This window comes from Lysobacter enzymogenes, assembly GCF_900106525.1.
GTDB lineage: Bacteria > Pseudomonadota > Gammaproteobacteria > Xanthomonadales > Xanthomonadaceae > Lysobacter > Lysobacter enzymogenes.
The window spans coordinates 41,424-99,094 of record NZ_FNOG01000010.1 but is presented as its reverse complement, the minus strand read 5'-3'; the positions used below and the strand labels follow the sequence as shown (position 1 = coordinate 99,094).

Genomic DNA, 57,671 nt, shown 5'->3' with positions numbered 1-57,671 from the left:
CACCGCCAACGGCGAAGACGACTACGAACCCTTGCAGCCGCCGGCGCGGGTGGACGCGCAGCGCGCCCAGGCCGAGGGCGAACGCATCCGTCCGGGCCAGCTGGCGTTCTTCGCCACCGCCGTGCCCGACACCTTGATCCTCAACCCGGTCCAGTGAGCGACGACATGGACATTCCTTCGCTGCACGCCCCGCCGCGCATCGACCGCCTGTACCGGCTGCTGCCGGCGATCCACCGCATCCGCGACGCCGAGCAGGGCTATCCCCTGCAGGCGCTGCTGCGCACCATCGCCGAGCAGATGAATCTGGTCGAGGACGATATCGCCCGGCTCTACGACAACTGGTTCGTGGAAACCGCCGACGACTGGGCGGTGCCGTACCTGGCCGACCTGCTCGGCTATCGCCCGGTGCTGGCCGCCGGCGCGCTCTCGCGCGAACTCGGCGCGGCCGGACAGGCGCTCAACCGCGCGCTGGTGCCGCGGCGCGAGGTCGCGCATCTGATCGCGCAGCGCCGGCGCAAGGGTACGGTCGCGCTGCTGGAAGACCTGGCCTACGACGTCGCCGGCTGGCCGACGCGCGCGGTCGAGTTCTTCAAATTGCTCGATCGCGCTCAGGACATCAATCATCTGCATAGCGACCGCTTGGGCACCGCCAGCCTGCGTGACGGCGCGGCGCTGGAACGCTGCGACGGCCCGTTCGATTCGCTCGCCCACAGCGTGGATGTGCGCCGCATCGCCTCGCACCGGCGCGTGGGCCGCTACGACATTCCCAGCGTCGGCGTGTTCGCCTGGCGCATGCGCAGCTATCCGGTCACGCGCACGCCGGCGTATTGCGTGGAAGACGCCGGCCCGCACTGCTACACCTTCAGCGTGCTCGGCCAGGACGCGCCGCTGTACCGCAAGCCGCGGCCGGAGACCGACCCCAGCCATCTCGCCGACGAAACCAACCTGCCCTTGCCGCTGAGCCGGCGCGCGCTGCGCGACGGCCTGGCCGCCGAATACGGCAGCGACGCCAGCCTGGCGGTGTGGGCCGAGCAATGGGCCGGCGGCGGCGGCGACGGCGAACCGGTGCCGGCCAGCGCGGTGGTGGTCGCCGACCTCAGCGGCTGGCGCTACCGCACGCCGCGCGGCAAGGTCGCGATCGACCCGGTGCTGGGCCGGCTGATGTTCCCGCCGTCGCAGGTGCCGAAGAAAGGCGTGCGGGTGAGCTATCGCTACGGCTTCGCCGCCGACCTGGGCGGCGGCGAATATCTGCGCGGCCTGCGCGACCCGGCGCAGGCGTTCGCGCTGTACCGCGTCGGCGACAGCGAAGCCGCTGCGGCGGCCGGCGACGACGGCGAGCTGCCGCCGGTGGTGCCGCGCATCGGCGACGCGCTGCGCCAGTGGAACGAACAGGCGCCGCAGCACGCGGTGATCGAGCTGCTGCACAGCGGGGTGTGGGTGGAGCCGCTGCACATCCGCCTGCGCCCCGGCCAGTCGCTGACCCTGCGCGCGGCCGACGGCGTGCGCCCGGTGATCCGTCTGATCGACTGGCAGACCGACCTGCCCGACGCGTTGACGGTCGAACTCGACGCCGGCAGCCGCTTCCATCTCGACGGCATCCTGCTGACCGGCCGCCCGCTGCACGTGTGCGCGCCGCGCGAACCGGGCACCTACGCCGAGCTCGCGCAAGGCCTGCCCGACTGCGGCGCCGAAGTGTCGATCCGCCATTGCACCCTGGTGCCCGGATGGGCCATCGACTGCGGCTGCGACCCCGAGCGTCCGGCCGAGCCGAGCCTGGAACTGCACGGCGTGCGCGCCCAGGTCAAGGTGAGCCACAGCATCCTGGGTTCGATCCAGGTGCAGGAAGACGAAGTCGGCACCGATCCGATCGCGCTGTCGATCGAAGACAGCATCGTCGACGCCGCCGGCCCGCGCGAACAGGCGATCGGCGCGCCGGCCGCCGCGGTCGCCCACGTCTGCCTGAGCATGCGCCGCTGCACCGTGTTCGGCACGGTCGAGGTGCACGCGGTGGAGCTGGCCGAGAACAGCCTGTTCAACGACTGCCTCAACGTCGCCCGCCGCCAGTTGGGCTGCATGCGCTTTTGCTATGTGCCCTGCCGTTGCCGCACGCCGCGCCGCTACCGTTGCCAACCCGACGAGGCCATCGCCGCGGTGCGGGCGAAAAAACTGCCGGCGGCGGTGGAACAGGAACTGATCGCGGCCGAACGGCTGCGCCTGCGCCCGCGCTACCAATCGCGGCGCTACGGCCGCCCCGGCTACGCCCGCCTCGCCGCCGAATGCGCGCCCGAGTTGCTGCGCGGCGCCGACGACCAGTCCGAGCCCGGCGTCTACCACAACCTCTACGAACCCCAGCGCCAAGCCAACCTGCGCGCGCGCCTGGACCAGCACACCCCGGCCGGCATGACGGTCGGACTTCTCCTTGCCGACTGACCTGAAAGGACACAGACATGAAAGGCGACTTCTCGCGGGTGAGCTTCGACCCCCGCAACCATTTCAGCCAGGTGCTGCTGCAACAGGGCCGGGTCACCCTGGACGCGGATCCCAACGAGCAGAGCGCGATCTTGCTGCACTACCTGCGCACGCTCGCGCGCGATCTGTTCGGCCCCTACGCCGCGCCGGTCGACAACGCCGGGTTCGACCTGCAACTGCAAGGCGAGGACGGCGCGCTGAGCCTGGCCATCGGCGCCGGCCGCTATTACGTGCAGGGCATCCTGTGCGAAAGCGAAGGCTGCGACTACATCGACCAGCCGCACTTCCGCCCGCAGCCGCAAGGTAAAGACACCGGCTCCGGCGATCCGCTGCGGCGCTGGCTGGAATCCTCCAGCCGCGACGACGACGCCCGCTTCTGGGTCTACCTGAAAGTGTGGGAGCGCCATATCACCAGCGTGGAATGGCCGTCGCTGCGCGAGGTCGCGCTGGGCGGGCCGGACACCTGCAGCCGCGCGCAAGTGGTGTGGCAGGTGCGCGCGCTGGCGCTGGAGGAAATCGAAAGCGCGCTGAAGGAGCGTTATGAGGCGACCAAGCAGCGCCTCGGCACGACTCAGGACGCCGCCGAACAAGCGCGCCTGCAGCAGCGCCTGGACGATCTGCACGAGCGCATCTCCCAGTTGAGCGAAGACTACCGCCAGGGCTGCGCGGCGCCGCTGGCGCTGTTCGAGCGCGACGCGCCGAGCCTGGCCGCGCGGCTGCAACCGCCCGAACGCCTGGACGACCCGTGCATCGTCAGCCCCGATGCGGAATACCGCGGCGCCGAGAACCAGCTGTATCGGGTCGAGATCCACCGCGGCAACGAAGACGGCGCCGTCGCCACGTTCAAATGGTCGCGCGACAACGGCAGCGTGCTCACCCGCTGGATCGGCGGCGGCGGCAGCCGCCTGGAAGTGGCCAACCCGCGCGATTTCCGCGACGCGCAGTGGATCGAGCTCAGCGACGAAGACGACGACCTGCTCGGCCAATCCGGCTCGCTGTGCCGCATCGCCAGCGTCGAGGGCAATGTGCTGATCCTGACCGCCGAACAAGACCGCCTCGCCGGCCCCGGCACCAAGGTGCGGCGCTGGGACCAGAGCGCCAACGGCGACATCCGCCTGCGCGACGGCGCGGTGCCGGTGACCGACAACAACGGCGACTACGAATGGATCGACCTGGAAGACGGCGTGCAAGTGCGCTTCGCCGCCGACGGCGATTACCGCAGCGGCGATTACTGGCTGATCCCGGCGCGCACCACCGGCCGCATCGACTGGCCGCAAGACGCCGCCGGCCAGCCCGTCTACCAACCGCCGCGCGCCGCCGATGCGCAATACGCCCCGCTGGGCTTCGTCGGCCCCAACTCCGACGGCAACCCGAGCGCGGAAACGCCGTGCCGCTGTTTGGTGCATCCGACCAGCACCTGCGGGCTGCTGCAGGGGCGGGTGCGCGAGGACGCGGTGCGTGCGCCGGTCAAGCCAGTGGCCGATACGGCGGCGCCGGCGGCGGTGGCGGCGGTGGCCAAGGCTCAGGAAACCAACACCTCAGTCACCAAAGCCGCAAAGAGCACGACCAAGCGAAAAGATGGCTGAGCGCATTCGGCATCGGGCGCTGGGCCGAGCGCTCCGCGACACGCGACGCGAGATGACGCGCCGGCAAGCGACGATGCCGGCGCGCCACCGGCATCGTTCATAACGAACTGCCAAGCCAAAGCCGCAGTTTATACATACTAAAAATGCCGAAACATGCAGATTGGCGGAGCACGGCGCGTCTGTCGGTGAGATACACAATCCGGCCCCTTCAATCTGGCCGCTTCCTCTTGTGTACGGCGTAGTGAGCAAGTACCAACGGGGGAAACAGCCATGAAAATACAAAGGATGTTTGCGCACGCATCGGCCCTTGCCGCGCTCTTGCTGGTCGCAGCGTGCGGGCATATTTCCGTCTACGACGGTACTGGAGCATCGAGAAACGAAGTCGGCATCAAATTCTATGCGCCCAAGCCCTACATTCTGGTGGCGCGCACTGGGGCTCAGGCAGCTCCGGTCAGTGTCGAGGTCGTGTATCTGCCGGATCTGAGCCAGCCGTACTACGCGCGCACCGTGGCCGGGCTGGGTTCGTCGAAGCTCGATCTCGCATTCTCCAACGGCATCCTCACCACGGTCGGTCAGCAGACCGATCCCAAGATCACCGAACTGATCACCTCACTCGCCGGTGTCCCGGGGAGTCTCGCCACCGCCGCCAAGACCCGCGCGGAGGCGTCGGTAATGCTGCGCAAGGAAGCGACCGATGCGGAGCTCAAGGAGGCGGCCGATACGCTGGCGGCGGCATCGACTACTTTGAGCGGTCTTCTCGACGACGACGCATACGCATCGGTGGTCACTAAGAACCAGAAAGCCACGTTGGGCCAGATCGCCAAAGCCCTGGACAAACACGCGACATCCTTGCAGCAGCCCGGCGCTGGCGCAAAAGTAGCCGACATCGCCAAAGGCGTAGAATCGACCCAGAAGTCGCTTTCCGGCGTCAAACCCAGCGATACCCAAAACGCCAGCGAGCCCGGCAAGAAATTCTGGGGACAGGTCGCCTCGGTCTCGGCGGAAGTCGCCGGCGCGGCCAAAAAGCTCAAGCCGGCCGAAACGCCGCCGCAGACCTTCAGCCTCTATGAGATCGCGACGGTCGACGGCATAACCGTCCTGCGGGAAGTGGATTTCCCGAAGGCCGCGAAATGAAGGCACACGGCACCGTGATCCGCCGCCTGGGCACGGCGCGCGATGCGCGCCGGACGACACTGCAGCGGAAACCGCACGTCAAGGGAACCGGACTTGGCTTGAAGCGCACCGATGGCGCGCTGACGCGCGAACCGGCATTGGTCGTCATCGTCGATGCGAAAAAACCGATCTCGAAACTGACACGACAAGAACGCATCCCCTCGTTCGTGAAGCTCGACGGCCGCACGATCCGCACCGATGTCCTACAGATGTCGCGGCTGCACAAGCAGGCCGCTTTCTGCAGCGACGGCTACCATCAAGGGATCGTTTCGGCGTTCGCGAACATCGACGGCACCGCGTACGGGATCACCTGCGCCCACTGCCTGGAGGGCGAGTCGTCGGATCTGGGGGAAATCCCCATCTCGGTCTACGACTACGCCAAGAACGCCTATGCGGTGGTCGGCCAAAGCGGCTTTCGCTTCGTCAGCCCTGGCTCCGGCTCGATCGAAGACTACGGATTTTCCGACATCGGGGTCTTTCAGATCCAGGACAAACACGCGTTCAAGCTGGTGGACGGCGCGCGACCGATGAAGCTTCGCGCTCCTAGCGTCGGAATGCGGGTGACAGGCGTGTCGGCGCACGGGACGATCCGCGGGACCATCGATTTGGTCGCGGTCGAGGCCTACGGATGCTACGTGGATGCGTTGATCGCCGTCGATGGCGCCGGCACGTTTCGCGGCGACAGCGGAATGCTCTGGACCGACGCAAACGGCGACGGGATCTGCATCCATGCGATGGGCAGCGGTAAAGGCCAAACGGGCAGTCGCTACAGCGCGGCGATGTTCGCCCGCCGCATGAGCGAATTCCTGGAAATGGAGTTCCTTCGAACCTAAGCGCTGCACGGTCGGCGGATGCGGGCATCCGAACCCGTCGGCTGCGGGGCCTGTACACGACCCCGCGCCGGCAACGCCGGCGCGGCCGCCTGGATCAGAACTTGTACCCGACCGTAAAGCTATAGCTACGCCCAAAAATGCTCGCGTAATCCGGAGAGTCGCCGAGGAAGCTGTTCGGATCGTAGAACGGCAAACGATCGAACAGGTTCTTGACCGTCACCCCGACGTTGAGCTTGTCGGTCGGGCGCCAGTTCAGGCTGAGGTTGGCGGTCCACCACGACGGTGCGCCGTCGCATTGCGGCTTGGGCACCGGCAGGTAGCCGGCGGTGCAGGTCTGCTCGTTGTTGTCGACCTCGTCGATGCGTTCGCGCGCCCACTTGGTGCCGCCGACGTAGTTGACGAAGACGCTGGTGGTGAACTTCTGGTAGTTCCAGTCGGCGTTGATCGTCGCGCGCAGGCGCGGGTTGTTGTAGTAGCCGACGGTGTCGCCGTAGAACCAGCCGCTTTCGTCGTCGAGGTAGGAGCGGTTGCGGCCGGCGATGGTCGCGGCCAGGCCGACGTTGAGGCTGCCCCACTCGCCCAGCGAGAAGCGGCTGCGCGCGTCGATGTCGAAGCCGTCGATCAGGGTGCGGCCGCGGTTCTTGTACTGGCCGACCACGCTGGCGACGTTGCCGACGGTGTAGCCCGGCAGCGTGCCCGGGCAGACCACGCCGCTGGCCGGATCGGCGCACATCGCCGCCAGCGCCGCGACCGCGGCGCGGTCGGAGTCGGTGATCGGCGAGCGAACCAGCTCGGAGATGTCCTGGATCTTGCTGAAATCCGGCGCGGCGATTTCGTTACGGCGGTAGACGAACCAGTAGTCGGCCGACACCGACAGCCAGTCCAGCGGCTCGAACACGAAGCCGAGCGTGGCGATCTTGGCCTTCTCCGGCTTCAGATCCTGGTTGGGCTGGGTCATGCGCGCGACGGTGCGGCTGCAGTCGACGTTGAGCAACGAATTGCCCAGGTCGACGTCGCCGGCGCGGCGCGACTGGCGCAGCAGGTTGGCGATGGCGTTGGTCTCGCTGCAGCGCTGTTCGTCGCGGAAGCCGCCGAGCTGGGCGAACACGCCGCCGGTACCGGCCTCGGCCAGGCTCGGCGCGCGGAAGCCTTCCGAGTAGGTGCCGCGCAGCAGCAGGTTCGGCAGCACCTGGTACTTCAGGCCGATCTTCGGCGCGACGTTGGCGCTGAAGTTCGGGTACTTGTCCACGCGCAGCGCGGCGTCGAGCTCGAGCTTTTCGGTGATCGGCGCGACGGTTTCGGCGAACAGCGCGTAGGTGTTGCGCTTGCCGTCGAACCACGAGCCGCCCTGCTGGGTGATCAGGCCGCGCGCAGCGTCCTCGTTGCCCGGGGTGTAGAAGGTCTCGCGGCTGATGTTGAAGCCGAACGCGGCGCGCATCTCGCCGGCCGGCAGCTGCGCCAGCGGGCCTTCGATCTTGCCGTCGAGGGTGTGCAGGCGGGTCCAGGACTGGATGTCGAAGGTCGGATACGCCTCGCGCAGCAGCGCCGCGTTGGCCTCGCTGATCTCGCCGAACTTGTACGCCGGATGGTCGGAGATGATGACCCGGCCGGTGCCCGGATCGACGGTGAACGGGCCGAACGCCTTGCGGAAGCCGTCGAGGTTGACGTTGATCGTCTGGTAGGTGATCGAGTGGCTGCCGGCGGTGGCGAACGCGGTTTCCCAGTTCCAGTCGCCGAAGTTGCCGCGCAGGCCGCCGACGGCGCGATAGCTCTGGTCGGTGTTGCGCTGGCCGAAGTAGTTCTTGCCCGCGTCCTGCAGCAGGTATTGCAGGCCGACCACGCCGCCCATCATCGCCTTGAGCTCGGGGCTGGCGCGGTTGTACTCGTTGTTCGGGCCGAGGAACGGATACAGGAACTGGTTGACCGTGGCGCCGGTGTCGCGCGAGAACCAGCTGGTCGGGTTGCCGGTGGTGGTGCTGAACGCGCGCGGGGTGCCGCCGTTGGCGCGCAGGTCGATGTCGGTATAGGTCAGTTCGGCGAAGGCTTCGGTGCTCTCGCCGATCAGGAAGTGGGCGTTGACGTAGCCGGTCATGCGCTCGGTCTGCGCGCCGGCGTCGATCTCGTTGTTCATCCAGGTCTGCCAGATGCAACGCGGGCCGGCGGCCTCGCCGGTCAGCACGTTGTTGCAGCCCGGCGCGGCTTCCTGCCGGCGCGCGCCGGTGCGCGGATCGAAGGCGAAGTAGGTGCCGGGGTTGAACTCGCCCGGCTTGCTGCCGGTGCCCAGGCGCAGATTCTTCAGATAGTTGGGATTGTTGATGTAGTACTGGTTCGGCCGCTTGTCGTAGAAATCGCTCAGCGGGATCGCGTCGCGGCGATAGAAGTTGAACGAGCCGTAGACGTTGTAGCGGTCGCGGTCGAGATCGCCGAAGCCGGCGGTGATGCTGGCCTGGTGCTCGCCGTAGGAATCGATGCGCGAGGAGCTGTCGGTGGTCGCGGTGACTTCGACGCCCTGGTAGTTGCGCTTGGTGATGACGTTGATCACACCGGCCATCGCGTCGGTGCCGTACACCGCCGAGGCGCCGTCGGTCAGCACTTCCATGCGCTCGATCGCCGCGGCGGGGATCGAGTCGATGTTGACGAACTGGGTCTGGAAACCCGCCGGCGCGCCGTAGTACGACAGGCGTCGGCCGTTGAGCAGGACCAAGGTGGCCTGCGCGCCGAGGCCGCGCAGGTTGGCCTGCGAGGCGCCGTCGGAGCCGGTGAACAGCGAGCGCGAATCCTGCTGCGCCGGGCGCGCCGCCGGCAGGTTGTCGAGCACCTGCAGCAAGGTGCGCGCGCCCATGTTCTCGATGTCCTGCTTGCTGATCACCTGCACCGGCGAGGCGGTTTCCACGTCGAGGCGGCGGATGTTGGAGCCGGTGACCTGGATCCGCGACAGCTCGGTGGTCTTGTCCTTGGCCTTCTCGTCCGGCGCGTCCTGCGCGGCGGCGAAAGACGCATGACCCAGCAGCGCGGCGGCGAGCGCCATCGACAGCGGAGCGACGGGGAAGCGGGGTTGGCGATGGGCGGGTTGACAGCGCGGGCGGCGGCTTGCGGGCGACATTTCGGAACTCTCCTGGCAGGATCTGCGGCGCGGATGGCGGACGAAGGGCAACAGCGATCCCGGGCCGCGGCCGGTCGGCCGCAGTCGGAAGTGGGCGGGGGAGGAGCGTCGTTACGTGGCGGGGAGCGTCATGGCGCGAGGATGCTGGCGGTATCGCCCTCCTGGCCGATCAGCGCGGCATTGGCCCAGTTGGCGCAGACCTGGGCGGGTTGGCTGCCCTGCGCGCCGAGCGTGCGCAGGCTCAGCGACGACAGGCCGCGGATGTCGAGTTCCGGCTTGACCACGCCGGGCGCCTTGACCAGTCCGCTGTCGTAGAGCAAACGGCCGTCGCCCCAGACCTGGAACTGCAGGCCGCCAGCGGCGCGGCAGGCATCGTCGATGCCCAGGTCCGCGCGCAGCAGACGCCACAGCCCTTGCAGGCGCAGATCGATGCGGCTGTTGGCGCCGACGCCGAGGCCGCGGCGGAACAGCAGGCCGTTCATGCGCAGCGGCTGGTCGCCGCGGAACGCGCGGTCGGCGCGCACTTGCGCGGCCGCGGCGGCAGGCAACGGCAGCTCGGAGAGATAGCGCTGCTGCGCCGGCCGCTCGGCTTGCTGGTGTTCGAGGATGTGGAAACTCGACAGCGCGATCGGGCCGACATCGCGCGGCTGCAGCGCATCGACCGCGCGCGCCGCGCCGGCCTGGGCCGCGGTCACCATCGGATCGCTCGCCGAGGCGCCGTCGCCATCGGGGTTCTGCACGCTCAGCACGCGGAAGCGCAGCAGCCGGCCGGCGTGCGCCGGGAAGTCGATGCGCTGCATCTCCTGCTTGAGCTGCAGGCGGCCGCGCGCGACCGGTTCGCCCCACTCGCCGTTGCTGTCGCCCAGGTAGACCTCGTAATCGCGGACCTGGCCGTGTTTCCAATTCTTGTCGTTGCGCGGCGCCAGTTCGATGCCGTCGATCAGCTTGCGTTCGCCGAAGCCGACCGTCCACTCGTGGGCGCCGGTGCGCACGGCTTGGTTGCGCACGCTGCGGAACCAGGTGTTGGGATCGTCGTCGAACGCGTTTTCCAACGCATGCCCGGGCTCTTCGGCGGGACGGTTGACTACCAGCAGGCTGTCGGCCGGCAATGCGCGGCCCAGCGCCGGCGCAGCCGGATAAGCATCGTCGGCGGCGGCCGCGGCGACCGGGATATCGAGCGCGAACTGCAGCGGCTTGCGGATGTCGGCGGCCGCGGTGCGCACGTGCAGCGTGCCCTTGCGTTCGGCCGGATCGAAGTACCAGCCTTCCGTCGCGGCCTGCAACGCAGCGGCGTCGGCCAGCTTCGGCAGCGCGCGGCCGTCCAGCGACACCGCGCGCGGCGCCTGCCGGCTCAGCACGCGCAGCGTGTAGCGGCGCTGCGGCAGCTGGCCTTGGTACTGGCCCTGCACCGCGCCGATCGACACCGTCGTCGGGCCGCTGCCCGTCGCCGGCGCGCTCATGCGCAGTTGCTGGGTGCTCGACTCGCCCTGCTCAAAGCGACGGGTGTTGCCGTCGTCCTCGTACAAGCTGTATTGCGATTCGCCCTGCGGATACAGATCGAAGCTGATCTCGTCGAGCGGCTTCTCGCCGTCGTAGAGCATCGCCGGATGCATCGGCACGATCGCGCCGGCGCGCACGAACACCGGCAGCGTCGCCAGTTCGACCGGGCGGTCGAGCTCGCGCCCGGCCGCGCCGGCCTGCACGCTGCGGCCGTCCCAGTAATCGATCCAGCGCCCGGCCGGCAGATGGATGCCGCGGCGCCAGCCGCGGCTGGCGGCCTGGCTGCGGTACACCGGCGCCACCAGCAGGTCGCGGCCGAGCAGGAACTGATATTTGTAGGCTTCGTCGCGCGCGTGCGGGTCGTCCGGGTAATCCCACATCAGCCCGCGCACCGGCGGCGCGCCGGTCTGCGCGGCCTCGTGCACCAGGCCGTACATGTACGGCGTCAGCCGCATCTTCAGCTTCAGATAATCGCGGTTGATGCTGCGGTAAGGCTCGTCGAACCACCACGGATGCTTGCGCGCGTTCGACGACCAGCCCGACATGCCCATCAGCACCGGCGTGAACGCCTTCCACTGCAGGTCGCGGGTGTAGGTCTCGGCGCTGCCGCCGAAGATCGCATCGACGTCGCCGGTGGCGTAGGCCATGCCCGACAGGCCCGAGCCGACCAAGGTCGGCACGTGCCAGCGGATGTAGTCCCAGCTCGCGCTCTGGTCGCCGGTCCAGGCCACCGCATAACGCTGGATGCCGGCCCAGCCCATCACCGTCCACAGGAACGGACGCGAGTCGGAGTTGTTGAGGATGCCGTTGAACGCGGATTGATTCGCGTCCATCGCGAACTGATAGCCCTTGCCGGTCCAGGCCACGTCGAGCTTCTGCACCCGGCTGCCGGCGGTGCCGACTTCCCAGGCGATCTTGTCGACGCCGTTCTCGGTCCACAGGCCGGTGCGGAAGCCGTACTTGGCCAGCCCCTTCACCGTTTCAGGCAATTGCTTGTAGCCGCAGCCGTAGCCGTCGTTGGGCAGGATCCAGCCGCCGGGCATGTCGTGTTCGCGGTATTGCCGCGCCACGCTCTCGACCACGTCGGGCGTGGTGCCGGTCGGGCCGTCGTGCCAGCCCTCGGGCACGGTGCCGGGCTTTTTGACGTTGTCGCCGTCGTTGTAGCAATCGGCGTCGCCGTACGACAGCGCCCAGCGCGGCAGCAGCACCGGGCGGCCGGTCAGGCGGGTGTAGCGTTCGAGCAGGCGCGGCAGCTCGCCGACGAAGTAATACGCGTCGAAGCGGTCCTCGCGGTGCAGCAAGGTGGCCTGGTCGTTCTGGCGCAGGTCGTAGCTGCCGTCGCTCCAGGTGTTGCGCAACATGCCCCAGCCGCGCGAGCTCAGCAGCATCGGCGCCGGGCTCGGGCGGTCGCCCTCTTCCCAGCCGCCGGAGTACGAGACTTCGAGTTCGCGGCCTTTGAATTGGTAGCGGCCGTTCTGCTGGCCGCCGCCGTAGAAGGCTTCGTCGGCTTGCGAGGACAGCACCTGCACGCTCTGCGCCTGGTCCAGGTCGAGCGGCTGCAGTTCCTGCCACAGATGGGTACGGCGTTCGCCGTCGATGCGTTCCAGACGCAGCTTCAACGGCTGGCGTTGCACGTGCAGCACCAGCGCGGCGGTGCGCACGCGCACCTCGGCGGCGTCCTCTTCCAATACCGCCTCGACCTTGCCCGCCGCCTGCGGCAGCACGATCGGCGCGGCCTTGTCGCCGGCGCCGCTGAGCTTGCCGCCGCGGCCGGCCTGCACCCGCACGATATCGTCGGCCAACACCTCGATGCGCAGCGCGCTGCCGGTGTCGGTGCTCAGCTCCCAGCTCGGCGTCGCGCCGGCGCCGGCACGCACCGCCCGCAGGTTGCCGACCGGCTCGGCTGCGGCCGGCAGCGACGACGCGCACAGCGCGGCGAAGATCGCCCCCGAGAGGATCGCGATCGACAGTCGCGGACGACGCACACGGAATTCCACCTTGCCCCCAAGGCCCGCGCGGCGGGCTTTCGAAAACCGAACAACGAACAACGAGTGCGGCCGACTCTAGGCCAGGGTTTCGAAACCTGTCAATAAATTGAAAGGAAAAAGGAAGAATTTCTTCGATGAAACGAAAGTTTGTGCAATGCAATACTTTCTAAACCACGCCAAAATCCCCGTTAAGCGCGTAACGAAAGCCGTCTTCGCTGCACCTTTCGCTTTATCGCGGCGTGCCCGCACCCGAAGCCCATTCGGTCAATTTCTTTTGTTTTACTTTCGATAATTGACTTTCCGAAAGAAAACTAAGATCGTGCCGTCGCTCAACAGGAATCTTTCATGGACGCCACTCCGCTTTCCGATTCGTCCGCCTGGCAGCGCCTGGGCGGAGCCGACACCGCCGCCGAGATCGCCCAGCAGCCGGCGTTGTGGGAACACCTGGCGCACGACCTTTCGCAGGCGCGCGAACGCGTGCAGGCCTTTCTCGGCGACCGCCTCAACGACCCGAACCAGCGCGTGCTGTTCACCGGCGCCGGCAGCTCGGGCTTCATCGCCGACATGGTCGCCGACCGCATCAACGCGCAATGGCCGGCCGACGTGCGCGCCGTGCACACCACCAGCCTGCTGACCCATCCGGCGCTGTACCTGCAGCGCGACCGCCCGACCCTGCTGGTGTCGTTCGCGCGCAGCGGCTCCAGCCCGGAGAGCGTGGCCGCGGTCGAACTGCTGCGCGCGCAGGTCGACGACGCGCGCTTCCTCGACATCACCTGCAATCCCGAAGGCGAGCTCGCCCGCCGCGGCAAAGGGCGCGAGGACACCTGCACCCTGCTGATGCCGGCGGCGAGCTGCGACCGCGCTTTCGCCATGACCAGCAGCCTGAGCTGCATGCTGCTGGCGGCGCTGTGCGTGTTCGACGCCGCGCCGTGGCCGCAGCGCCTGGAGCCGCTGCGCCAAGTCGCCGCGCTCGCGCGCGAGGGCCTGGCGCAATGGGACGCGGCCGCCGGCGCGCTGGCGCAGCGCCCGTTCGACCGGGTGATCTATCTGGCCAGCGGCCCGCTGGAAGCGCTGGCGCGCGAGGCCGCGCTGAAGGTGCTCGAACTCACCGCCGGACAAGTGCTGGCGCTGGCCAACACGCCGCTCGGTTTCCGCCACGGCCCCAAGTCGACCCTCGACGGCGACACCCTGGTGGTGGTGATCCGCAGCGCTCACGCGCTGGCGCGCCGCTACGAACAAGACCTGCTCGACGAACTGCGCCGCGACGGCGTGGCCGGGCAGGTGCTGGCGATCGGCCCGCATTCGGACATCGGCAGCGACGACGAACACACGCTGCGCGTACCGCCGCTGGGCGACAGTGCGCGCAACGACGGCATGCTCAACGACAGCTGGCTGGCGCCGGTGTGGCTGACCTTCGCGCAGATCTATGCGTTGCAGCGCTCCGCCGCGCTCGGGCTGACTCCGGACAATCCGTTCCCCGACGGCACCGTCAACCGCGTGGTCAAGGGCGTCACCATCCATCAGGGCTGATCATTATGGCTGAACCTGCGCGCGCCGCCGTCGGTTACGGCATCGACATCGGCGGCACCAAGATCGAACTGGTCGCCTGCGATGCGACGACGCTGGAGGTGCTGCACCGCCGCCGCATCGCCACGCCGCAGGGCGACTACGACGGTTTCCTCGCCGCGCTGGAGGCTGTGCTCGCCGACGCCGATGCGCAGCTCGCCCAGGCCGGCGCCGCGGTCGGCATCGCTCTGCCCGGCGTGCGCGACCGCCGCAGCGGCCGCCAGCTCAGCGCCAACGTGCCCGCGTTGACGGGCCGCAGCGTGGCCGCAGACCTGCAAGCGCGGCTGCGCCGGCCGCTGTTCTTCGGCAACGACCTGCAATGCTTCGCCCTGTCGGAAGCGCACGGCGGCGCCGCGCACGGCTATCCGAGCATGTTCGGCGCGATCCTCGGCACCGGTGCGGGCGGCGGCTATTGCCTGGGCGGCCGCCTGATCGCCGGCTTCAACGGCATCGCCGGCGAATGGGGCCACTGGAGCGTGCCGGCGCATCTGCTGCAACGCCACGGCCTGCCGGTGCTGGATTGCGCCTGCGGCCTGCGCGGCTGCGTCGAGCGTTACGTGTCCGGCAGCGGGCTGGTCGCGCTGTACCGCCATTTCGGCGGCGACGCGGTCGAGGCCGGCGCGGTGCTCGCGCAGGCCGACGCGGGCGATGCGCGCGCGCAGCAGGTGCGGGCGATCCATCTGGATCTGCTCGGCCACAGTCTGGCCGCGCTGATTCTCGCGCTGGACCCGCATGTGATCGTGCTCGGCGGCGGCTTGTCGCAACACGCGCCGTTGTACGACGCGTTACCCAACGCGATCTCCACGCATCTGTTCGCCGGCGTGCAGGTGCCGCCGATCGTGCCGCCGCGTTTCGGCGATGCCGGCGGCGCGCGCGGCGCCGCCCTGCTGGCGCTGTCTTGAATCCACCTGTTTTTTAATCCGTCTTCGCTGGAGTTCCGCCCATGTCGCCCGTGCAATCGCTGATCGCTTCCCACCGCCAAGGCCGCAGCGTCGGCCTGTACAGCGTGTGCTGCAGCAACGAGCTGGTGCTGCGCGCGGCGATGGACGTGGCGCGCCGCCACGACACCTTGCTGCTGATCGAGGCGACCTCCAACCAGGTCGATCAATTCGGCGGCTACACCGGCATGACCCCGCCGCAATACCGCGACTACGTGCTGCGCCTGGCGCGCGAAGAAGGTTTCCCGAGCGAACGCCTGGTGCTCGGCGGCGATCACCTCGGCCCCAACGCGTGGCAGAAGCGTCCGGCCGAAGAAGCGATGGCGCATGCGCGGGTGTTGATCGAGGCCTATGTCGCCGCCGGTTTCCACAAGATCCATCTCGACTGCAGCATGTCCTGCGCCGACGATCCGACTCCGCTGCCCGACGCGACCGTCGCCGCGCGCTCGGCCGATCTGGCGCGCATCGCCGAACGCACCGCCGCCGCGCATGGCTTGCCGGCGCCGGTGTATGTGATCGGCACTGAAGTGCCGGTGCCCGGCGGCGAAGCCTCGCTGGCCGGCGGCCTGCAGGTGACCACGCCGCAGGCGGCCGAGCAGACCCTGGCGATCCACCGCGAAGCCTTCGCCGCGCCGGATCTGGCCGCGGCCTGGGAACGGGTGATCGCGATGGTGGTGCAGCCGGGCGTGGACTTCGACCACAGCAGCGTGCACGACTACGACCCGGCCGCAGCGCGCGCCCTGGCCGATTTCCTCGAACGCCAGCCGCGCATCGTGTTCGAAGCGCACTCCACCGATTACCAGCGCGAAGACGGACTGCACGCGCTGGTGCGCGATCACTTCGCCATCCTCAAGGTCGGCCCGGCGGCGACCTTCGCCTATCGCGAAGCGTTGTTCGCGCTGGCCGCGATCGAAGCCGAACTGCTGCCGCCTACGCAACGCTCGGACCTGCCGCAGGTGCTGGAGCGCTGCATGCTCGAGCAACCCAAGCATTGGCAGCAGCACTACCACGGCGACGACAACGAGCTGCGCCTGTTGCGCGCCTACGCGCTCAGCGACCGCTGCCGCTATTACTGGGGCGAGCCGGCGCTGGTCGCCGCGGTGCAGCGCCTGTTCGACAACCTGCGCGCGCACCCGGCGCCGCTGTTCCTGCTCAGCCAATACCTGCCCGAGCAATACCGCGCGGTGCGCGCCGGCGCCCTGGCCAATACGCCGGAAGCCTTGGTGCGCCACCGCATCGGCCTGTGCCTGGACGAGTACGCGCGCGCCTGCGCGGCCAACGCCGCCGGCGCGCGCCCAGCGGCAGCGAACGGCTAATACGGATAATCTTGGGCTTTCACCGCGGACCCGCCGATGGCCATGCGCAATACCCGATCCCGCCGGCAGCAGATCCTGCAGTGCCTGATCGAACAGGGCTCGGTGCAGGTGGCCGAGCTGGTCGAACGCTTCGAGGTGTCGGCGGTGACCATCCGCGCCGACCTCAGCCACATCGAATCGCAGGGCCTGGCCACCCGCACCCACGGCGGCGCCACCCTGGTGCGCACGCCGCCGCAGGAGCAGGACATCCATGAGAAGGATGCGCTGAACCTGCCGCTGAAGGAGCGCATCGGCGCGCGCGCCGCGCAACTGGTGCAGGCCGGCGAGAACATCATCATCGACTCGGGCTCCACCACCATGACCCTGGCCCGCCACCTGCGCGGCCACCGCGACGTCACGGTGATGACCAACGGCCTCAACATCGCCTGGGAACTGGCCAATGCGCCCGGCGTGGAAGTGCTGCTCAGCGGCGGCCTGCTGCGCAAGCAGTCGCTGTCGCTGCAGGGCAGCCAGGCCGAGGCCAGCCTCAACGCCTACAGCTTCGACACCTTGTTCCTCGGCGTGGACGGCCTGGACCTGCAGTTCGGCCTGACCACCCACGACGAAGCCGAAGCCCGCCTCAACCACCGCATGGTCGAGCGCGCGCGCCGGATCGTGGTGCTGACCGACGCGTCCAAGTTCGGCCGGGTCAGCCTGCACCGCATCGCCCGGCTCGACCAGATCCACGCCATCATCACCGACCCCGGCATCGACGAGCGCTACCGCGAGGGGCTGCTGCGGCTGGGCATCGAAGTCATCATCGCCGAGCCGTTGCCGTGACCGAATCCAGCGCCCTGCAAGGCCGCATCCTCACCCCTGCCGGCTGGCGCCGCGGCCGCATCGGCTTCGGCGCGCGAATCGAATCCATCGAAGACGACGGCGCGGGCGGCGGTGCCGACGAGCGCATCGTCCTGCCCGGCTTCATCGACCTGCACGTGCACGGCGCCGCCGGCGTCGACCTGATGCAGGGCTTTGATGTCGCGCGCACCATCACCCGCGCCCACGTCCGCTACGGCACCACCGCCTTGCTCGGCACCACCATGACCGCGGCGGAAGACGACATCGCCGCAGCGCTGCGCGGCCTGGCGGCAGTCATCGCCGCGCCGGATCCGGATGCGGCGCAGATCCTCGGCGTGCATCTGGAAGGCCCCTTCATCAGCCCGCACCGGCTCGGCGCGCAACCGCCGCTGACGGTCGAGGCCACGCTGGAATCGGTGCAGCGCCTGCACGCGCTGGCGCCGATCCGGGTGCTGACCCTGGCGCCGGAAATCGGCCGCCACACCGAGCTGATCCCGGCGCTGTGCGCGCTCGGCATCCGCGTGCAGCTCGGCCACAGCGCCGGCACTTACGAAGAAGGCCTGGCCGCGCTGCGCGCCGGCGCGTCCGGCTTCACCCATCTGTTCAACGGCATGACCGGCGTCGACCACTACAAGCCCGGCATCGCCGCGGCCGCGCTGGCCCACGCCGAGTACGCCGAACTGATTCCCGACCTGCAGCACGTGCATCCCGGCGCGATCCGCCTGGCCCTGCGCGCGATCCCGCGCCTGTACGCGGTCACCGACGCCACCGCCGCCACCGGCATGCCCGACGGCGAATACGCGCTGGGCTCGCAGCGCGTGCACAAGTGCCTGGGCTGCGTGCGCCTGGCCAGCGGTTCGCTGGCCGGCAGCGCGCTGACCATGGATCAGGCGCTGCGCAATCTGGTCGAAGTGGGGCTGGACCTGGCCGATGCCGCGCAGCGCGTGTCGACCTTCCCGGCCGACTACCTCGGATTGAGCGATCGCGGCCGGCTCGAACCAGGCGCGCGCGCCGACCTGGTGGTGCTGGACGCGCAACTGCGCGTGGCCGAGGTGTATGTGGGCGGGCGCCGCGTCGAGCTGAGCTGAGCCGTCCGCGCCCAGCCCGGGCCGCTGCCAGATCGTTCCCCGCGGGCAGGCTCCATCGCGAGCGTGTATCGCAAGCGCAACATCCGGCGCCGGCGTGCGGCCGTCCATGCTCCGCTGGTACGCCGCGCGCGCGCGTCCATCCGAAAGCCGGCGCCTTCCTGCCCGCTGCCCGCCCCGACTGCGTTCACCTTGGATGCGCGGCGAAACCGGCGCCTCGCCGGCTGCGCCCGCCGGAGCAGCGACCGCGCTGCCCGTTCGATCGCCACTCGGACTAAGGAGCATCCATGAAGCAGTCATTGACGACCTTGTTGCCCGCTCATCTCTCCGCTGTTTTGCTCGGCCTGGCCCTGGCCGGCGCCGCCGTCGCCGCGCCGCCCGGCGGCATCGGCACCCAGCCGCAACCGCCGCAGCCCGCCGGCACCTGGCAGGCCAAGGTGAAGTACCTCTCGCCGCACACCGCGCCCGACGGCCGCCGCCTGACCTGGAAGTACGCCGACATCGTCGCCTCGACCCAGGAATACTGCGATTCGCAGCTGCAATCGTGGTATTCCAGCGGCAACACCGTCGTGGTGGAGTACTGCCACTTCGTGCCGATCGGCGGCTGATGCATTCGCGGCGTCCGCGTTGAGCGGATAGCCGCAACGTCGGTGCGCTGCCCTTTGCGGCATCCGCACCGACGTTTCCGCATACACGCGCGGCCGCCGGTGCGCTATCGTCGTGGAAGATCCCGATTTTCAGGCTTACCGGGGATCGATGAGGAACAAAGCGGGGATGCGCTCATGCTTTTCCTCGCCCCGACGCGCGCGGGCTGCGTAGTGCGAGTTCGCAGCTGAACGTCTCGCGAACCCGCACGCAAACCAGCCAGCCCAGCGCCACCGCAGTCGACTGCCGAGCACTCGAGAAATGGATTTTTCATCTGCGTATCGTCCGCAACAAGCCCGCAACGGCCATCTGCGCGCGCGGGCGATGAAGAACCTCTTCATGGCCGTATCGCTCGGTCTTTGCACAACGGCGAACGCGCAAGACATCAACACGCTGGAACAGGACCTGGCGCATGAAGTCGGCGCCGTCGATCTGCGCTCGGGCATCACCCGAGCCCAGGCCGGCACGATTGCCGAACACTACTGCCGGCGCTACATCGGCGGTTGCGGAACGGTAGCGCCCGCGACGGACCGACACAGCGACTGGGCCGTCGTGCCGTTGACCGATCCGGCCGGCGTCGCCGACAAGAACGCCATCCTCGTCGGGAAACATACCGGGAGGATTTCCTGGGGCAAGGGACCAACGTTGAATCTGCCCGATCTTGTCGGCTCGAAAGAAAGCGCGCCAAGGCCGATAAATCGCAGCGGCGCCAACGTCGAGCGCTCGTACGGCCGCAAGGTCAAGGTCCAGTTTTCCGTCCTGCCGAACGGCACCGTCGCGAACGCGAGATTCAAGCAGTCATCCTCGGACCCGAAATGCGACCAACGCGGGAGGCGCATCGTCGAAGCCTGGCGTTTCCCTGCGCGAGAGCGGCCGATTGAACTGATCACAGCGCTGAGCTGCGCTCGCTGACGAACCTGCGGGTAGACCGGCCGCATCGATTTCGACTGCCTGCGCGCGGGAACGATCGCCGTAACGCCGAGACCAAACTATTTGCGGCATTCGCACCTGCGCTTGCGCAGCAGGCCTATAGCGCCGCCACGTCGTAAGTCTCCGCCGCATGCGCCGCCGCGCCGAGCAGGCCCGAACACGCATGCACCACCGCCAGCGACGGCACTTCGGCCATCGCCGACGCGAACCGGCCCTTGGCTTCGAATGCGGCGCGGAAGCTGTCGGTCTGCAGCGCGTCGAGCAGTTTCGGCACCACGCCGCCGGCGAGGAATACGCCGTCCCACGCGCCCAGGGTCAGCACCAGGTCGCCGGCCATCGAGCCGAACGCGGCGCAGAACAGTTCCACCGCATGCCGGCAGCGCGCGTCGCCGGCCGCGGCCTGGGCGTTGATCTGCGCCGGCGACCACGGCTGCGCAACGACGCCGTCCAGCTCGCACACCGCGGCGTAAAGATTCGCCAGCCCCGGCCCCGACACCAAGCGCTCGCACGACACCCGCCCGTAGCGGCGCATCAGGCATTCCAGCACCTGCAGGTCGCGCGGCCGCGACGGCGCGAAACCGGCGTGGCCGCCTTCGGTCTCCAGCGCGAAACACCGGCCGTTGCGCACCAGCAGGCCGCCCACGCCCAGGCCGGTGCCCGGGCCGATCACCGCATAGGTCTGCGCCGCGCCCATGTCGAAGCCGGACCAGCCGACCGCGCCGACCGCGACCACGTCGTCCGCGCTCAGGCGCGAGATCGCCATCGCCTGCGCGGCGAAATCGTTGATCAGCGCGATGCGCGGCGTGCCCAGCGCCGAGCCGATCTCCGGCGCGCGGATCTGCCAGGGATGGTTGGTGATGCGCGCTTCCTCGAAACGCACCCGCCCGGCCACGGCGAACACCGCGGCGTCGGCGCGTTCGCCCAGTTCGTCGAGGAAATGCCGCGCGGCCTCGGCCGCGCTGGCGAAGTCGGCGGCCGCGTATTCGCGCACGCTCTCGTGCAGCAGCCGCTCGCCGCGCGCCAGTTCGGCGATGGCGAAGCGCGCGTTGGTGCCGCCGATGTCGCTGACCAGCACGCGCATCAGCGCACCTGCGCGGCGGCGGGTTCGAACCGCAGCGTCGCCGGCTCCGGCGCGCCCGACACCGCTTCGAGCACCAGCGTGTTGCGCCCGCGCTGTAGCGCCGCCCGCTGCGTCTGGTTCGCCTCGAACGGCGCCAGCGCATCGCCGTTGAGCCGGACCCGCAGCGCGCCCGCGCCGTTGCCGCGCCAGCTCAACGCAAAGTCGCCCGCGGCCTCGGCCTGGATCGTGTACTTCAGCCATTCGCCCGGCTGCATCGCCACGCGCACGCGCTCGCCTGCGCCGTCGCGCAGCAGGTCGACACCGTCGTTGCGGTACAGCTGCGACGGGTTCCAATCGGCGTTGGGCTTGCCGCTCTCGTTGGCCGCGCTGTGGTCGAAATAGGCCACGCCGTTGCGGCCCATGTCGAAATCCGCCGCTGCCAGTTCGCCGCCGTCGCGACCGATGCGGTGCGGCTTGAATGGCAGACTGCGGTCGTCGTGCGGCGAGCGCAGCCAGGCGTCGGCGACGTCGGGATGCGGGCGGTTGTGCTCGAAGCGCACGTCGCGCCCGGCGAGCGTCAGCAACGCCTCGCGCGCCTGCGCGCGCTGCGGCCGCGGCCCTTTGCCTTCCCAGTACGCAAGCACCTGCTCGTAACCGGGATTGGCGATCACTTGCAGCGGATTGTTGTAGCGCAGCTTCTTCACCGGCCAGTTGGCCCAGCCGATGCCCTCGCCTTCCACCGTCGCCACGGTGCGGGCGAACCAGTCGTTGGAGTTCTCGCCGGTCTCGCCCAGCCACAGCGGTACGTTCCAGCGTGCGCGCATGGCCAGATGCTCGGCGATGCTGTCGCGGTCGGTGTCGTTCCAGTATTTGTGGAAGCTCAGCGCCAGGTTGTCGTCCCACAGCCCGGCGTCGAGCACGCCGCGGTAGTTGTTGCCCCAGCAGTTGCCTTCGACGATCAGCATGTGGCGCCGGTCGACTTCGCGGATCGCCGCGCTGATGCGCACCAGCAGCTCGCGCAGCGGCGCGTTGCCGGTTTCCTTGCAGCCGTGCTTGTCGCCGGCATCGGCGAAGCCCCAGTTGGGCTCGTTGATGAGGTCGTAACCGGCGACCGCGGGCTCGTCGCGGTAGCGTTGGGCCAGTTCCCGCCACAGCGCCACGGTCTTGTCGCGATGGGCCGCGTCGTCCCACAGCGACGGTTGCGCGGGGTCGCGGTCGGAGATGTTGAGATCGTTGCCCTGCCCGCCCGGCGCCGCGTGCAGGTCGAGGATCACGTACATGCCGTTGGCCTTGGCCCACGCGATCAGTTCGTCGGTGCGGCGGAAGCCGTCTTCACGCCAGGTCTGCCGCCCCGCCACCGGCTCCTGCGACGTCGGCAAGGTGTAGAGCTCGTAGTGCATCGGCAGGCGCACCGAATTGAAGCCCCAGGCCGCGAGCGCGTCGATATCGTCCTTGGTTACGTAGTTGTCGAGCCACGCGCGATAGAACGCCTGCGTGTCCTGCTCGCCGATCAAATCGGCGATGCGCGCGCGGATCGCGTGCTGCATGCCGGGGCCGGCGAGGCCGAGCATGTAGCCCTCCTGAAGCATCCAGCCACCGAGGCCGACGCCGCGCAGGATCACCGGCCGGCCTTGTTCGTCGACGATGCGCTGGTCTTGCGCGCGCAGGAAGCCTTCGGCGCGGCCGGGCAGCGGCGCCAGCGCCAGCGCGGCCGCCAGCACGGCGAAGCCGGCGGCCGCGCGTACGCCGCAGCGCAGCCGGCTTTTCGCGAGCCGGCCAGCCGCGGATTCGTTCGTGTCGTGCATGGCGCTCCTCAACGGTTCAGACCTTGCAACAGCCGCGCGCGCAGTTCGCGCGAACGCGCCTCGTCCATCGGCGCCAGCACGCCGCGTACGGCCTCGGGAATATGCGCGGCGGTCTGCGCATCGGCGTCGAACACGTAATGGCGGAACGCCTCGCGCCAGACCTCGCGTTGCGCCGGCGGCAGGTCGCGCACGCTCATGATCGCGTGCAACAACGCGTTCATCGGCGTGTCCATCCAGCGCGGCGACTGCCGCCACCAATAATTGACCAACACGTTGAACGCATCCAGCGCCCGCATGCGATGCCACCACATGCTCGGGATCAGCAAGGCATCGCCCGGGCCGAGTTCCGCGCTGACGGCGTGGCGCATCGCCTCGGCGAAGCGCGGAAAGCGCTGCAGGTCCGGCGCGTCGAAATCGACCAGGCTGATCGCCTGCCCGGCCGGCGTGCGGTCGAGCGGCCCGATGTACAGGTTCTGCAACTGCTCCGGCGGAAACAGCGTCGCGCGGCGGCGGCCGGCGACCACGCAGGCGATGTTGTCGGGCACGTCTTGGTGCGCGGGGATGCGGGTGCGGTTGCCGATCCAGATGCTGGCCAGCGGCTGCAGCGCGCCGAAGCCGAGATCGTTGTGTTCGCGCAGGCCGGGCAGCCAGGTGTCGATCGTGGTCGAGCCGAGGTAGAGGGTCGGCGCCGCCGGATCGTCGGCATAGCGCAGCAGCGCGTCCAACACCGCCGGCAACGAGGCCTTCTGCTGGGCGAAGCCGAAACCGAGCAGGTCCGGCCGATAACCGATATGGCCGTCGGCTTCCGGCGGCGCGACACTGACCGTCGCCGGCGCGTCGCTGGCGAAGCCGGTGAGATAAGCCGCCGCCTCGTGCATCGACGCGGCCCCGGCGCGGGCCAGCGGCCAGTGCGCCACCAGGCCGCGCAGCACGTAGGGCCGGGTCGCACGCAGTAAGTGCTCGGGCAGCGCCGCCGCATCGACGCCGTGCAGCTCCTCGATGGGCTCAGCGGCCGGCAGCATGGCGGCGGCTCAAGCGTTCGATCAGATCGCGCAGGCGCGACAGCGACGCCAGCGCCATGTAGATCGCTTCCAGATAACCGGCTTGCGCCAGCGCGTGCAGGTCCGCCGCGCCGAGCGCGCGCAGCGCACGCTCGTCGATGGTGTGGAACCCGGACAAGCGGTGCTGGGTGTGTTCGTCCAGGCGGATATCGAGTGCGAACGGTTCGAGCAGATGCAGGCGCCGCAGCGCGGCGATGAAGCCGGCATCCTCGCGCAGACCATCGTGCAATGCGCGCAGCAGCGAGGCGGCGCGCTGCAGGAACTCGCTGCTGCCGCCGTGTTCGAGGAACAGCGGCTCGCCGCCGCGGCCGTCGCCGCGTACCACGCGCGGATGCTCCAGGTCGATGTGCACCATCGGTTCGTCCTCGGCGATGCCGATCAGGAACGGCAGGCGCTCGATCGCCATCGGCAGGTAGTGCGCGTCCCAGCGCTCGCCGGCGCCGGCGAGCGCATCGCCCTCAAGAAACAGATTCTCGCGTGGCCGCAGCCCCAGCAACGCCAGCGAGCGGAAGCCGCCGTCGGCGGTCTGCTGGAACACGATGGGATAGTGCGCCTGCAACTCGCGGAACTCGCCGAAGAAGGTCGGCGCCAGCATTTCGTCGTCGCCGTAGCGCGCACCGCGCGCGACGATCACGCGCAGGTCGTGGTGGTCGACGTTGTTGAGCAGAACGGTTTGCGACATCGCGATTTCCAGGGTCGTGACCGGCCGCGCGAGGATATCGCGCGGCCGGATGGCCGGTCGGAAGCGTCCCGTCCGGCGCATCGCCGGACGCGGCCCTGTCGATTCCGCGCAGCCGCCGCCGGCGATGCGCCGGCGCGGCCCCGCGCGACCGCCGCGATCAGAACTTGTAGCGCACCCCGAACATGTAGCGCGGCCCGTACTGGTCGAACGAATACAGCTGGCGCTTGTTGCGGCCGCGCGTGCGCATGGTCTCGTCGGTCACGTTGATGCCTTCCAGCGTGAACACCAGATTGTCGGACACCGCGTAGCTGACGTTCATGTCGAGCTGGCCGTAGGCCTCGACATAGATCGGATTGGCGCCCTTGCCGTCGCCCAGGTTGGTCAGGAACTGGTCGCGCCAGTTGTACGCCGCGCGCGCCTGCCACGGGCCCTTTTCGTAGAACGCGACCACATTGGCCGAATCGCTCAGGCCGGTCATCGCGAACTGAGTGCCCAGGCTGCCGTTCTTGTAGGTCAGGCCCGAGTCGACGATGGTGTAGTTCGCCGACAGGCCGAAGCCGGACTGGCCGAACACGTGCTGGACGTTGAACTCCCAGCCGTCGAGCGTATCGGAGCGGTTGTTGACCGGCTGGGTGATGTTGAACGACAGCACCGGATCGCCGCTCAGGCCGCTGACCGTGCCGGTGGCCATGCCGTTGGAATCCACACCGGTCTTCACCACGCCGGGCTGGCCGTTGTAGGTGTTGAGGATGTAGTTGCGGATGCACGGACGGTCGGTGTTGGCGCAGCCGCCGGCGGAGATGGCCGCGTTCCAGTAATTGCCGCCCGACGGCGTGTGCAGATCCGGGTAAGGCGTCTGCTTGCTCACTTGGTCGGCGATGAAGTTGTCGATCTTCTTGCGGAAATAGCCGACCGACAGATAGCTCGATTCGCCGTAGTACCACTCGTAGGACAGGTCGAAGTTGCGCGATTCCAGCGGCTTGAGGTTGGGATTGCCCGCGCTGCCGCCGCCGCCGTCGAAGCGCGCCTGGCCGCCGACGCTCAGCGCCGGGTTGAGGCTGCCCCAGTTCGGCCGGCCGATCGATTCGCCGTAGCTGGCGCGCAGCTTCATGCTGTCGTTCAAGTCCACCGAGACGTCGAGGCTGGGCAGCCAGTACTTGTAGTCGCCGTCGAGTTCGCGGAACTGCGAGCCGGAGTAGCGGATGACGAACTCGTTGGCCGCGACCCAGTCGATGCCCACCGGCGCCGGCTGCAGCGCCGACGCCTTGACCTTGGTGCGCTCGTAGCGCACGCCGGCGGCGACGTTGACCGGCAGCTTCCAGTCGAAGGTGCTGCTCCACTGCAGGTAGAAGCTGCGCGACTCCTCGCGCACGCGGCTGTCGCCGACGGTGCGGTTGGCGGCGCTGCCGGGCACCGCCGCGCCGGTGTAGTCGAACGAGGCGCGGTAGTCGTCGCGTACGCCCTTGCCGCTTGCGACCCAGGCGTCTTCGGCGAGCTTGCGCACGCGGTCGAAGTCGAAGATGAAGAACGCGTCGGTGAAGCGCGGATCGTTGGCGCCGCTGACGCCGCGGAAGTAGTCGCCCATGTGGGCGAGCTGCCAGACCGAATCGGGGTAGTCGTTCGGGCTGGTGGCGCCGCCCCAGGTGTCGAGCTGGACGTGGGTGAAGGCCGAGCGGTTCTTGTAGTCGGTGGAAGCTAGGCCGAAGCTCAGCTTGTTGTAGTCGCCGAACTTGTACTCGCCGCTGGCCTGGAACTGCTCGATTTCGGCGCGCTCGCGCTCGTTGCGGAACACCGAGCCGGTCACCAGCATTTGCGCCGGGTCGATCGCGTTCATGCCGTTGGGCAACAGCAGGGTCAGCACCGGGAAATCGCGGCTGAAGTCGATGATGTTGCCGGCGCGGAAGAAGCCGGCGCTGGCCAGGGTGTTGTTCGAGCCGTAGGGGCTGTCGGGCGAGGAATCGGCGGTGGAGCGGTGGTAGTCGAAGTTCAGGCTGAAATCGTCGCTGAGCTTCCAGTCGACGTTGAGGCCGAGCGACTTGTTCTCGCGCTTGACCGCGCTCTTGCCGGCGCCGTTGGCGAAGTCGGACAGGCCGTTGTAGCGCTCGTCGTAGATCAGCGGCGAGGAGCCCGAGCCCTTCGTCCACGAGCTCACGCCCGGGGTGAAGTTGAGCCACACCGACATGTCGTGGCGCATCTGCTCGATCTTGTTCTGCGAATAGGTGTAGTCGAGCGTGGTGGTGAGGTTGTCGGTCGGCGCCCACTGCAGGGTCAGCTGGCCGTTGATGCGCTCGCGCTTCACCGAGTTGACGCTGTAGCCCAGGCTCTGCGGCATCGAGTAGACATCGTTCGGGCCCGGACGGTTGGTGATGTGCTCCGAGCCCGGCTGGCCCGGCAGCGGCAGCGCCGAACCGCCGCCTTCGCCGCTGGCCAGCGGCGTGTCGATGAAAGGCCGCCACCCGTTGCCGGAGGCCACGAACGCCGAAGCCGAGCCGGATTCGCGCTTGAGGTAGTTCGCGCTCAGGCCGATGCCGAAGCGGCCGTCGGCCGAGGTCGCGCTGAAGATGCCCGAGGCGTCGGGGGTGACCGAATCGCCCTTCAGATCGCGCGGCAGATCGTCGTCGGAGGTATCCCAGATGCCTTTGACGCCGACGTTGGCGTGCACGCCGGGATTGTCCAGCGGACGCGCGGTCTTGATGTTGATGGTGGCGCCGATGCCGCCGGTAGGCGTGCTGGCGCGGCTGCTCTTGTACACCTCGACCGCGGAAATCGATTCGGCGGCCAGATCGCTGAACTCGAACGCGCGGCTGCCGGTGGCGGTCGGCATCTGCCGGCCGTTGAGCAGCACCAGATTGAAATCGGGGCCGACGCCGCGCACGGTCACGCGCGAGCCTTCGCCGGCGTTGCGGTCGATCGACACGCCGCTGATGCGCTGCAGCGCCTCGGCCAGATTGGTGTCGGGGAACTTGCCGATGTCCTCGGCGACGATGCCGTCGACGATGCCCTCGGCGTCGCGCTTGAGGTTCATCGACGAAGTCAGACTGCCCTTGATGCCGGTGACGACGACGGCGTCGAGCGTCCTGGCATCGTCGCCGGCGCCGGGCCGGCTCTGCTGTCCCGCCTGCGCCGGAGCGTCGGCCTGAGCGTCGGCGCCGGCCTCGGCCGCCGGTGCGGTGCTTTGCGCATACGCCGGCTGGCCCAGGGCCAACAGCAATGCGGACGTCAACACAGTGCGCTTGGCGGCGCCGCGCGTTTGCTTCATCGAAACTCCTCCCCAGGATTCCACGATGCACGGGCGGGCCGATCCCGTCCCGCCCCCTTGGTTGCTGCGGGGCGATTTGACGCGCGCATGACAGCGCTGTCAATTATCTGGACAAAAGTGCTACCGGCATCAAGGAGAAAGCGTTTTCTCGGCCGTATTCCTTGCGGCGGCGCAGCATGGGCCGCGTGAATCGCAGCGCGGAACCGGTGCGGGATTGGCGTATACGGATTAGCGTTCTTTCCGGTTCGCGTTGTTTCGAGGCGTCGCCGGAAGGCTACTGCCGGGCGCATGCAGCGCCGGTCGCGGGATGCACAGCGCGCGCGATCGGCGAACGCGCGCCGACGGCCGAACAGGATCGGCGTGCGAACCGCGACGCGACGCGGAACGGCCGCGCGTGCGGCCGCGCCGCCCGCAGCGCGGCCAGGCGTGGATCAGCCCACGGCCAGAACCAGGCCGAACTCGCTCAGGATCGGATTGATCGGATCGAACCAGGATCTGCGCTGCGACGCCGGCATGTCGCAGTTGTGGCCGGCGCTGGATACGCCGCTGTTGCCGGACTGGATTCCCTGCGCCTGCCCGAGCAAATCGATCCACGGCCCACCGGAATCGCCCAGGCCGGAGCAGTTGTTGCCCTCGCTCATGTTGTAGAGCGCGCCGAGCTGATAGTTGACCGTGACTTGCTTGGCGGTGATCTGCCCGCAGCGATAAGCCGTCTTCGGCCCGGAGCGGCATACCGTCGCCCCGATCGGCGCTTCGGCGGAGCCTTTGACGGTGATGTAGCCGCCGCTCCAGTCGTAAATCTGCGCCGAAACGGCGAACGAGGCCGACGAGCGGATCCATCCACGGTCCGCGCCGGGGAACCTGGAGTTCTCGAACACGCCGAAGTAGGTCCTGCCGATGCCCGACCAATCCACGTCGATCCGATCCGGCGCGGTTCCGCAGTGGCCGGCGGTCACCACGCCGGGAGCCGTGCCCTTGTAGGCAGCGAAGCCCGAGGTGCAGCCGCCGCCGGAGGCGGTGATGTATGAAATCCCACCGAAGATCCAATTGGTCGGCTGCGGCGCGCCGTCCATGTATTCGAAACGTATCGCGTCCGTGTCAGCGCCGCTCGCAGCTATGAAGTCGGCCACGTCCGGTCCGGCGTTGCGGGCGACGCGGACGACGACTCGGTTGCTGATCGGATCGACGTGCCAGGTGCGGATGCCGCGCAGCGGCTTGTGGATGCCGATCCGAAGCGATCGCAGCATCTCGTCCAAACGTTGCTTTGAAGCCTGCAGCCGACTCCAGCTATGCCGGACCTGGCGCACTTCGACGCTGCCGCACAGGTTCGAACATAAGTCGCTCGCGCGCTGACGTCCCGACGTGGCCACGATCAGCCGGGAAGCGCCGTCTGGCGCGCGCTCGATCCAACTGCCGGCGAAATCCTTGCCGAGTTCGCGCCGGATGAGAGCTTCCTCGGCGCTCGCATGGCGCTGCACGCGCAGCAATTGCGGCAGCTGGTCTGGCGAAACGTCGAGGTCGCGCGACAGGGCCTGCGTCAGCGCCGGATCGATGAGCGCCGGATCGGCCCCTGCGTCGACATAGGCTGCATTCGCAACGGGTGCGGCCAGGGCGGTCAGGCATGCGACCGAAAACATCGAGGCACGAACGGAAGTGTGGGACATCTTTCAACCTCCTTGCTGTGGGATATTCCTGTGAAACCACATCGTCGCCGGCAAGGAAGCATGGGTGTCAGACCGGCGTCACGGGCCGACGACCGCAATACATTTCGATCCGTTATCGGACGCACCTGCCTGTGCGCCTTATCGCGAGGCGCACGAATCCGCACGATCGCCTCGTTCGAACGCGGCGCGGTCGCAGCCTGGTCTGTGGACAAAAAAAGCCCTCCTTGCGGAGGGCTTTTTATAGGGCGCTGGTGCGGAACACGTGGTTCCGAACGCGTGGATCAGAACGGGATATCATCGTCCGCGAAGTCGTCGCCGAAGTCGTTGGACTTGGCCGGCGGGGCCTCGCGGCGCTGGCCGGAGTCGCGGCCACCGCCGTAACCGCCGCCGCCACCCGCAGCGCGGGCCGGGCGCTCACCGCCACCACCGCCACCACCGCCACCGCCACCGCCACCGCCACGGTACTCGCTGCGACCGCCGCCTTCCGAGCGACCGCCACCACCGCCGCCGCCCTCACCGCCGCCGAGCATCTGCATCTCGTCGGCGATGATGTCGGTGAAGTACTTCTCGACGCCGTCCTGGCCGGTGAACTTGTCGTAGCGGATCGAGCCTTCGATATAGACCTGGCGGCCCTTCTTCAGGTACTCGCCGGCGATCTCGCCGAGCTTGCCGAACAGCTTGACCCGGTGCCATTCGGTGCGTTCCTGGTTGTTGCCGTCCTTGTCCTTGCGGACGCTGGTGGTGGCCAGGCTGATCGTGGTCACGGCCATGCCGCCCTGGGTGTACTTGGTCTCCGGATCGTTGCCGAGGTTGCCGACCAGGATGACTTTATTGATGCCGCGTGCCATGGGATTCCTTGCTGACTGCCGTTCTTGGACGGCCTAAGCGTGGATTATAGCCCCTCCCCCCGGTATCGGCCCGGGGGCCGAAGGCAGGTCGGACGCCCGCCCGCGGCGGCGCCAGGAAATGCCTGGAACCCTTGTGAGACAAGCTTTCCCCTGACCGGGGCCGGCACCGGGACGGGCCCGGCCCAGCCCGTTGGGTTCGTCCCGTTGAACTCAGGGCGAGCGACCATCGGCCTGCCGAAACCTCGCGAGGACAAGGTCCGTCCCGGCCGACCCCGACCACCGGGCCCGGCTGGTGCGCCATGATCGGCGCTGCCCGAACACCCCAGACTGCGGACGCACCATGCCCCCTCTCGATCCGATCGCGATCGCCGAGCGCGAAATCGAAGCCGGCGCCCTGCTGCTTCAGCAGGCCTTGCCGCCCGACCGCCTGCGCAACACCGTCTACCGCGCGTTGCTGAAAGGCCGCGCGGTGGTGCTGTGGCCCACGCGCGGATCGGCTTGCGCCGCGAGCGTGCGCGCCGGTTTCGCCGCAGCGGTCGAAGCCGCAGACCTGTATTTCCCGGGCGCACAGGTAGCGGTACCCGCCGGCGACTATCACGGCCAATGCCTGTATGTGATCCACCCGATCCGCACACCGCTGACGCTGGACAACTGTCCGCCCGGCGACGACTACCGCTATCGCAGAAAGCTGCTCGCCGCCGGCGTCGCCGACGGCCTGAGCATCTGCGGGCTGACGCCGAGCCAGATCGCCGCGATCGAACACCAACAGGGCGTGGCCCTGCCGCGCGCCTACGCAGCGTTCCTGGCCGAATGCGGGCGCGCGGCCGGGCGCTTGTGCGGCGACTGCCATTTCTTTTACCCATCGCTGAAGGGGCTCAAACAAGATGCCCTGGAAATGCTCGAAGAAGCCCGGCAGGAAACGCAGGACTACACGGATTTCCACGATTTCCACCTTCCGGCCAACGCCTTCGTGATGGCGACCTACCAGGGTCACCAGCTCCTGTACTGCCTGTGCGACGGCGCGGACGATCCGGCGGTTTACGCCTGCATCGTCGGCAGCGCGCCGATACCACTGCACGACAGTTGTTCGGAGTATCTGGACGCGTTGATCGGATAGCCACTTGCGCCGGCGCGCTCGAAAACCCAGGCACGGGCGACAACAGAAGCGTCCAGTGCAAACGGGAGGGGTTGCGCTTGTAGCTTGGATTGAAACGGACTACCGGCAAAGAGTTCGAGACCAACGAGAAATGGAAGACTCATCTCACCGATATCCGCTTCAATCCCGTAAGCGCCGATTACCAGTGCGACGGTTGAAAGCCATGGCTCCGACTAGACCGTCCTCGCTCTCGGCAAAATCACCATGAACACGACCGCCGACAGCCTCGATCCGACTACGAACAGCGCCATCGTCAAGCGGTCCACCCGGCAGCTCCATGGATTGCTGCTGCAAGGCGACACGCTGCACAGCATGTATCGACGCACGAATACTGCGTTGGCCGCCCTGGAACTCGTTGCCCAGCAATGCGAGTAAGGCCGGCTCGAAATCGTCGTCGATACCCTACGCGGCTGTCTTGAGGCGTACGAAGAAACGCTGGCGCGGCATAGGCATTCCCTCCTCTACTTCAAAGATTAGCTGCAGACGACAATCCGCGCGGTTTCTCTCGCGGCTCTGTGTTTCTGCAGCGTAGCTGAAGGTACTTCGCCAGACAGTGCACCCGAATGAGGTGCCGATCCAGTTGAATTGGCGCGGTCGCGGCTCGCGCCGCTCCTACAGGGGTGGCTCTGGCTTGCGCGACATTTGTCTTTACGACAAAGAAAAGGGCGCCCTCGCGGACGCCCTTTTTGTTTCGGCGATGGTGCCGCCCTACCCTGCCGTCAGTAGTAACCGGCCAAGTTGAGGAACCACCCCTTATTGTCGTACTCCAGATCCGTCAAATCATCGCTAAAGTCGGTGAAGTTATACCCAATCCCCACCTTGAAGTTCTGACTCAACTGCCGATCCACCCCGACCAGCCAACCGCGCCGATCGCCGCCGTCCTTCACCGACAACCAGCGGTACTCCGCCATCGCGTCCCACTTGGCGATCAGGTGATAGCGCACCTGCCCGGCCAGCAAGTCGGCGCGGCTGTCCAGCCACAGGCCTTCGCCGCGGCCCATGCGGTAGTCGCCCCAGCGGCTGGCGGCTTTGGCGGCCAGTTCCCACTTGTCGTCTAGGCGGTAGATGCCTTCGAACGACAGCACTTGCGAGCGCTGGTCGTATTGGTTGCCGCCTTCCTGGCCGATGGTGGCCAGGTCGTACAAATAGATGTACTTGCCGAACGCGGCCCAGCGCGAGCTGTCATGCGGGCGGTAGGCGAAGCCGAGGTTGCCTTCCACGGTCTTGGCGCCGCGCGAGGCGTCGATCTGGTCCTTGATGTCGGAGTACAGGAAGCGTGCGGCGATGCGCCAGTCGTCGTTGATCTTGTAGAACAGCCGGTTCGCGGTGGTCCAGGCTTCGCGGCGTTCGGCACCGCTGTCCTTGCGGTATTCGAGCTTGCTCGACCAGTCGGTGCGTTGGTCGGTGCGGCCGCCGCTGAGGCTGTAGGCGCGGCGGTCGATGTGGCCGCTGGCCGCGTCGAGGTCGCCGTCCATCACGCTGAAGCCCAGGTTCCAGCCTTCGCCGGGATAGAAATCCATGCCGAAGGTGTGGGCGATGCCTTGGCTGGCGTCGCGCGGGTCCTTGAGGAACTGGCTTTCGTTGTAGAGGTTGGTCTGGTTGTTGAGGCGCCAGCGTTGGCCGATGGTCCAGCCGGTCTGCAGCACGTTGTCGAACAGCGGGTCGCGCTCGGTGCGGTCGGTGCTGAAGGTGTAGCCGCCGTAGATCGTGTGGTCCGGGGTCAGGCGGTATTCGGCGTCGACCTTGCCGGCGTCGCCGCGGCTGCCGTTGCTGTATTCGGCGTTGATGCTGGAGCGGTCGCCGAACAGGTAACGCGCGCCGATGGTGCCCAGGTCGTTGCGCTTGTACTTGCCGCCGTCGTCGTCGACGGTGTACTGGCCGGCGACGTACAGCTCCAGGCTGGAGCCGATGCGGTGGGTGTAGCGCATCGCGAACAGCATCGCGTCCAGGTCCGGCGTGGTCGAGCCCACGCCGCGCTCTTCGCGGATGCGGCGCAGTTCGGCGCCGAGCTGGTCGTCGTTGGTGATGCGCCAGTCCATCGTCAGCTGGCTCTGCTCGAGCGCCTGGTCGCCGCTCTCGCGCCGGGTGTGGCGGCCGAACAGGCTGAAGGTCTCGGTGAAGTAGCCCAGGAACTCGGCGCCGTATTCGCGCACCGCCTGGCCTTGGTCGTAACGCGAGATCGAGAAGCCCGGATCGATGTCGCGCCACCACGCGCCGGCGCTCCAGTCGAGCTGGGTCCAGCCCAGTTCCTTGAAGTTGGCGCGCGCTTCGATCTTGTCGGCGTCGCCCTTGCGCGGGCCGTCGATCGGGTTGATGCGGGTGAAGTCGATACCGCCGTTGGTGGAGTACCACAGCGGCGCCGAGGTCGACTCGGTGCGGGTCTTCTCCAGCTTCAGGTAGGTGCCGCGGCCGGCCTGCAGGGTCAGGTCCACGCCCTTGAGGGTGTAGTCGTCGCCGCTGCGGTTCTCGTCGACGTAGGTGCCGCCGACGGCGAAGTGATCGCCGAGCCACTGCTTGCCGCGGAAGCCGGCGCTGACGTCGTCGGTCTGGAAACCGGCCGGGACGTATTCGTAATCCACCAGCAAGCGCTGGGTGTAACCGTCCAGCGGGGTGTCGCGGGTCAGCGTGCGCACGTTCTCGCGGGTGATCTGCGACAGCGGACGGGTCAGCAGGATGCGGCCCTGCATGTTGTTGATTTCGTAATCGGCGCCGCGGGCGAGGTCGACGCGCGACTCGACCCGGCCGGTGCTGACGTCGCGGATTTCGACGGTCACCTTTTCCGAACCCGGCAGCAGGTCGGTGTGGCGCAGCATGTACAGGCTGTTGCCGGTGCCGAGGAATTCGGTGTGGCCCAGCGCGCTCTGCGCTTCGGAACCGAACACCCGCAGCTCGCTGCGCGGATCGCCGAGCACGGTGGTGTTGCGGCTGCGCCAGGCCAGCGCCGCGCCGTACAGCGAGCGGTTGTACTGGGCGTATTCGGTGCCGGTGATGCCGGTGTTGAAGTTGCCCCACACCGCCTGGTTCTGGTCCCAGTCCACGCGCAGGTACAGCTTGCCTTGCGTGTCGACGTCGCGGTAGGTGTTGGAGTCGTCGCCGTAGACCGGGTAGTACAGGTTCGGATCGAGGCGGCGGAAGATGTCCTGCGCGTCGGCGTCGAAGAAGCCGTTGAACAGGCGCTTGATCTCGTTCTCGCGCGTGTCGGCCTGGGCGGTGATCAGGTACTTGCCCTGCACCTTGCCCTTCAAATAGAACGCCAGGCGGCCTTCGCTGATGAAGCTGTCGTCGTAGCGGCCGCGGTCGCCGGCGGCGAGCGGCTCGATGTTGCCGCTGACGCTGTTCTTGGACAGGGTGACGTCGGCCAGCGCGACCAGGAAGCTGTACTTGCCGGTGACGTTGACGTCGAGGCTCCTCGTAAGCGTCGCCCCGCCCTGGCTCTTGATCTTGACCGCGTAGTTGTGCGGGCCGATCGGTTCCAGGAACTCGGCGGCGAACTTGCGCTCCAGGTCGATCGGGAAGCTCTGATCGTTGATGGTGATCTGGCTGTCGCGCGGGATGTCGCGGCCGTAGATGCGCACGCGCGAGCCGTACACCGGGATGTTCTGCAACCGGATCGCGTTGGTGCCGTAGATCGAGCTGGTGACGGCCAGGTCCTGGGCGTTGCGCTCGTCGATCGGCTGGCCCAGGGTCTTTTGCACCTGCTCGCGCTGGATCTGGATGCCGCGCTCGTACTCTTCGGGCTTGAGCAGCTGGATGCGCTGCGGCTGGATCTCGTCGAACGTGGTGGTCGTCGCGCCGCTCTTGCCGTAAGCGCGCGCGATGTAGATCAGCTCGTCGCCGGCGAGCAGGTTCAGCCCGGCCGGCAGGGTGCCGTCCCATTCCTGTTCGGAGACGCTCTCCACCGGCAGGTCGATGGTCGCCAGCGGCGTTACCAGGTCGGTGTCGCTGCCGCGGTACACGGTGACCTGCAGCTTGTCGATGAACGAGGCGTAGTTGGTGTAGCCGTGGAAGCGCACCGGCTTGGTGATGCGGCCGTTCTCGAACGGCGCGGTCGAGCCGGTCTGCACGTTGAGCACCGGCGGGCCGAGGGTGGGATCTTCGGTGGCCCAGATCACGCCGCCGTTGGGCAGGTCGATCTGGAACTTGCCGGCGATCTTGGCCGAGCCCGGCGCGACGTTCTCGCGCACCACGTCGACGCGGCGGTTGGCCTGCAACGCGGCTGCGTCGTCGCCTTGCGCCACCGGCTTGTCCTCGCCGCGCGTGCGCACGCGGAACAGCAGGCCTTCGTCGCTGCGGCACTCGTCGCCGACGCACTGCGTCGGCACCTCGGGCACCAGCGCTTCGCGCGCCGGCGCCGGCTTGTCGAGCGAGCGCAGGTCGACCGGTGCGGTGCCGCGGCCGCCGTCGCCTTTGGACTGCGGCAGGCTGGGCTGGCCGGTTTTTTGCGCGTAAGCCGGGGCGGCGGCGCCGGCGGCGAACACGCCGCCGGACAGCAGGCCGATCAGGGTCATGTCCAGAAGCTTCATCTTGATCTTCATGGCCATGTCCTCAGCGGTTGCCCACGCCGACCGGCGCCTGGGTGTCGTCGGTGATATCCACTCGCACTTTCTGCCTTACCTCGGGCTTGAGTTCGGCCGCGATCGCTTCGAACACGGCCTTGGCGCGACGCAGTCCCAGCTGGACGTTGTAGGCGCTCGCGCCGCGCTTGTCGGCGCGGCCGACGATGCCGATCGCACCGCTGCCCTGCTGGTTGAGCGTCTTGGCGATTTCGCTGATGAGCGCGCGGTACTGCGGCTTGATCGTGGCCTGGTCGGTGTCGAACAGCACCTCGCCCAGGCGGATCGCCGGGTCCAGGCTGACCAGGGTCGCGTCGGTGCCGGCGACCACGTCCACCTTGACCTTGCTCGCCAGCGCCGGGTCGCCCTCGATCTGCTTGAGCAGCTCGGCCTGCACTGCGCGGGCGCGGGCGAAGGCCAGGGCCTCCTCATCGGCCTGCGCGGCGACGGTGACGCTGCCGCCGCCGGCATCGCGCAGGCGGGCGGCGATCTGGCCGAACATCGGCGCGTAGCTCTCCTTCACCTTGGCGCTGCCGGCGTCGAACATCACCTCGCCCAGTTCCACGTCGGTCTCCGACTTGGTCCCGGACACTTCGCCCGGCGGCAGTTTGACGCCGAAGTCGAAGCGGGTCGGGATGCCCTGGGTGATGCGGCGCACGCGCGGGTTTTCGGTGGTGAACACCGAGCCCGGCGGCAGCGTGGCCGGATCGACCTTGAGGATGAAGTTGCGGCCGCGCGCGGCGTTGCCGCCCTCGATGCCTTCCAGGTGGTAACGGCCGTACGCGTCGGTTTCCATGATCAGACCTTCCACCGATGCGATGCGCACGCCCGGAATGCCGCGCTCCTCGATGCCGTTGTTGCGGATCGTGTAGGAGACGACGTAACCGGCCGCGCCCTGGCTGACCTGACGGGTGACCTGCAGGTCTTGCGCGGTCAAACCCTTGGCAGCGTCGCCTCGGGTGCGTTCGACCGTGCTGCGGCCGTCGGCGCCCATGCGCACGGTGGTGCCTTCGTCGGTGGTCAGCACGAAGTCGTCGGTGAAGGCCAGTTCGCTCAGCGTCTGGCGCACCACCACTTCGCGCGTCGGCATCGCCGCCGAACCACGGCCGTCGATGCGGCCCAGGGCGATGCCGTGCAGCATCGGCGCGCTCGCGTCGGGCTCGGCGACCGGGCCTTCGCCGCGGTCGACGGTGGTGGAACCGGCGACGTAGGCGTTCGGCGCGAAGCCGCCCTGCACGCGCACGCCGGTGGCCTTGGCCGGATCCTGCCAGCCGTCGCCGTCGCGGTCGTCGAACACGCTGCCGACCAGCAGGCTGTCTTCCAGCAGCGGGTCGCCGGCCATGGTCACTTCGGCGGTGGCGTCGTTGGAGATCTTGGTGCCCTTGTCGTCGTAACCGGTGACCTGGTTCTTGTGCGTGCCCTTGCCCACGCCGGCGCCGACGCGCAGGAAGTAGCTCACGGTGGCCTTGCCGCCGATCGCCACGTCGATGCCGCCGATGCGCAGCGGGTTGGCGCTGATGACCACGCCGTTCTTGTTGTCGTCGTCCACGGTCAGCGAGTTGTCGACGAAGGTGAAGCCGGCCGGCGGGATATCGACCAGGGTGGCGTTCACCGCCGGCGAGTCGCCGACGTTCTCGATCAGCACGCTGTAGCGGACCAGGTCGCCGATCTTGACCTCGCGCACCGCCGAGGTCTTGACCAGGCGCAGCACCGGCGCGTTGGCGATCACGGTGATGGTCACCGTGGCGTTGGCGCACACCGGCGTCGGCGAGGAGGTGTCGCAGACGCGGTAGGTGAAGCTGTCGGTGCCGGCGAAGAACTGCTTGGGCGTGTAGGTGCACGAACCCGCCGTGCAGGTCACCGTGCCGTTGGCCGGCTGGCCGACCACGCTCACCGAGGCCGGATCCAGCGGCGCGCCGGTCACCGTGTCGTTGCCGATCACGTTGATGGTCACCGGGGTCTGCTGGTTGGTCTGGGCGGTGTCGGGGTTGGCGGTGACCTTGTTCGGCTGCACGGTCACGTGCACCTGCGCGGTGGCGCAGTTGGTCGGGTTGAGCTTCTCGCAGATCGTGTAGGTGTAGACGTCGTCGCCGCTGAAGTTGTTGCGCGGCGTGTAGGTGATGGTGCCGTCGCTGTTGACCACGGTGGTGCCGTTGGCCGGGCCGGTGCTGACGGTGATGGTCACCAGGTTCGGATCGATCGGCGCGCCGTTGAGCGTGTCGTTGGCGATCACGTTGGTGGTCACCGGCGTGTTCTGCGGGGTGACGCCGGTGCCGCCGGCCGGGTCGTCGGTGGCGGTGATCGCCGGCGCCGACACGGTGATGGTGACCGTCGCGGTGTCGCAGTTGGCCGGGTTCAGCACTTCGCACAGCTGGTAGGTGACGGTGTAGGTGCCGGCCGGGGTGTTCGGCGCGACATCGACATTGCCGTCGGCCTTGACCGTCAGCGGGCCGTTGCTGTTCGGCTTGACGGTGACGTCGGCCGGATTGACCGCGCTGCCGCCCAGGGTGTCGTTGCCGAGCACGTTGACCACGTTGGTGCCGCCGGTGGCGCCGTTGACCGGCCTGGCGACGATGTCGTCGACCGCGTCGATCGGCGCAGCGTCGACGGTCACCGCGACGGTCGCGGTGGTGCAGTTGGCCGGGTCGGCGATTTCGCAGATCCGGTACTCGACCGTGTAGCTGCCCTTCGGCGTGCCCGGGGCGACATGCACCGCGCCGGTGGCCGGATCCAGGGTCACCTTCGGATCGGAGGTGGAGACCTGGCTGATGGTCACCGTGGCGGTGGTCGCCGGCTGGCCGTTGAGGGTGTCGTTGCTCAGCACGTTGGCCACCGCGGTGCCGCCGGCGGCGCCGTTGGCGACGGTGCCGGCGTCGTTGTTGGCCACGATCGGACGGCGCTGCACCGGGGTGTTGGTGGTCGCGGTCACCGGCGTGGTGATCTCGGCCGAGGTCACGCCGGCGTTGTTGACGATGTTGCCGCTGGCGGCGTCGGCCTGGACCACGGTGTAGGTGCCGGTGACGGTGCACACCGCGCTCGGGCCGGTCGGCGCCATGTCCGGGCAGTTCCAGCTCGACGGCGTGGTCTTGCTGTCGGTGATGACCACGTTGTGCAAGGTGACGTTGCCGGTGTTGGTGGCGGTCAAGGTGTAGGTCAGCACGTCGCCGATGGTGATGGTGCCGCTGGAATCGTTGTCGGCGTAGCTGGTCTGGGCCTTGGCCAGGGTCATCTGCGGGTTGCGCGTCGGCACCGGCGTCGAAGTGGCGGTGTTGTTGCCGCTGTTCGGGTCGGAGGTCGGCGAGGTCGCGGTGGCGGTGTTGGCGTAGCTGCCGGTCTCCAGCACGCGCGCCACCACGGTCAGGGTCGCGTTGGCGCCCGCGGCCAGGTTGCCCACGTTCCAGGCGGTGCCGTTGTAGGTGCCCACGCTCGGCGTCGACGACACCAGCGCGTAGCCGTTGGGCAGCGGATCGTTGACCACCACCGCGTCGGCCGCGGACGGGCCGGCGTTGCTGACTTCGATGGTGAAGGTCACGTTGCTGCCGACCGGCGGCGCGGCGTTGTCGACGGTCTTGGTGACCGCCAGGTCGGCCGAGGCCACCGGCGACGGCGTGCTGGTGGAGCTGTTGTTGCCCGGGGTCGGGTCGCCCGTGGTCGAGGTCGCGGTCGCGGTGTTGGCGTAGTTGCCCGTCGCCAGAACCGTCGCGGTGACGGTCAGCGTGGCGCTGGCGCCGTTGGCCAGGGTGCCCACAGTCCAGGCGGTGCCGTTGTAGGTACCGGTGCTGGGGTTGGCCGAGACGAAGGTGTAGCCGCTGGGCAGCGCGTCGTTGACCACCACCGCGTCGGCTGCGGACGGGCCGTTGTTGCTGACCACGATGGTGAAGGTGACGTTGGTGCCGACCGTCGGGTTCGGGTTGGACGCGGTCTTGACCACGGCCAGGTCGGCCGAAGCCACCGGGGTCGGGGTGTTGGTCGCGGTGTTGTTGCCCGGAGTCGGGTCGCCCGTGGTCGAGGTCGCCGTGGCGGTGTTGGCGTAGTTGCCCGTCGCCAGCACGGTCGCGGTGATGTCGAGCGTGGCGCTGGCGCCGTTGGCCAGGGTGCCGACGGTCCAGGCGCCGGTGCCGTTGTTGTAGGCGCCCACGCTCGGCGTGGCCGAGACGAAGGCGTAGCCGCTCGGCAACGGATCGTTGACCACCACCGCGGCGGCGTCGGACGGGCCGTTGTTGCTGACCGCGATGGTGAAGGTCACGTTGGTGCCGACCACCGGGGTCGGGTTGGACGCGGTCTTGACCACGGCCAGGTCGGCCGAAGCCACCGGCGTCGGCGTATTGGTCGAGCTGTTGTTGGCGCTGTCCGGATCGCCCGTGGTCGAGGTCGCGGTGGCGGTGTTGGCGTAGCTGCCGGTCGCGCGCACGGTGGCGACGATGTCGAGCGTGGCGTTGGCGCCGTTGGCCAGCGCGCCGACGGTCCAGGCGCCGGTGCCGTTGTCGTAGGTGCCCACGCTCGGGTTCGCCGAGACGAAGGTGTAGCCGCTGGGCAGCGGATCGTTGACCACCACCGCGGCCGCATCGGACGGGCCGTTGTTGCTCAACGCGATGGTGAAGGTGACGTTGGTGCCCACCGTCGGGGTCGCGCTCGAGGCGGTCTTGACCACGGCCAGATCGGCCGAGGCGGTCGGCGACGGCGTGCTGGTCGCGGTGTTGTTGCCCGGGGTCGGGTCGCTGGTGGTCGAGGTCGCGGTCGCGGTGTTGGCGTAGCTGCCCGTCGCGCGCACGGTGGCGACGATTTGCAGCGTGGCGCTGGCGCCGTTGGTCAGAGTGCCGATCGCCCACACGCCGGTGCCGGCGGTGTAGGTGCCGGTGCTCGGATTCGCCGAGACGAAGGTGTAGCCGCTCGGCAGCTGATCGTTGACGTTGACGCCCGCCGCACCAGACGGACCGTTGTTGGTCACGGTCACGGTGAAGGTGACGTTGGTGCCCACGGTCGGCGTCGCGGTCGAAGCGGTCTTGGTCACCGCGAGGTCGGCCGAAGCCACCGGCGTCGGCGTGCTGGTCGAGGTGTTGTTGCCCGGGGTCGGATCGCTCGTGGTCGAGGTCGCCGTCGCAGTGTTCGCGTACGGGCCGGTCGGCAGCACGGTCGCGACGATCTGCAGGGTTTCGCTGCCGCCGTTGGCCAGCGCGCCCACCGCCCACACGCCGGTGCCGGCGTTGTAGGTGCCCACGCTCGGCGTCGCCGAGACGAAGGTGTAGCCGGCCGGCAACTGGTCGTTGACGTTCACGCCCGCAGCGGCGGACGGGCCGTTGTTGGTCAGCGTGATGGTGAAGGTGACGTTGGTGCCGACCGTCGGCGTCGCGCTCGACGCGGTCTTGACCACGGCCAGATCCGCCGAAGCCACCGGCGTCGGGGTGTTGGTCGCGGTGTTGTTGCCCGGGGTCGGATCGCTCGTGGTCGAGGTCGCCGTGGCGGTGTTGGCGTAGCTGCCGGTCGCGCGCACGGTGGCGACGATCTGCAGCGTGGCGCTGGCGCCGTTGGCCAGGGTGCCGATCGCCCACACGCCGGTGCCGGCGGTGTAGGTGCCGGTGCTCGGGTTCGCCGAGACGAAGGTGTAGCCGCTCGGCAGCTGATCGTTGACGTTGACGCCCGCCGCACCAGACGGACCGTTGTTGGTCACGGTCACGGTGAAGGTGACGTTGGTGCCCACGGTCGGGGTCGCGTTCGACGCGGTCTTGGTCACCGCGAGGTCGGCCGAAGCCACCGGCGTCGGCGTGCTGGTCGAGGTGTTGTTGCCCGGGGTCGGGTCGCTCGTGGTCGAGGTCGCCGTCGCGGTGTTCGCGTACGGGCCGGTCGGCAGCACGGTCGCGACGATCTGCAGGGTCTCGCTGCCGCCGTTGGCCAGCGCGCCCACCGCCCAGACACCGGTGCCGGCGTTATAGGTGCCCACGCTCGGCGTCGCCGAGACGAAGGTGTAGCCGGCCGGCAGTTGGTCGTTGACGTTCACGCCGGCCGCCGCGGACGGGCCGTTGTTGGTCAGCGTGATGGTGAAGGTGACGTTGGTGCCCACCGTCGGCGTCGCGCTCGACGCGGTCTTGACCACGGCCAGATCGGCCGAAGCCACCGGCGTCGGGGTGTTGGTCGCGGTGTTGTTGCCCGGGGTCGGATCGCTGGTGGTCGAGGTCGCGGTCGCGGTGTTGGCGTAGCTGCCGGTCGCGCGCACGGTGGCGACGATCTGCAGCGTGGCGCTGGCGCCGTTGGCCAGGGTGCCGATCGCCCACACGCCGGTGCCGGCGGTGTAGGTGCCGGTGCTCGGGTTCGCCGAGACGAAGGTGTAGCCGCTCGGCAGCTGATCGTTGACGTTGACGCCCGCCGCACCAGACGGACCGTTGTTGGTCACGGTCACGGTGAAGGTGACGTTGGTGCCCACGGTCGGGGTCGCGTTCGACGCGGTCTTGGTCACCGCCAGGTCGGCCGAAGCCACCGGCGTCGGCGTGCTGGTCGAGGTGTTGTTGCCCGGAGTCGGGTCGCTGGTGGTCGAGGTCGCCGTCGCGGTGTTCGCGTACGGGCCGGTCGGCAGCACGGTCGCGACGATCTGCAGGGTTTCGCTGCCGCCGTTGGCCAGCGCGCCCACCGCCCACACGCCGGTGCCGGCGTTGTAGGTGCCCACGCTCGGCGTCGCCGAGACGAAGGTGTAACCCGCCGGCAACTGGTCGTTGACGTTCACGCCGGCCGCCGCGGACGGGCCGTTGTTGGTCAGGGTGATGGTGAAGGTGACATTGGTGCCCACCACCGGCGTCGCGCTCGACGCGGTCTTGACCACGGCCAGATCGGCCGAAGCCACCGGCGTCGGGGTGTTGGTCGCGGTGTTGTTGCCCGGGGTCGGGTCGCTGGTGCTCGACGTGGCCGTGGCGGTGTTGGCGTAGTTGCCCGTCGCCAGCACGGTCGCGGTGATCGTCAGCGTCGCGCTGGCGCCGTTGGTCAGGTTGCCGACCGCCCACACACCGGTGCCGGCGTTATAGGTGCCCGTGCTCGGGTTGGCCGAGACGAAGGTGTAGCCAGTCGGCAGTTGGTCGTTGACGTTCACGCCGGCCGCCGCGGACGGACCGTTGTTGGTCACGGTCACGGTGAAGGTGACGTTCGTGCCCACCGTCGGGGTTGCGCTCGACGCGGTCTTGGTAACCGCGAGATCAGCCGAAGCCACCGGCGTCGGCGTGGTCGTCGAGGTGTTGTTGCCCGGGGTCGGATCGCTCGTGGTCGAGGTCGCCGTTGCGGTGTTCGCGTACGGGCCGGTCGGCAGCACGGTGGCGACGATCTGCAAGGTCGCGTTGGCGCTGGCCGCCAGCGCGCCGACCGCCCACACGCCGGTGCCGGCGTTGTAGGTGCCCACGCTCGGGGTCGCCGAAACGAAGGTGTAGCCGGCCGGCAGCTGGTCGTTGACGTTGACGCCCGCGGCCGCCGACGGACCGTTGTTGGTCAGGGTGATGGTGAAGGTGACGTTGGTGCCGACCACCGGCGTCGCGCTCGACGCCGTCTTGACCACAGCCAGATCGGCCGAGGCCACCGGCACCGGGGTATTGGTCGCGGTGTTGTTGCCCGGGGTCGGGTCGGTCGTGGTCGAGGTCGCCGTCGCGGTGTTCGCGTAGGGGCCGGTCGGACGCACGGTCGCGACGATCTGCAAGGTCGCGTTGGCGCCCGAGGCCAGCGCGCCAACCGCCCACACGCCGGTGCCGGCGTTGTAGGTGCCCACGCTCGGCGTGGCCGAGACGAAGGTGTAACCGGCCGGCAGCTGGTCGGTGACGTTGACGCCTGCGGCGGCCGACGGACCGTTGTTGTTCACCGTCACGGTGAAGGTGACATTGGTGCCGACGGTCGGCGTCGCGTTCGAGGCGGTCTTGGTGACGGCCAGATCGGCCGAAGCCACCGGCGTCGGCGTGCTGGTCGAGGTGTTGTTGCCCGGGGTCGGGTCGCCGGTGGTCGAGGTCGCCGTCGCGGTGTTCGCGTACGGGCCGGTCGGCAGCACGGTCGCGACGATCTGCAGGGTCTCGCTGCCGCCGTTGGCCAGCGCGCCCACGGCCCACACGCCGGTGCCGGCGTTGTAGGTGCCCACGCTCGGCGTGGCCGAGACGAACAGGTAGCCGGCCGGCAGTTGGTCGTTGACGTTCACGCCAGCCGCCGCGGACGGGCCGTTGTTGGTCAGCGTGATGGTAAAGGTGACATTGGTGCCGATCGCCGGCGTCGCGCTCGACGCGGTCTTGACCACGGCGAGGTCGGCCGAGGCCACCGGGGTCGGCGTGCTGGTCGCGGTGTTGTTGCCCGGGGTCGGGTCGCTGGTGGTCGAGGTCGCGGTCGCGGTGTTGGCGTACGGGCCGGTGGCGCGCACGGTGGCGACGATCTGCAAGGTCGCGTTGGCGCCCGAGGCCAGCGCGCCGACCGCCCACACGCCGGTGCCGGCGTTATAGGTGCCCACGCTCGGCGTCGCCGAAACGAAGGTGTAGCCGGCCGGCAACTGGTCGTTGACGTTGACGCCCGCGGCCGCCGACGGGCCGTTGTTGTTCACCGTCACGGTGAAGGTGACGTTGCTGCCCACGGTCGGCGTCGCGTTCGACACCGTCTTGGTCACCGCCAGGTCGGCCGAGGCCACCGGCACCGGGGTGCTGGTCGCGCTGTTGTTGGCCGGGTTGGAATCGGTGGAAGACGAGCTGGCGGTCGCGGTGTTGGCGTAGGGGCCGGCCGGACGCACCGTGGCCACGATCTGCAGCGTGGCGTTGGCGCCGGTGGCCAGGGTGCCGACCGCCCAGGCGCCGGTGCCGGCGTTGTAGGTGCCCACGCTCGGCGTGGCCGAGACGAAGGTGTAGCCGGCCGGCAGCGCGTCGTTGACGACGGTGCTGACCGCGGCCGACGGGCCGTTGTTGGTCACGGTCACGGTGAAGGTGACGTTGGTGCCCACGGTCGGGGTCGCGTTCGACACCGTCTTGGTCACCGCCAGGTCCGACACCGCCGCCAGGGTGTTGGTATCGGTCGAGGAGCACACGCCGCCGCTGAACACGCCGCCGTTGCTGGTGCACGCGGTGTCGACGTTGGTCACATTCGCCGGCGGCGAAATGCTCGCGGTGTTGCTCAGCGTCGCCGGGAAGTTCTGGGCGAAGGCCGGCAGCGCCGCCAGCGCCAACGCCGCGGCGAACCACATCCTCATTCCGGTGCGAGTCTTGCGCGGGCCAGCATCGGGATCGCGCGTACGCGGCGGCTGGCTGGACGGAACGAAGAGGTTGGCGATTTTCATGCGGTAGCCCAAACAGGAGATCGGTAAGCGCCGTGACGCGCCGACCCCGCCTCGCGGCGGGAGTCTGCGTGCGTCTTCCGGCTGGTCGACGTGCTTACTGCGGGTTTGCCTTGGTGGTGCGGGTCGTGCCTTACGACGAATGCGGTTGCCGCAGCGAACGCGAACGCTCGAGCCTTGGCGGTCCTGCCCCCGGCGCCGCGGCGGCAGGCCGCGCGTGCGTCGAAGTCGGTCGTGCGTTGCCTGCCGGCACCTCGACGCATGCGTCGACGCCCCGGCCGGTACCGCTCGGCCTGTCGATTTCGTTACAGCAGGAACCGCTCGACGCGCGCCCCGTACGGGCCACTGCGCGACGCTCGGAAGGAAGCCGTCCACTGGACGGCAGGACCAGCGATATCCACCCGGATACCGATGTTTGACCTCTGACACGTCATACGTGCCCCCCTTGCTTCCCCTCTCCGCTCGCATCCGGCGCGTGCCCTGAGGTCACGCCTTTTGCTCACCTTGAGTGGAACCCCTACCGCCAATACGTGATTCGTACTGCCATACAGGACAGGACTACAAATATTGTGCCATCCGTCACATTGTTATTTCAACGTAAATCACATCGCATGTGAGATGGAGGAAGCACAAATTGAGCCTTTTTGGACCAAAAACTGACGCAGTCCGACAGTTTTTGCCCTTGGCCCCGCGGCCATGCCGAATCGCCTGGACCACACGCTAAGCAAGTCGAAAGAACGAACTAAAAGTGGTTTTTCAGGTCGAAATTAGCGGCCTTCGCGCAGAAGGCGCGTGAAATCGCGGTGCGACCTTGATCGCATAAACCTTCAAAAAATGCGTAAAAAGCTGCATTTGGTGGCAGTCGATTCAGCCCATTCAGCTAAGTCGCCCGCAAACGCCCCCTGGCGGGCCCCGTCCGCAGCCCCTCCGCCGTCGAATGCCCCGCCCCATCCGCCGCTTGCCGCGGGCTCAGTTGTCCAGCGCCCAAGCCCTATAATTTCCGTTTTACCGATCCGACCGCCCATGCCTTCCAGCGCTACGACCCTGTCCGTCCCCGACCTGGCGAACATCCAATCCCTGGCCCGCGACGACATGGCGGCGGTCGACGCCCTGATCCGCCGCCGGCTGGCCTCGGACGTGGTGCTGATCAACCAGGTGGCCGAGTACATCGTCGGCGCCGGCGGCAAGCGCCTGCGGCCGATGCTGTTGCTGCTGGCGGCCGGCGCGCTCGGCGGGCGCGGCGAGAAAGGCGTCGGCCCGCAGGCGCACCAGTTGGCCGCGGTGATCGAGTTCATCCACACCGCCACCCTGCTGCACGACGACGTGGTCGACGAGTCCGACCTGCGCCGCGGCCGCAAGACCGCCAACGCGGTGTGGGGCAACGCCGCCAGCGTGCTGGTCGGCGACTTCCTGTACTCGCGCAGCTTCCAGTTGATGGTCGAGCTGGAGCAGTTGGAGGTGATGAAGATCCTCGCCGACACCACCAACCGCATCGCCGAAGGCGAAGTGCTGCAGCTGTTGCACGTGCGCAACCCCGACACCGACGAGCCGGCCTACCTGCGGGTGATCGAGCGCAAGACCGCGGTGCTGTTCGCCGCCGCGACCCGCCTGGGCGCGCTGCTGTCGGGCGCCGACGCGCAGGTGCAGCAGCGCCTGGACGACTACGGCATGGCCCTGGGCTACGCCTTCCAGATCGCCGACGACGTGCTCGACTACGCCTCCGACGCGCAGACCCTGGGCAAGAACCTCGGCGACGACCTGGCCGAAGGCAAGGCCACGCTGCCGCTGATCCACGCCATCGCCCACAGCGACGACGCCGTGCGCGCGCGCCTGCGCGCAGCGGTCGAGCACGGCGACAGCGACGCCATGCCGGACGTGCTGGCCGCGATCCACGCCACCGGCGGCCTGGCCTACAGCCGCCAGCGCGCGCAGGACTACGCCGACGCGGCCGAAGCGGCGCTGGACGGGTTGGAAGACAACGATTACGTCGCCGCGCTGCGCGGCTTGGCGCGCTACGCGGTGAGCCGCGATCACTGAGGATTGCGCGCGGGTGTTTCTGCGCAGACATCGGGGCCGGAACGTTTGCCGCTGAGCGGCGGGGCGTTCCGGCCCCGATTCGTTCTATCGCTGCGTCGTCGCGGCCGCTACCTGTAGGAGCGGCGCGAGCCGCGACTGCGACAACTCGGTTATCGCGAAAGGTTCGGCGTAGTTGCGTTGTCGCGGTCGCGGCTCGCGCCGCTCCTACAGGTAGATCGCCAAGCTGCGTTGGTGTCGGGGGCGCTTGCGCCGCTACGCGGGTTGCGATAGTTACGGCGTAGTTGCGTTGTCGCAGTCGCGGCTCGCGCCGCTCCTACAGGTAGATCGCGTAGCTACTAAATCGCGCGGCTACGTCAATCCGCGGAACGCGCGCCGAAACGCTCGACGAAGAACGCGCGCATCGCAGTGAACGAACGCTTGGCCGCGCGCGCATCAAAGCGGCAGTTGTCTTCCGGCGCATTGCCCGCGTTCTCCGACTCGGCGAAGCAATGGCGCGCGCCGCTGTAGTTCACCAGCTGCCAATCGGCGCCGGCCTCGTCCATTTCCTTCTCGAACGCGACCACGTCCTCGTTCGGCACCGATTTGTCGGCGGCGCCGTTGAGCACCAGCACCGGCGCGTTGACCTTGACGCCGCTGTCCGGCAGGCGCGCCTTGAGCCCGCCGTGGAAGCTGACCACGCCAGCGAGGTTGGCGCCGGTGCGCGCCAGCTCGAGCACGCTGGAACCGCCGAAGCAGAACCCCAGCGCGCCGATGCGCGAAGCGTCCAGCGGCGCGGTCTTGTCCTGCGCCTTCAACGCCGCGACCGCGGCGCTGGCGCGCTTGCGCAGGGTCAGCCCGCCGTCGGCGTAGACCTTGCCGACCGCGGCCTTGGCCTCGTCCTTGTTCTTCGGCCGCACGTCGCGGCCGTACATGTCGGCGACCAGCACCACGTAATCGTCGCCGGCGATCTCGCCCGCGCGCTTGATCGCGTTGTCGGTCACGCCCATCCAGTTGGGCACCATCACCAGGCCCGGACGCTTGATCGCGTTGACGTCGTCGTAGACCAGCACGCCGCTGAAAGTTTCGTCGCCGACTTTCCACTCCACCGGCTTGGATTTGATCGCGGCGAAGGTGGGCGAAGCGCACAGAGCGAGCAGCAGAACGGCAGCGGGACGGCGCATGGCGAGGCTCCTGGGTAGGCGTCGGCGCAGAGTAGCGCGGCCAGGGCAATCCGGTGTGACGGCCCGCCGCGACGATGCAGCGGCCGCTCCTTGTAGGAGCGGCGCGAGCCGCGACCGCGTCACCACGCTTACGGCGCGACCTGCTGCAACGCGGTCGCGGCTTGCGCCGCTCCTACAGGCAGCGGCCGTTGCAGGCGGCGATGGTGTGCGAAGTCCGACTGTAGGAGCGGCGCGAGCCGCGACCGCGACAACGCAACTTCCGCGCAGGTTTCGACGTGGTTGCGTTGTCGCAGTCGCGGCTCGCGCCGCTCCTACAGGAATGCTACGCCGCGATGTCGCGGGCTGGATGCTCAGGCGATGCCGATGCCCGCGATCGCGCTGATCGTATCGGGATCGAACCCGGACAGTTCAGCGAAATGCCTGCCGCGCGCGACGTAATCGCGATACGGGCCGTAGCTCGGCGCGCCCGGCGACAGCAGCACCACGCCGCCCTGCGCGCCGAGCGCGGCGCGGGCCTGGGCCATCGCGTCGGCGAGGTCGCGCGCCGCACTCAGGGCGAAGCCGCCCTCGCCCGCCACCGCTTCCAGCAGCGCGTGGATGCGCGGCCCGTTCTCGCCCATCGTGACGATGGCCAGCGGCGCGCGCGTGCGCATCGCCTCGGCGAAGCCGTGCCAGTCGATGCCGCGGTCGTGGCCGCCGACCAACAGCGCGATGCGCTTGCCCGCGTAACAGTCCAGCGCCGCCAGCGTCGCGTGCGGCGTGGTGCTGATCGAATCGTTGACGTAGGCGACGCCGTCGCGTTCGCCGATCGGCTGCAACCGGTTCGGCAGCGGCTTGAAGCTCGCCGCGGCCGGCGCCAGCGGCGCGGCGTCGAGGCCGAGCGCTTCGATCGCGGTCAGCACCGCGCACAAGTTGCCGCGGTTGTGGCGGCCCGGCAGCGGCAGCGATGCGGTGTCCATGATTTCGCGGTCGCCGCGCCACAGCGCATCGCCGCGCAGATGCCAGCCGGCTTCGTTGCCGAACCAGTGGATTTCGCTGTCGGGCAGTTCCAGCGCCGACAGCACCGGATCGGCGGCATTGAGCACGGCGATGCGCGGTCGGCCCTGGGTCAGCAGGCGCAGCTTGTCTTCGACGTAGCGCGCCTGCGAGCCGTGCCAGTCGAGATGTTCGGGATAGATGTTGAGCGCCACTGCCACGTCCGGCCGCGCCCCGCCCAGGCCGACGTCGCCGGTCTGGTAGCTCGACAGTTCGATCGCCCAGAACTGCGGCGGCTGCGGCGAATCCAGCGCGTCCAGGGTTTCCAGCAGCGGCAGGCCGATGTTGCCGGCCAGCGCGGTGCGGTGGCCGTCGGCGCGCAGCAGATGCGCCAGCAGCGAAGTCGTGGTGCTCTTGCCCTTGGTGCCGGTGACGCAGACGGTGCGTCCGCCGCCGCGCTGCGCGGCGTGTTCGCCGAACCACAGCGCGGTGCCGCCGATCAGGCGCGCGCCTTGCTCCGCCGCGGCCAGCGCTTCGGCGCGATACGGGCTGATGCCCGGCGATTTGACGACCCATTCGAACCCGCCCAGGCGCTCGGCGCTGGCGGCGGTTTCCACTATCAGTCGCGGATCGTGCAGGCCGCGCGCGTCGGCGGCCTCATCGACCGAGCAGAACAGGGTCAGTTCGAGCTGCGGCAGGCGCGCACGGATCGCGCGGTAGGCGGCGCGGCCTTCGCGGCCCCAGCCCCACAGCGCGACGCGCTGGCCGTCAAGCTGCGAGATACGCACGCAGGCGCTCCCACAGCGCCGGCGGCACGCGGTGCTCGCCTTCCAGCGCCAGCAGCGGCTCGATGCGCAGCTCCTCGCCCACCAGCTGCGGACGGATCTCGCGCGCGAAGCGCTCGACCAGCGCATCCTCGCGCCACTCCGCGCGCTCGGCCAGCGCCGCCATCGCCGCGCGCGATTCGCGGCCTTCGCCGACGCATTCGAACGGCTTGTGGTTGCGGTATTCCAGCAGCGCGTCGAAGCCGTCGGTCTGGGCAGGATCGTCGAGCAGGTTGCGGCCGAAGATCGACACCAACCGAGGCTTGGTCATGAAAGGCGCCAACGCCAGGAACACGAAGTGGCATTTCGGGCACACCCCGCACCAACGGCTCGCCGGCCGCTCGCCGAGAATATGGAAATTGCGATTGCAGCTGCTGAAATGCGCGTCGTAGCGATCGCCGCGCGCGAACTGCCGCGCCACCGCCAGCTCGCTCAGCGGCCGCAGCAGCGAGTAATAGCGCAGGTCCGCGGCCACGTGCTTTTGCAGGTATTCGCCGAACGCCTGCTCGCAGGCCCAGCCCTTCGACCACTGGTGGTTCACCTCGCCGGTGCCTTCGATCACGCTGCCGTAGCTGGCCGAGCGCTCGTTGGAGAACACCACCTGGTCGACGCCGCGCAGCAGCGCGGCCAGGGCCATGATCGCCGAGTTCACCACCGTCACCGGGATGTGGCCGTTGTACGCGCCCTGACGGTTGTACTCGAACAACTGCGGCGCCAGCGCGCGGCCGAGGTTGAGCGTGGCCAGGCCGGTGCGCTCGGCGCAGGCTTTGATCAGTTGCGAGCCGCCGATCCAGGTCACGGTCTGTTCGACGCCGAGCGCGCGCAGCGCTTCGATGCTGACCAGCGAATCCTTGCCGCCGCCGATGGCGACCAGGGCGTGTTCGCGCAGGCCGAGCGACGGCGCGAGGCCCTCACCCCGGCCCTCTCCCGCAAGCGGGAGAGGGTGTTCTTCGGAAAGGGCTGCGCCACTGCTCTCTCTCCCGCTCGCGGGAGAGGGCTGGGGTGAGGGCCCCACCGGAAACTTGATCTTGCCGTGCAGGTTCAGCCCATTGCGATAAGCGAACTCGCCCAGCCCGTTGACATAGATCAGCTCCAGCAGCGCCGCAGTATCGGCATCGATGGCATACGTATCGATGCGGATCTCTTCCGGCACCGCGGCCTTGTAATAGCTCACGCCGGCGATCAGATGCAGCAGCCGCAGCATGCGTTCGACCGCCGCGCTGCGCGCCGCATCCAGCGCGAACGGCGCACCGGGCACAGTGACGGTTTCGATCAGCTCCGGGCCGTCGTCGAAGGCGTAGACCAGTTCGGCCGCGCCGGTGCGGGCATCCAGGCCGCAGCGCACGAAACGGAAGGCGCGCACGGCGTCGCGTTGGAATTGATCGCTCACAGGTTCACTCTCGAAATCGAAACGGTCGCGCGCCGCGCCATCGCGGGGTCGTGGGTCGGGGCGGCGCTCATCCGAGCGCCTCCTCGACCGGCAGCGCGCGCAGGTTGTAGGTATTGGCCATGGCCATGCCGTAGGCGCCGGCGTCGGCGACCAAAATCACGTCGCCTTCTTCGGTCGCCTTCGGCAGCAGCCGCGCGCGGCCGATCACGTCGCTGCTCTCGCACACCGGGCCGACCACATCGAACGCGGCGGTGTCGGTGTCGTCGATGCGGCCGAGGTTGTGGATGCCGTGGTAGGCCTCGTACATGGCCGGACGCATCAGCGCGTTCATGCCCGCGTCGCAGCCGATCCGGCGCACGCCGTCCTTCTCCACCACCTGGGTGACCGACAGCAGCAGCACGCCGCTTTCGGCCACCAGGTAACGGCCCGGCTCGATGATCAGGCCATAACGCGGATACGCGGCCTTGATCTCGTCCAGCCCGGCGCGCCACAGGTTGAGGTCGAACTCGCGCGCTTCCGGCGTGTAGGCCACCGGCAGGCCGCCGCCGATGTCGATGGTCTCGATGGTGCCGACGCTGTCGGCCAGCCCGGCCAGGCTGGCGTAGACGCCGCGCCAGTGCTGCGGATCGTCGATGCCGCTGCCCAGGTGCGCGTGCAGGCCGCTGATGCGCACGCCGAGCTTGCGCGCCTCTTCGACGAACGCATCGAAGCGCGCCAGCGGCAGGCCGAACTTGGCCGCCGCGCCGCCGGTGCGCACTTTCTCGTGATGGCCTTCGCCGTGGCCCAGGTCCAGGCGCAGCCACAGGGTGCGGCCGCGGAAGGTCTCGGGCCAGCGCTTGAGCGCCTCGACGTTGTCGAGGGTGACGATGGCGCCGCGCGCGAGCGCGGCCTCGTACTCGTGGCGCGGGGCGAAGCTGGGGGTGAACAGCACCCGCTCGGGCGCCATGTGCGGGATCGCCTGGAACACCCGCTCGATCTCGGCCAGCGACACGCATTCCAGGCCGAAGCCTTCGCCGACGATGGCGCGCAGCACCGCCGGGTGCGAGTTGGCCTTCATCGCGTAGAAGCAGCGATCGACCGCGGCGGTGCCGATCAGCGCGCGGGCGCGTTCGCGCACCGTGGCCAGGTCGTAGACATAACGCGGGGTGCCGGCGGCGGCCATCGCCAGCAGGCGCGAACGCTGCGCCTGCCACCACGGCGCGGCGCGCTGCGGCTTGCCTTCGGAAATCTCGCGCCAGCTCGGGCCGAACACGCTGTCGTCGCGCACCGGCATGGCGCCGCCGCGGATCAACTCGTGGTGCAGATGCGGCAGCAGGCCGTCGGCGTCGGCTTCGTCGATGACGAAGGTCAGGTTCAAATCGTTGGACGACTGCGAGATCAGGTGCACGCGCTCGCGCCCGAACGCGGCCCAGATGTCGGAGAGCCGGTGCAGCAGCGAGCGCATGCCGCGGCCGACCAGGGTGATCGCCGCGCACGGCGCGATCACCTTGACCCGGCACACCTCGGCCAGGTCGGCCGACAGCGCTTCGAGCACGTTGCTGTTGACCAAATTCTCGCTCGGATCCAGCGAGACCGTCACGTTCGTTTCAGACGAACCGATCAGGTCGATCGACAGCCCATGCCGCTTGAACCGCTCGAACACGTCGGCGAGGAAGCCGACCTGCTGCCACATGCCGATGCTTTCCATCGACACCAGCACGATGCCGTTGCGGCGGCTGATCGCTTTCACGCCCGGCACCGTGGCGGCGCTGGCGTCGATGCGGGTGCCGGGCAGGTCGAAGCGCTCGGTGTCGAGGATCGCCATCGGCACGCCGGCGTCGCGGCACGGCGCGATCGAGCGCGGGTGCAGCACTTTCGCGCCGGTGGTGGCGATTTCCTGGGCTTCGGCGTAATCCAGCCGCGCCAGCAGGCGCGCCTCGGGCACTTCGCGCGGGTTGGCGCTGAACATGCCCGGCACGTCGGTCCAGATCTCCACGCGCTGGGCCTTGAGCAGCGCGCCGAAGTACGCGGCCGAGGTGTCCGAGCCACCGCGGCCGAGAATCGCGGTGCCGCCGTCGCCGTGGCGGGCGATGAAGCCCTGGGTGATCAGCATCTGCGTGGGCTGCGCGCTGAAGCGCTCGACGAAGCCGGGTTCGGCGTGGTGGCGGCAGTTCACCGACAGCCGCTGCGCCCACTCGCTGGCGTTGGGCAGCGAAACCGCGTCGAGCCATTCGCGCGCATCGCACCAACCGAAGTCCAGCCCCTGCGAGCGCAGATAGGCGGCGCCCAAGGTGGACGACAGCAACTCGCCCTGCCCCAGCACCTCGGCCTGCCAGTCCAGCGCGCGGCCGGCCGCGCGCGGATCGGTTTCCAGCGCAACCAGTTTCGCCAGGCGTTCGCCGAGCACGCGGTCGGGATCCAGGCCGAGCTCGGCGCAGAAGCTGCGGTGGCGCTCGACCAAACCGGCGAAGCGCGCGGCGAGGCCGCCGTCCGCGCCGGCCGGCGCGTAGGCGATGGCCTGCAGCTCGTTGGTGACGCCCGACAGCGCGGAGACCACCACCAGCACGCGGCGGCCGTCTTCGCGCAGACGTTTTCCAGCCAGACGTCCGATCGTGTCCCAACGGTTGCGGCGTGATACCGAAGTACCGCCGAACTTGAGCACCACCCAGCCTGTCTGTTGCGTCTCCACGATTTCCTCGGTTGCCGATTCCACTTGAGTAGGGCCCGGCGCGCGCCGGGGCAGGTCGATCCGCCCGCAGCGGCCGATGAACGGACGCGGCGGGATTCCACACTTGCGAGTCGTGCGTGCCTAGAATTACGCGCTTCCAACCGGCGTCCTTGCGAATCGGGCCGCCTGTGGGAACCGGCGGCCGGGCACGAAGCTGCGATTCTAGTCCAACCCGACCGCCGCCGAACGCTCGGCCCGCAAGTCTTTCGCCAACCTGTCGAAATCCCCTCTTTCCCGCCTATCTCCCTCCCTGGCCCCGCCCTTGTACGCCACCTGCACGGGCCTCACGGAACGCCCCTGGAAATGACGCAACGCCGCTATCTGCAACTGGACGTCTTCGCCGACCGCCCCGGCGCCGGCAACCCGCTGGCCGTGGTCCTCGATGCCGAAGGCCTCGACGATGCCGCCATGCAGGCCATCGCCCGCTGGACCCGGCTGCCGGAAACCACTTTCGTGTTCGCGCCGACCCAGCCCGGCGCCAGCTATCGCATCCGTATGTTCAGCCCGCGCCGCGAAGTGCCCTTCGCCGGCCATCCCAGTGTCGGCACTGCCTGCGTGGTGCTGGAAGCCGGCCTGGCCGCGCCGGTGGACGGCGTGCTGGTGCAGGAAGGCGTGGCCGGGCTGCTGCCCTTGGCGGTGTCGGGCGAAGGCGAGGCGCGCATGATCGCGGTGCGCACGCCGCGCGCGCGCGTGGTCGAAACCGCCGACGCGGCCGATCCGCGCCTGAGCGCGGCTTTGCGCGATCTGCCCTTGGGCGCGCTGGCGCCGGCGCTGATGGACGGCGGCCGCCGCTGGTGGCTGGCCGAATTGCGCGACGAAGCCGCGCTGCGCAGCGCCCAGCCCGATTGGGCGGCGATCGGCCGGCTGGCCGAAAGCACCGAGAGCATGGGCCTGTGCGCGTTCGCGCGCGCCGACGCCGGCCAGGACTACGACCTGGTGGTGCGCGCCTTCGTCGGCGCGCCGGCGCAGTTCGAGGACGCCGCCTCCGGCGCGGCCAACGCCACGCTCGCCGCGTGGCTCAAGCACAACGACGCGCTGCCGGGGCGCGAGGGCCGCTACACCGTCAGCCAGGGCCGCGAAGTCGGCTTCGACGCGCGCCTGCAACTGCGCGTGGACGCCGACGGCGAAGTCTGGTCGGGCGGCCGGGTCAGCAACGTGGTGCGCGGCCACATCGACTGGCGCTGAGCGCGCGCGGGGCGGCGCGCATCGCCGCCGTCCCGCTGTCGTCCTTCGCGTGCGGCTTCCTGCCGCGCTCATTACGCTTGCGAGCGCGCCACCGCGCGCCGGCCCAGCCACACCGCGGCGAACGCCGGCAGGTACATCAGCAGGCCGTAGATCGCCGCCGGCACTGCCACCGCCGGCGAGTTCAGCAAGGTCAGCGCGATCACGATCGCCAGGGTGCTGTTCTGCACCCCCACCTCCATGCCCACGGTGATCGCATCGCGCAGGCCGAGCCGGGCGATGCGGCCGAGCGCGAAGCCGCCGCCGATCGCCGCCGCGCCCATCGCCAGCGCCGCCGGGCCGAGTTCGCCCAGGCTGCGCGCCAGCACCGCGCGCTGGGTGATGCAGATCGCCACGATCAGCAGCAGCAACAGGCCCAGCGCGAACCGGCTGACCCACGGTTCCACTTTCAGCGCGAACGCCGGCGCGAACCGGCGCAAGGCCATGCCGGCCAACACCGGCGCCAGCACCAGCGCGGCCAGGTGCAGCACGGTCTGGCCGAACGGCAGGCGGATGCTGCGCGCCTCGCCGCCGAACCAGCGCAGGGCCAGTTCGACCAGCAAGGGCACGCTGAGGAAGGTGACCAAGGCGCTGATCACGGTCAGGGTGACCGCCAGGGCGACGTTGCCGCGCGCCAGATAGGTCAGCGCATTGGAGCTGCTGCCGCTGGGGCAGGCCGCGACCAGGACGAAGCCGATCGCGAATTCGACCGCGCCCGGGCCGCCGGAGCGCACGACCAGCCACGCGGTCGCGAAGCCCAGCAGCGGCAGCAGCAGGTAATGGCCGAGCAGGCCGACCGCGACCGGCCGCGGCCGCTGCGCGATCTGGCGGAAGTCTTCGCCGCGCAGGGTCAGGCCGATGCCACACATGATGATGGCGATGGCCAGCGGCAGACCGATCTTGAGCAGTATGCTGTCCTGCACGAACGCCTCCTTGTGGTGGGTGTCTGCAATTGCGGGCGGTGGAGCCCGGATCGATGCCGCGTTCTCCGCATCGCTGCGATGCGGGTAAGCCGCTGCGAGGCCGCGATTCGGCGCCGGCGCGCCTTCGCTGGCCACCCGCGCTCGACCGACGCACTGCGGCGGCCGGCCCGCTGCGAAAGCCCGATCCGAACGCCGGCCCCGATACCCGATCCTAGCCGTCCCGCGACGGCCGCGCGCGCACGAGCGGACACCGGCGCCGCGCTGGGCCACAATCGGCCGGCCGCCCTCCGCCTGCGAGCCCCGCCGTCCGCCGCGCATGACCGAACCCGCCGCCCTGCCCGCCGACCCCTGGCTGCGCGATCTATCGCCGCAGGTGGTCGCGCATCTGCAAGCGATGTCGGTGCGCCGGCGCCTGCGCGACGGCGAGCTGCTGTACGCGCGCGGCGACGCCGCCGAAGGCCTGTACAGCGTCGTCAGCGGCCGCATCCGCCTGAGCGTGCCGACCGCGGGCGGGCGCGAGATGTTGATCGTGCAGTTCGAACCCGGCAGTTGGTTCGGCGAAGTGTCGATGTTCGACGGCGAGCCGCGCCCGCAGGACGCGCGCGCCGCCGGCGACAGCGAGATCCTGCTGCTGCCGCGAACGCGCTTCCTGGCGCTGCTGGAGCAGCATCCTGAGCTATACCGCGGCTTCACCCGGCTGCTGTGCCGCAAGCTGCGCACCGCGCTGGAATACGTCGAAGACGCGCTGAGCCTGCCGCTGGCCGCGCGCCTGGGCAAGCGCCTGCTGGAACTGGCGCAGGTGTACGGCGTGGAGCGCGACGAAGGCCGCCTGATCGACCTGCCGCTGCCGCAGGACGACCTGGCCAACATGCTCGGCGCGACCCGCCAGAGCGTGAGCAAACAGCTCAAAGCCTGGGAACAACGCGGCTGGATCGCCCTGCGCTACCGCCACGTAGCGATCCGCGACAGCGGCGCGCTGGAACGCGCCGTGGCGCGTTGGTCGCAAGGCGCGGCGGATTGAAGCCCCACGCCACCAACGCATGCAACGCCCGCTCCCTGTAGGAGCGGCGCAAGCCGCGACCGCGTTGCAGCAGGTCGCGCCGTAAGCG

The 57,671-nt window shown here is 68.9% G+C and carries 33 protein-coding genes (1 of these 33 only partly in view); 17 read left to right on the top strand and 16 right to left on the bottom strand.

Going from position 1 to position 57,671, the window contains the following annotated elements:
* The 5 genes from BLU84_RS22155 to BLU84_RS22135 all read left to right on the top strand — a co-directional run.
* Positions 1 to 157: the 3' end of a putative baseplate assembly protein gene (locus tag BLU84_RS22155; protein ID WP_074872259.1), read on the top strand. It extends 3,284 nt beyond the left edge of the window; the window shows 157 of its 3,441 coding nt (coding positions 3,285-3,441); the start codon falls outside the window, past its left edge; it ends in the stop codon at positions 155 to 157.
* 8 nt (positions 158 to 165) lie between these two features.
* Positions 166 to 2,430, top strand: a complete 2,265-nt coding sequence (locus tag BLU84_RS22150) for a hypothetical protein (RefSeq protein ID WP_074872483.1) — start codon at positions 166 to 168, stop codon at positions 2,428 to 2,430.
* A gap of 17 nt (positions 2,431 to 2,447) precedes the next feature.
* Entirely contained in the window at positions 2,448 to 4,055 is a 1,608-nt protein-coding gene (locus tag BLU84_RS22145; protein ID WP_074872257.1) for a DUF6519 domain-containing protein, read from the top strand.
* Between the two features lie 270 nt (positions 4,056 to 4,325).
* On the top strand, positions 4,326 to 5,189 hold the full coding sequence (locus tag BLU84_RS22140) for a hypothetical protein (RefSeq protein WP_139175193.1): 864 nt from the start codon (positions 4,326 to 4,328) through the stop codon (positions 5,187 to 5,189).
* Entirely contained in the window at positions 5,186 to 6,061 is an 876-nt protein-coding gene (locus BLU84_RS22135) for a hypothetical protein (RefSeq protein ID WP_074872253.1), read from the top strand. Before BLU84_RS22140 ends, BLU84_RS22135 begins: the two co-directional genes overlap by 4 nt.
* Before the next feature lie 94 nt (positions 6,062 to 6,155).
* On the opposite strand, the gene BLU84_RS22130 is transcribed toward BLU84_RS22135, so the two are convergent.
* Together BLU84_RS22130 and BLU84_RS22125 are read right to left on the bottom strand one after the other, a co-directional pair.
* Positions 6,156 to 9,089 carry a TonB-dependent receptor domain-containing protein gene (locus BLU84_RS22130; RefSeq protein WP_074872251.1) on the bottom strand — a complete coding sequence of 978 codons (2,934 nt, stop codon included), beginning with the start codon at positions 9,087 to 9,089 and terminating at the stop codon, positions 6,156 to 6,158.
* A gap of 203 nt (positions 9,090 to 9,292) precedes the next feature.
* Positions 9,293 to 12,661 carry a TIM-barrel domain-containing protein gene (locus tag BLU84_RS22125; protein ID WP_074872248.1) on the bottom strand — a complete coding sequence of 1,123 codons (3,369 nt, stop codon included), beginning with the start codon at positions 12,659 to 12,661 and terminating at the stop codon, positions 9,293 to 9,295.
* Between the two features lie 336 nt (positions 12,662 to 12,997).
* Between BLU84_RS22125 and BLU84_RS22120 the strand changes: the two genes are divergently transcribed.
* From BLU84_RS22120 to BLU84_RS22090, 7 genes are all read left to right on the top strand, one after another.
* Complete coding sequence (locus BLU84_RS22120; protein WP_074872245.1) at positions 12,998 to 14,182, top strand: SIS domain-containing protein; 1,185 nt, start codon at positions 12,998 to 13,000, stop codon at positions 14,180 to 14,182.
* A 5-nt stretch (positions 14,183 to 14,187) separates the two neighbouring features.
* Entirely contained in the window at positions 14,188 to 15,120 is a 933-nt protein-coding gene (locus tag BLU84_RS22115; protein ID WP_074872242.1) for an ROK family protein, read from the top strand.
* A 41-nt stretch (positions 15,121 to 15,161) separates the two neighbouring features.
* Entirely contained in the window at positions 15,162 to 16,472 is a 1,311-nt protein-coding gene (locus tag BLU84_RS22110) for a D-tagatose-bisphosphate aldolase, class II, non-catalytic subunit (RefSeq protein WP_074872240.1), read from the top strand.
* Between the two features lie 42 nt (positions 16,473 to 16,514).
* Entirely contained in the window at positions 16,515 to 17,291 is a 777-nt protein-coding gene (locus BLU84_RS22105) for a DeoR family transcriptional regulator (protein ID WP_074872481.1), read from the top strand.
* On the top strand, positions 17,288 to 18,397 hold the full coding sequence (nagA, locus tag BLU84_RS22100; protein ID WP_074872238.1) for an N-acetylglucosamine-6-phosphate deacetylase: 1,110 nt from the start codon (positions 17,288 to 17,290) through the stop codon (positions 18,395 to 18,397). Before BLU84_RS22105 ends, nagA begins: the two co-directional genes overlap by 4 nt.
* A gap of 284 nt (positions 18,398 to 18,681) precedes the next feature.
* Positions 18,682 to 19,002, top strand: coding sequence for a hypothetical protein (locus BLU84_RS22095; protein WP_139175192.1), 321 nt, complete (start codon positions 18,682 to 18,684; stop codon positions 19,000 to 19,002).
* 298 nt (positions 19,003 to 19,300) lie between these two features.
* Positions 19,301 to 19,951 (top strand): TonB family protein, encoded by a 651-nt coding sequence (locus BLU84_RS22090; RefSeq protein WP_083383015.1) that lies wholly within the window; start codon positions 19,301 to 19,303, stop codon positions 19,949 to 19,951.
* Between the two features lie 115 nt (positions 19,952 to 20,066).
* Here the strand turns inward: BLU84_RS22090 and glk are convergent, their stop codons facing one another.
* From glk to ssb, 7 genes are all read right to left on the bottom strand, one after another.
* A complete protein-coding gene (gene glk, locus BLU84_RS22085) occupies positions 20,067 to 21,050 on the bottom strand; it encodes a glucokinase (RefSeq protein WP_074872231.1) in 984 nt (327 codons plus the stop codon).
* Complete coding sequence (locus tag BLU84_RS22080; RefSeq protein ID WP_083383014.1) at positions 21,050 to 22,834, bottom strand: cellulase family glycosylhydrolase; 1,785 nt, start codon at positions 22,832 to 22,834, stop codon at positions 21,050 to 21,052. The genes glk and BLU84_RS22080 overlap by 1 nt, the downstream gene beginning before the upstream one ends.
* A gap of 8 nt (positions 22,835 to 22,842) precedes the next feature.
* Positions 22,843 to 23,856 (bottom strand): cupin-like domain-containing protein, encoded by a 1,014-nt coding sequence (locus BLU84_RS22075; protein WP_074872228.1) that lies wholly within the window; start codon positions 23,854 to 23,856, stop codon positions 22,843 to 22,845.
* Positions 23,840 to 24,577: a SapC family protein gene (locus BLU84_RS22070; protein ID WP_074872476.1), complete on the bottom strand. Its 738-nt coding sequence runs from the start codon at positions 24,575 to 24,577 to the stop codon at positions 23,840 to 23,842. The genes BLU84_RS22075 and BLU84_RS22070 overlap by 17 nt, the downstream gene beginning before the upstream one ends.
* Before the next feature lie 157 nt (positions 24,578 to 24,734).
* Positions 24,735 to 27,836 (bottom strand): TonB-dependent receptor, encoded by a 3,102-nt coding sequence (locus BLU84_RS22065; RefSeq protein WP_074872225.1) that lies wholly within the window; start codon positions 27,834 to 27,836, stop codon positions 24,735 to 24,737.
* Positions 27,837 to 28,267: 431 nt separating this feature from the next.
* Positions 28,268 to 29,500, bottom strand: coding sequence for a S1 family peptidase (locus BLU84_RS22060; protein ID WP_083383013.1), 1,233 nt, complete (start codon positions 29,498 to 29,500; stop codon positions 28,268 to 28,270).
* A gap of 281 nt (positions 29,501 to 29,781) precedes the next feature.
* Positions 29,782 to 30,348 carry a single-stranded DNA-binding protein gene (ssb, locus tag BLU84_RS22055; RefSeq protein WP_074872221.1) on the bottom strand — a complete coding sequence of 189 codons (567 nt, stop codon included), beginning with the start codon at positions 30,346 to 30,348 and terminating at the stop codon, positions 29,782 to 29,784.
* Between the two features lie 340 nt (positions 30,349 to 30,688).
* Between ssb and BLU84_RS22050 the strand changes: the two genes are divergently transcribed.
* Both BLU84_RS22050 and BLU84_RS27340 read left to right on the top strand, forming a co-directional pair.
* A complete protein-coding gene (locus BLU84_RS22050) occupies positions 30,689 to 31,465 on the top strand; it encodes an SMI1/KNR4 family protein (RefSeq protein WP_074872218.1) in 777 nt (258 codons plus the stop codon).
* A 243-nt stretch (positions 31,466 to 31,708) separates the two neighbouring features.
* Positions 31,709 to 31,879 (top strand): hypothetical protein, encoded by a 171-nt coding sequence (locus BLU84_RS27340; protein ID WP_170849226.1) that lies wholly within the window; start codon positions 31,709 to 31,711, stop codon positions 31,877 to 31,879.
* Positions 31,880 to 32,223: 344 nt separating this feature from the next.
* Here BLU84_RS27340 and BLU84_RS22045 read toward each other — a convergent pair whose 3' ends face one another.
* Both BLU84_RS22045 and BLU84_RS26795 read right to left on the bottom strand, forming a co-directional pair.
* The gene (locus BLU84_RS22045; protein WP_211664593.1) at positions 32,224 to 36,039 is read right to left on the bottom strand and encodes an OmpA family protein; all 3,816 of its coding nucleotides are present in this window, start codon (positions 36,037 to 36,039) and stop codon (positions 32,224 to 32,226) included.
* Positions 36,040 to 36,049: 10 nt separating this feature from the next.
* The gene (locus tag BLU84_RS26795; protein ID WP_170849225.1) at positions 36,050 to 45,235 is read right to left on the bottom strand and encodes a DUF7507 domain-containing protein; all 9,186 of its coding nucleotides are present in this window, start codon (positions 45,233 to 45,235) and stop codon (positions 36,050 to 36,052) included.
* A gap of 1,113 nt (positions 45,236 to 46,348) precedes the next feature.
* On the opposite strand from BLU84_RS26795, the gene BLU84_RS22035 reads away from it, so the two are divergent.
* Complete coding sequence (locus BLU84_RS22035; protein ID WP_074872214.1) at positions 46,349 to 47,362, top strand: polyprenyl synthetase family protein; 1,014 nt, start codon at positions 46,349 to 46,351, stop codon at positions 47,360 to 47,362.
* A gap of 353 nt (positions 47,363 to 47,715) precedes the next feature.
* Here the strand turns inward: BLU84_RS22035 and BLU84_RS22030 are convergent, their stop codons facing one another.
* From BLU84_RS22030 to BLU84_RS22015, 4 genes are all read right to left on the bottom strand, one after another.
* Positions 47,716 to 48,522, bottom strand: a complete 807-nt coding sequence (locus tag BLU84_RS22030; RefSeq protein ID WP_074872212.1) for a dienelactone hydrolase family protein — start codon at positions 48,520 to 48,522, stop codon at positions 47,716 to 47,718.
* A gap of 350 nt (positions 48,523 to 48,872) precedes the next feature.
* Positions 48,873 to 50,285 carry a UDP-N-acetylmuramoyl-L-alanine--D-glutamate ligase gene (gene murD, locus BLU84_RS22025; protein WP_074872210.1) on the bottom strand — a complete coding sequence of 471 codons (1,413 nt, stop codon included), beginning with the start codon at positions 50,283 to 50,285 and terminating at the stop codon, positions 48,873 to 48,875.
* Positions 50,266 to 51,711, bottom strand: a complete 1,446-nt coding sequence (gene murL, locus BLU84_RS22020; RefSeq protein WP_074872207.1) for a UDP-N-acetyl-alpha-D-muramoyl-L-alanyl-L-glutamate epimerase — start codon at positions 51,709 to 51,711, stop codon at positions 50,266 to 50,268. Before murL ends, murD begins: the two co-directional genes overlap by 20 nt.
* A 67-nt stretch (positions 51,712 to 51,778) precedes the next feature.
* Positions 51,779 to 54,379 (bottom strand): bifunctional aspartate kinase/diaminopimelate decarboxylase, encoded by a 2,601-nt coding sequence (locus BLU84_RS22015; RefSeq protein ID WP_232518437.1) that lies wholly within the window; start codon positions 54,377 to 54,379, stop codon positions 51,779 to 51,781.
* 342 nt (positions 54,380 to 54,721) lie between these two features.
* On the opposite strand from BLU84_RS22015, the gene BLU84_RS22010 reads away from it, so the two are divergent.
* On the top strand, positions 54,722 to 55,603 hold the full coding sequence (locus BLU84_RS22010; RefSeq protein ID WP_074872205.1) for a PhzF family phenazine biosynthesis protein: 882 nt from the start codon (positions 54,722 to 54,724) through the stop codon (positions 55,601 to 55,603).
* A 71-nt stretch (positions 55,604 to 55,674) separates the two neighbouring features.
* Here BLU84_RS22010 and BLU84_RS27335 read toward each other — a convergent pair whose 3' ends face one another.
* Complete coding sequence (locus BLU84_RS27335) at positions 55,675 to 56,562, bottom strand: bile acid:sodium symporter family protein (protein WP_074872203.1); 888 nt, start codon at positions 56,560 to 56,562, stop codon at positions 55,675 to 55,677.
* A gap of 316 nt (positions 56,563 to 56,878) precedes the next feature.
* Here BLU84_RS27335 and BLU84_RS26790 point away from each other — a divergent pair, with 316 nt between their 5' ends.
* On the top strand, positions 56,879 to 57,583 hold the full coding sequence (locus tag BLU84_RS26790; RefSeq protein ID WP_139175190.1) for a Crp/Fnr family transcriptional regulator: 705 nt from the start codon (positions 56,879 to 56,881) through the stop codon (positions 57,581 to 57,583).
* Positions 57,584 to 57,671 lie beyond the last annotated feature (88 nt).

Bases quoted from the DNA above. Each gene is read 5' to 3' on its own strand.
- BLU84_RS27340 (WP_170849226.1), top strand. From the start codon at position 31,709: ATGAACACGACCGCCGACAGCCTCGATCCGACTACGAACAGCGCCATC.
- BLU84_RS22035 (WP_074872214.1), top strand. From the start codon at position 46,349: ATGCCTTCCAGCGCTACGACCCTGTCCGTCCCCGACCTGGCGAACATC.
- BLU84_RS22050 (WP_074872218.1), top strand. From the start codon at position 30,689: ATGCCCCCTCTCGATCCGATCGCGATCGCCGAGCGCGAAATCGAAGCC.
- BLU84_RS22130 (WP_074872251.1), bottom strand. From the start codon at position 9,089: ATGGCGCTCGCCGCCGCGCTGCTGGGTCATGCGTCTTTCGCCGCCGCG.
- BLU84_RS22115 (WP_074872242.1), top strand. From the start codon at position 14,188: ATGGCTGAACCTGCGCGCGCCGCCGTCGGTTACGGCATCGACATCGGC.
- BLU84_RS22080 (WP_083383014.1), bottom strand. From the start codon at position 22,834: ATGCACGACACGAACGAATCCGCGGCTGGCCGGCTCGCGAAAAGCCGG.
- glk (WP_074872231.1), bottom strand. From the start codon at position 21,050: ATGCGCGTGCTGGTCAGCGACATCGGCGGCACCAACGCGCGCTTCGCC.
- BLU84_RS22120 (WP_074872245.1), top strand. From the start codon at position 12,998: ATGGACGCCACTCCGCTTTCCGATTCGTCCGCCTGGCAGCGCCTGGGC.
- BLU84_RS22095 (WP_139175192.1), top strand. From the start codon at position 18,682: ATGAAGCAGTCATTGACGACCTTGTTGCCCGCTCATCTCTCCGCTGTT.
- BLU84_RS22090 (WP_083383015.1), top strand. From the start codon at position 19,301: ATGGATTTTTCATCTGCGTATCGTCCGCAACAAGCCCGCAACGGCCAT.
- BLU84_RS22110 (WP_074872240.1), top strand. From the start codon at position 15,162: ATGTCGCCCGTGCAATCGCTGATCGCTTCCCACCGCCAAGGCCGCAGC.
- BLU84_RS22105 (WP_074872481.1), top strand. From the start codon at position 16,515: ATGCGCAATACCCGATCCCGCCGGCAGCAGATCCTGCAGTGCCTGATC.
- BLU84_RS22060 (WP_083383013.1), bottom strand. From the start codon at position 29,500: ATGTCCCACACTTCCGTTCGTGCCTCGATGTTTTCGGTCGCATGCCTG.
- BLU84_RS22140 (WP_139175193.1), top strand. From the start codon at position 4,326: ATGAAAATACAAAGGATGTTTGCGCACGCATCGGCCCTTGCCGCGCTC.
- BLU84_RS26790 (WP_139175190.1), top strand. From the start codon at position 56,879: ATGACCGAACCCGCCGCCCTGCCCGCCGACCCCTGGCTGCGCGATCTA.
- BLU84_RS22145 (WP_074872257.1), top strand. From the start codon at position 2,448: ATGAAAGGCGACTTCTCGCGGGTGAGCTTCGACCCCCGCAACCATTTC.
- ssb (WP_074872221.1), bottom strand. From the start codon at position 30,348: ATGGCACGCGGCATCAATAAAGTCATCCTGGTCGGCAACCTCGGCAAC.
- BLU84_RS22045 (WP_211664593.1), bottom strand. From the start codon at position 36,039: ATGAAGATCAAGATGAAGCTTCTGGACATGACCCTGATCGGCCTGCTG.
- BLU84_RS22030 (WP_074872212.1), bottom strand. From the start codon at position 48,522: ATGCGCCGTCCCGCTGCCGTTCTGCTGCTCGCTCTGTGCGCTTCGCCC.
- BLU84_RS22010 (WP_074872205.1), top strand. From the start codon at position 54,722: ATGACGCAACGCCGCTATCTGCAACTGGACGTCTTCGCCGACCGCCCC.
- BLU84_RS22070 (WP_074872476.1), bottom strand. From the start codon at position 24,577: ATGTCGCAAACCGTTCTGCTCAACAACGTCGACCACCACGACCTGCGC.
- BLU84_RS22150 (WP_074872483.1), top strand. From the start codon at position 166: ATGGACATTCCTTCGCTGCACGCCCCGCCGCGCATCGACCGCCTGTAC.
- BLU84_RS22075 (WP_074872228.1), bottom strand. From the start codon at position 23,856: ATGCTGCCGGCCGCTGAGCCCATCGAGGAGCTGCACGGCGTCGATGCG.
- BLU84_RS26795 (WP_170849225.1), bottom strand. From the start codon at position 45,235: ATGTGGTTCGCCGCGGCGTTGGCGCTGGCGGCGCTGCCGGCCTTCGCC.
- BLU84_RS22065 (WP_074872225.1), bottom strand. From the start codon at position 27,836: ATGAAGCAAACGCGCGGCGCCGCCAAGCGCACTGTGTTGACGTCCGCA.
- BLU84_RS22135 (WP_074872253.1), top strand. From the start codon at position 5,186: ATGAAGGCACACGGCACCGTGATCCGCCGCCTGGGCACGGCGCGCGAT.